59 protein-coding genes and 3 pseudogenes (1 of these 62 only partly in view) are annotated in these 56,151 nt (G+C 57.5%); 29 read left to right on the forward strand and 33 right to left on the reverse strand.

Translation table 11 applies throughout. The features are described from left to right. Positions 1-518, forward strand: a pseudogene (locus J2T09_RS23755) (hypothetical protein); the annotation flags it as partial. A gap of 199 nt (positions 519-717) precedes the next feature. Here the strand turns inward: J2T09_RS23755 and J2T09_RS23760 are convergent. Further along, positions 718-1,650 (reverse strand): alpha/beta fold hydrolase, encoded by a 933-nt coding sequence (locus J2T09_RS23760; RefSeq protein WP_306839274.1) that lies wholly within the window; start codon positions 1,648-1,650, stop codon positions 718-720. A gap of 348 nt (positions 1,651-1,998) precedes the next feature. On the opposite strand from J2T09_RS23760, the gene J2T09_RS23765 reads away from it, so the two are divergent. Then, the gene (locus J2T09_RS23765) at positions 1,999-2,634 is read left to right on the forward strand and encodes a glutathione S-transferase family protein (RefSeq protein WP_306839275.1); all 636 of its coding nucleotides are present in this window, start codon (positions 1,999-2,001) and stop codon (positions 2,632-2,634) included. 117 nt (positions 2,635-2,751) lie between these two features. Here J2T09_RS23765 and J2T09_RS23770 read toward each other — a convergent pair whose 3' ends face one another. The 3 genes from J2T09_RS23770 to J2T09_RS23780 form a co-directional block, all read right to left on the reverse strand. Continuing rightward, positions 2,752-2,907 carry a hypothetical protein gene (locus tag J2T09_RS23770; protein ID WP_306839276.1) on the reverse strand — a complete coding sequence of 52 codons (156 nt, stop codon included), beginning with the start codon at positions 2,905-2,907 and terminating at the stop codon, positions 2,752-2,754. A gap of 270 nt (positions 2,908-3,177) precedes the next feature. Beyond that, positions 3,178-3,642: an MgtC/SapB family protein gene (locus J2T09_RS23775; RefSeq protein ID WP_306839279.1), complete on the reverse strand. Its 465-nt coding sequence runs from the start codon at positions 3,640-3,642 to the stop codon at positions 3,178-3,180. A gap of 42 nt (positions 3,643-3,684) precedes the next feature. Continuing rightward, positions 3,685-5,664 (reverse strand): ABC transporter ATP-binding protein/permease, encoded by a 1,980-nt coding sequence (locus tag J2T09_RS23780; protein ID WP_373458627.1) that lies wholly within the window; start codon positions 5,662-5,664, stop codon positions 3,685-3,687. 157 nt (positions 5,665-5,821) lie between these two features. On the opposite strand from J2T09_RS23780, the gene J2T09_RS23785 reads away from it, so the two are divergent. Next, positions 5,822-6,124, forward strand: a complete 303-nt coding sequence (locus J2T09_RS23785) for a hypothetical protein (RefSeq protein WP_306839282.1) — start codon at positions 5,822-5,824, stop codon at positions 6,122-6,124. Between the two features lie 10 nt (positions 6,125-6,134). On the opposite strand, the gene J2T09_RS23790 is transcribed toward J2T09_RS23785, so the two are convergent. Then, positions 6,135-6,335: a hypothetical protein gene (locus J2T09_RS23790; RefSeq protein WP_306839284.1), complete on the reverse strand. Its 201-nt coding sequence runs from the start codon at positions 6,333-6,335 to the stop codon at positions 6,135-6,137. A gap of 90 nt (positions 6,336-6,425) precedes the next feature. On the opposite strand from J2T09_RS23790, the gene J2T09_RS23795 reads away from it, so the two are divergent. From J2T09_RS23795 to J2T09_RS23805, 3 genes are all read left to right on the forward strand, one after another. Continuing rightward, positions 6,426-7,847, forward strand: coding sequence for a dihydrolipoyl dehydrogenase (locus tag J2T09_RS23795; RefSeq protein ID WP_306839286.1), 1,422 nt, complete (start codon positions 6,426-6,428; stop codon positions 7,845-7,847). A 10-nt stretch (positions 7,848-7,857) separates the two neighbouring features. Beyond that, a complete protein-coding gene (locus tag J2T09_RS23800; RefSeq protein WP_306839288.1) occupies positions 7,858-8,100 on the forward strand; it encodes a hypothetical protein in 243 nt (80 codons plus the stop codon). A gap of 139 nt (positions 8,101-8,239) precedes the next feature. Then, positions 8,240-8,671 (forward strand): OsmC family protein, encoded by a 432-nt coding sequence (locus J2T09_RS23805; RefSeq protein ID WP_306839290.1) that lies wholly within the window; start codon positions 8,240-8,242, stop codon positions 8,669-8,671. Between the two features lie 83 nt (positions 8,672-8,754). Here the strand turns inward: J2T09_RS23805 and J2T09_RS23810 are convergent, their stop codons facing one another. From J2T09_RS23810 to J2T09_RS23820, 3 genes are all read right to left on the reverse strand, one after another. Further along, positions 8,755-9,366, reverse strand: coding sequence for a hypothetical protein (locus J2T09_RS23810; RefSeq protein ID WP_306839292.1), 612 nt, complete (start codon positions 9,364-9,366; stop codon positions 8,755-8,757). A 48-nt stretch (positions 9,367-9,414) separates the two neighbouring features. After that, on the reverse strand, positions 9,415-9,732 hold the full coding sequence (locus J2T09_RS23815; RefSeq protein ID WP_306839294.1) for a PepSY domain-containing protein: 318 nt from the start codon (positions 9,730-9,732) through the stop codon (positions 9,415-9,417). A 427-nt stretch (positions 9,733-10,159) separates the two neighbouring features. After that, entirely contained in the window at positions 10,160-10,402 is a 243-nt protein-coding gene (locus J2T09_RS23820) for a DUF2934 domain-containing protein (RefSeq protein WP_306839296.1), read from the reverse strand. Between the two features lie 266 nt (positions 10,403-10,668). Between J2T09_RS23820 and J2T09_RS23825 the strand changes: the two genes are divergently transcribed. After that, positions 10,669-11,538, forward strand: coding sequence for a TIGR02587 family membrane protein (locus J2T09_RS23825; RefSeq protein WP_306839465.1), 870 nt, complete (start codon positions 10,669-10,671; stop codon positions 11,536-11,538). 10 nt (positions 11,539-11,548) lie between these two features. Next, positions 11,549-11,959, forward strand: coding sequence for a TIGR02588 family protein (locus tag J2T09_RS23830; protein WP_306839298.1), 411 nt, complete (start codon positions 11,549-11,551; stop codon positions 11,957-11,959). A 187-nt stretch (positions 11,960-12,146) separates the two neighbouring features. On the opposite strand, the gene proP is transcribed toward J2T09_RS23830, so the two are convergent. The 3 genes from proP to J2T09_RS23845 form a co-directional block, all read right to left on the reverse strand. After that, a complete protein-coding gene (gene proP, locus J2T09_RS23835; RefSeq protein ID WP_306839300.1) occupies positions 12,147-13,667 on the reverse strand; it encodes a glycine betaine/L-proline transporter ProP in 1,521 nt (506 codons plus the stop codon). A 281-nt stretch (positions 13,668-13,948) separates the two neighbouring features. Continuing rightward, positions 13,949-14,125 carry a DUF982 domain-containing protein gene (locus J2T09_RS23840; RefSeq protein ID WP_306839302.1) on the reverse strand — a complete coding sequence of 59 codons (177 nt, stop codon included), beginning with the start codon at positions 14,123-14,125 and terminating at the stop codon, positions 13,949-13,951. Between the two features lie 95 nt (positions 14,126-14,220). Further along, positions 14,221-14,448: a hypothetical protein gene (locus J2T09_RS23845; protein WP_306839304.1), complete on the reverse strand. Its 228-nt coding sequence runs from the start codon at positions 14,446-14,448 to the stop codon at positions 14,221-14,223. A 90-nt stretch (positions 14,449-14,538) separates the two neighbouring features. Between J2T09_RS23845 and J2T09_RS23850 the strand changes: the two genes are divergently transcribed. The 3 genes from J2T09_RS23850 to ku (J2T09_RS23860) all read left to right on the forward strand — a co-directional run bounded on the left by J2T09_RS23850 (position 14,539) and on the right by ku (J2T09_RS23860) (position 16,884). Next, positions 14,539-15,066: a hypothetical protein gene (locus J2T09_RS23850; protein ID WP_306839306.1), complete on the forward strand. Its 528-nt coding sequence runs from the start codon at positions 14,539-14,541 to the stop codon at positions 15,064-15,066. A 99-nt stretch (positions 15,067-15,165) separates the two neighbouring features. Next, entirely contained in the window at positions 15,166-16,053 is an 888-nt protein-coding gene (gene ku / locus J2T09_RS23855; protein WP_306839308.1) for a non-homologous end joining protein Ku, read from the forward strand. 15 nt (positions 16,054-16,068) lie between these two features. Beyond that, positions 16,069-16,884 (forward strand): non-homologous end joining protein Ku, encoded by an 816-nt coding sequence (gene ku / locus J2T09_RS23860; protein ID WP_306839310.1) that lies wholly within the window; start codon positions 16,069-16,071, stop codon positions 16,882-16,884. A 20-nt stretch (positions 16,885-16,904) separates the two neighbouring features. Here the strand turns inward: ku (J2T09_RS23860) and ligD are convergent, their stop codons facing one another. The 3 genes from ligD to J2T09_RS23875 all read right to left on the reverse strand — a co-directional run bounded on the left by ligD (position 16,905) and on the right by J2T09_RS23875 (position 21,196). After that, positions 16,905-19,541 carry a DNA ligase D gene (ligD, locus tag J2T09_RS23865; RefSeq protein WP_306839312.1) on the reverse strand — a complete coding sequence of 879 codons (2,637 nt, stop codon included), beginning with the start codon at positions 19,539-19,541 and terminating at the stop codon, positions 16,905-16,907. A 21-nt stretch (positions 19,542-19,562) separates the two neighbouring features. Continuing rightward, positions 19,563-20,456, reverse strand: a complete 894-nt coding sequence (locus J2T09_RS23870) for an SDR family oxidoreductase (protein ID WP_306839314.1) — start codon at positions 20,454-20,456, stop codon at positions 19,563-19,565. Between the two features lie 137 nt (positions 20,457-20,593). Next, positions 20,594-21,196: a DedA family protein gene (locus tag J2T09_RS23875; protein WP_306839316.1), complete on the reverse strand. Its 603-nt coding sequence runs from the start codon at positions 21,194-21,196 to the stop codon at positions 20,594-20,596. Positions 21,197-21,360: 164 nt separating this feature from the next. On the opposite strand from J2T09_RS23875, the gene J2T09_RS23880 reads away from it, so the two are divergent. Both J2T09_RS23880 and J2T09_RS23885 read left to right on the forward strand, forming a co-directional pair. Beyond that, the gene (locus tag J2T09_RS23880) at positions 21,361-22,440 is read left to right on the forward strand and encodes a catalase family protein (protein WP_306839318.1); all 1,080 of its coding nucleotides are present in this window, start codon (positions 21,361-21,363) and stop codon (positions 22,438-22,440) included. Positions 22,441-22,476: 36 nt separating this feature from the next. Next, entirely contained in the window at positions 22,477-22,641 is a 165-nt protein-coding gene (locus tag J2T09_RS23885; RefSeq protein WP_306839320.1) for a hypothetical protein, read from the forward strand. Between the two features lie 189 nt (positions 22,642-22,830). Here the strand turns inward: J2T09_RS23885 and J2T09_RS23890 are convergent, their stop codons facing one another. Beyond that, on the reverse strand, positions 22,831-23,439 hold the full coding sequence (locus tag J2T09_RS23890) for an exopolysaccharide biosynthesis protein (protein ID WP_306839322.1): 609 nt from the start codon (positions 23,437-23,439) through the stop codon (positions 22,831-22,833). A gap of 185 nt (positions 23,440-23,624) precedes the next feature. Between J2T09_RS23890 and J2T09_RS23895 the strand changes: the two genes are divergently transcribed. Further along, a complete protein-coding gene (locus J2T09_RS23895) occupies positions 23,625-24,128 on the forward strand; it encodes a CopD family protein (protein ID WP_306839324.1) in 504 nt (167 codons plus the stop codon). Here the strand turns inward: J2T09_RS23895 and J2T09_RS23900 are convergent. Continuing rightward, a complete protein-coding gene (locus J2T09_RS23900) occupies positions 24,106-24,540 on the reverse strand; it encodes a DUF2231 domain-containing protein (protein WP_306839326.1) in 435 nt (144 codons plus the stop codon). The genes J2T09_RS23895 and J2T09_RS23900 overlap by 23 nt on opposite strands. Between J2T09_RS23900 and coxB the strand changes: the two genes are divergently transcribed. From coxB to J2T09_RS23955, 11 genes are all read left to right on the forward strand, one after another. Then, positions 24,511-25,335, forward strand: coding sequence for a cytochrome c oxidase subunit II (gene coxB, locus J2T09_RS23905; protein WP_306839328.1), 825 nt, complete (start codon positions 24,511-24,513; stop codon positions 25,333-25,335). The two genes, J2T09_RS23900 and coxB, sit on opposite strands and share 30 nt — an antisense overlap. Then, complete coding sequence (gene ctaD, locus J2T09_RS23910) at positions 25,332-27,842, forward strand: cytochrome c oxidase subunit I (protein WP_306839329.1); 2,511 nt, start codon at positions 25,332-25,334, stop codon at positions 27,840-27,842. Before coxB ends, ctaD begins: the two co-directional genes overlap by 4 nt. Continuing rightward, the gene (locus J2T09_RS23915; protein WP_306839332.1) at positions 27,839-28,186 is read left to right on the forward strand and encodes a hypothetical protein; all 348 of its coding nucleotides are present in this window, start codon (positions 27,839-27,841) and stop codon (positions 28,184-28,186) included. Before ctaD ends, J2T09_RS23915 begins: the two co-directional genes overlap by 4 nt. A gap of 173 nt (positions 28,187-28,359) precedes the next feature. Then, entirely contained in the window at positions 28,360-29,169 is an 810-nt protein-coding gene (locus J2T09_RS23920) for a formate/nitrite transporter family protein (RefSeq protein WP_306839334.1), read from the forward strand. A 61-nt stretch (positions 29,170-29,230) separates the two neighbouring features. Beyond that, positions 29,231-31,507: an FdhF/YdeP family oxidoreductase gene (locus tag J2T09_RS23925; protein ID WP_306839336.1), complete on the forward strand. Its 2,277-nt coding sequence runs from the start codon at positions 29,231-29,233 to the stop codon at positions 31,505-31,507. 475 nt (positions 31,508-31,982) lie between these two features. After that, positions 31,983-32,819 (forward strand): helix-turn-helix transcriptional regulator, encoded by an 837-nt coding sequence (locus J2T09_RS23930; protein ID WP_306839338.1) that lies wholly within the window; start codon positions 31,983-31,985, stop codon positions 32,817-32,819. Between the two features lie 102 nt (positions 32,820-32,921). Further along, the gene (locus J2T09_RS23935) at positions 32,922-35,054 is read left to right on the forward strand and encodes a TonB-dependent siderophore receptor (RefSeq protein ID WP_306839340.1); all 2,133 of its coding nucleotides are present in this window, start codon (positions 32,922-32,924) and stop codon (positions 35,052-35,054) included. A 53-nt stretch (positions 35,055-35,107) separates the two neighbouring features. Continuing rightward, positions 35,108-36,199, forward strand: coding sequence for an ABC transporter substrate-binding protein (locus J2T09_RS23940; protein ID WP_306839342.1), 1,092 nt, complete (start codon positions 35,108-35,110; stop codon positions 36,197-36,199). Further along, complete coding sequence (locus J2T09_RS23945) at positions 36,196-37,278, forward strand: FecCD family ABC transporter permease (RefSeq protein ID WP_306839344.1); 1,083 nt, start codon at positions 36,196-36,198, stop codon at positions 37,276-37,278. The genes J2T09_RS23940 and J2T09_RS23945 overlap by 4 nt, the downstream gene beginning before the upstream one ends. Beyond that, complete coding sequence (locus J2T09_RS23950) at positions 37,275-38,081, forward strand: ABC transporter ATP-binding protein (protein ID WP_306839346.1); 807 nt, start codon at positions 37,275-37,277, stop codon at positions 38,079-38,081. The genes J2T09_RS23945 and J2T09_RS23950 overlap by 4 nt, the downstream gene beginning before the upstream one ends. Next, positions 38,078-39,151 carry a siderophore-interacting protein gene (locus J2T09_RS23955; protein ID WP_306839347.1) on the forward strand — a complete coding sequence of 358 codons (1,074 nt, stop codon included), beginning with the start codon at positions 38,078-38,080 and terminating at the stop codon, positions 39,149-39,151. Before J2T09_RS23950 ends, J2T09_RS23955 begins: the two co-directional genes overlap by 4 nt. Positions 39,152-39,249: 98 nt before the next feature. Here J2T09_RS23955 and J2T09_RS23960 read toward each other — a convergent pair whose 3' ends face one another. From J2T09_RS23960 to J2T09_RS23985, 6 genes are all read right to left on the reverse strand, one after another. Continuing rightward, positions 39,250-39,732, reverse strand: coding sequence for a hypothetical protein (locus tag J2T09_RS23960; RefSeq protein ID WP_306839349.1), 483 nt, complete (start codon positions 39,730-39,732; stop codon positions 39,250-39,252). 76 nt (positions 39,733-39,808) lie between these two features. After that, positions 39,809-40,321 carry a DUF6152 family protein gene (locus J2T09_RS23965; RefSeq protein WP_306839351.1) on the reverse strand — a complete coding sequence of 171 codons (513 nt, stop codon included), beginning with the start codon at positions 40,319-40,321 and terminating at the stop codon, positions 39,809-39,811. A gap of 11 nt (positions 40,322-40,332) precedes the next feature. After that, complete coding sequence (locus J2T09_RS23970; protein WP_306839353.1) at positions 40,333-41,415, reverse strand: alpha/beta hydrolase; 1,083 nt, start codon at positions 41,413-41,415, stop codon at positions 40,333-40,335. A gap of 49 nt (positions 41,416-41,464) precedes the next feature. Next, positions 41,465-41,935: a cytochrome P460 family protein gene (locus J2T09_RS23975; protein ID WP_306839355.1), complete on the reverse strand. Its 471-nt coding sequence runs from the start codon at positions 41,933-41,935 to the stop codon at positions 41,465-41,467. Between the two features lie 64 nt (positions 41,936-41,999). Next, positions 42,000-42,461 carry a (R)-mandelonitrile lyase gene (locus tag J2T09_RS23980; protein WP_306839357.1) on the reverse strand — a complete coding sequence of 154 codons (462 nt, stop codon included), beginning with the start codon at positions 42,459-42,461 and terminating at the stop codon, positions 42,000-42,002. A 109-nt stretch (positions 42,462-42,570) separates the two neighbouring features. Then, positions 42,571-43,770 (reverse strand): arabinose transporter, encoded by a 1,200-nt coding sequence (locus tag J2T09_RS23985; protein WP_306839359.1) that lies wholly within the window; start codon positions 43,768-43,770, stop codon positions 42,571-42,573. A gap of 122 nt (positions 43,771-43,892) precedes the next feature. On the opposite strand from J2T09_RS23985, the gene J2T09_RS23990 reads away from it, so the two are divergent. Then, a complete protein-coding gene (locus J2T09_RS23990; protein WP_306839360.1) occupies positions 43,893-44,786 on the forward strand; it encodes a LysR family transcriptional regulator in 894 nt (297 codons plus the stop codon). 15 nt (positions 44,787-44,801) lie between these two features. Here J2T09_RS23990 and J2T09_RS23995 read toward each other — a convergent pair whose 3' ends face one another. Next, entirely contained in the window at positions 44,802-45,587 is a 786-nt protein-coding gene (locus J2T09_RS23995) for a carboxymuconolactone decarboxylase family protein (protein ID WP_306839363.1), read from the reverse strand. A gap of 613 nt (positions 45,588-46,200) precedes the next feature. Here J2T09_RS23995 and J2T09_RS24000 point away from each other — a divergent pair. Then, a complete protein-coding gene (locus tag J2T09_RS24000) occupies positions 46,201-47,100 on the forward strand; it encodes an Abi family protein (RefSeq protein WP_306839365.1) in 900 nt (299 codons plus the stop codon). Between the two features lie 246 nt (positions 47,101-47,346). Here the strand turns inward: J2T09_RS24000 and J2T09_RS24005 are convergent, their stop codons facing one another. The 9 genes and pseudogenes from J2T09_RS24005 to J2T09_RS24045 all read right to left on the reverse strand — a co-directional run bounded on the left by J2T09_RS24005 (position 47,347) and on the right by J2T09_RS24045 (position 53,586). Continuing rightward, complete coding sequence (locus tag J2T09_RS24005; protein WP_306839367.1) at positions 47,347-47,592, reverse strand: hypothetical protein; 246 nt, start codon at positions 47,590-47,592, stop codon at positions 47,347-47,349. A 349-nt stretch (positions 47,593-47,941) separates the two neighbouring features. Next, positions 47,942-49,459, reverse strand: a complete 1,518-nt coding sequence (locus tag J2T09_RS24010; RefSeq protein ID WP_306839369.1) for a sensor histidine kinase — start codon at positions 49,457-49,459, stop codon at positions 47,942-47,944. Between the two features lie 178 nt (positions 49,460-49,637). Further along, a pseudogene (locus J2T09_RS24015) lies at positions 49,638-50,540 on the reverse strand (PhnA-like protein). 270 nt (positions 50,541-50,810) lie between these two features. Next, on the reverse strand, positions 50,811-51,056 hold the full coding sequence (locus tag J2T09_RS24020) for a DUF6894 family protein (RefSeq protein WP_306839371.1): 246 nt from the start codon (positions 51,054-51,056) through the stop codon (positions 50,811-50,813). A gap of 75 nt (positions 51,057-51,131) precedes the next feature. Next, positions 51,132-51,542 (reverse strand): PAS domain-containing protein, encoded by a 411-nt coding sequence (locus J2T09_RS24025; RefSeq protein WP_306839373.1) that lies wholly within the window; start codon positions 51,540-51,542, stop codon positions 51,132-51,134. Between the two features lie 59 nt (positions 51,543-51,601). After that, the gene (locus J2T09_RS24030; protein WP_306839375.1) at positions 51,602-51,778 is read right to left on the reverse strand and encodes a hypothetical protein; all 177 of its coding nucleotides are present in this window, start codon (positions 51,776-51,778) and stop codon (positions 51,602-51,604) included. A 613-nt stretch (positions 51,779-52,391) separates the two neighbouring features. Continuing rightward, complete coding sequence (locus J2T09_RS24035) at positions 52,392-52,628, reverse strand: hypothetical protein (protein WP_306839377.1); 237 nt, start codon at positions 52,626-52,628, stop codon at positions 52,392-52,394. Between the two features lie 555 nt (positions 52,629-53,183). Further along, entirely contained in the window at positions 53,184-53,390 is a 207-nt protein-coding gene (locus J2T09_RS24040; protein WP_306839379.1) for a hypothetical protein, read from the reverse strand. Between the two features lie 10 nt (positions 53,391-53,400). Then, positions 53,401-53,586 (reverse strand): hypothetical protein, encoded by a 186-nt coding sequence (locus J2T09_RS24045; RefSeq protein ID WP_306839381.1) that lies wholly within the window; start codon positions 53,584-53,586, stop codon positions 53,401-53,403. A 203-nt stretch (positions 53,587-53,789) separates the two neighbouring features. Between J2T09_RS24045 and ku (J2T09_RS24050) the strand changes: the two genes are divergently transcribed. Beyond that, entirely contained in the window at positions 53,790-54,695 is a 906-nt protein-coding gene (gene ku / locus J2T09_RS24050) for a non-homologous end joining protein Ku (RefSeq protein ID WP_306839384.1), read from the forward strand. Positions 54,696-54,707: 12 nt separating this feature from the next. Beyond that, a pseudogene (locus J2T09_RS24055) lies at positions 54,708-55,061 on the forward strand (Ku protein); the annotation flags it as partial. 57 nt (positions 55,062-55,118) lie between these two features. On the opposite strand, the gene J2T09_RS24060 reads toward J2T09_RS24055, so the two are convergent. Then, on the reverse strand, positions 55,119-56,151 hold the 3' portion of the coding sequence (locus J2T09_RS24060; protein ID WP_306839386.1) for an IS3 family transposase. It continues 506 nt past the right edge of the window; 1,033 of the gene's 1,539 nt are visible here — the last part of the coding sequence; its start codon lies beyond the right edge, outside the window — the gene reads right to left on this strand; the stop codon is at positions 55,119-55,121.

Below are 56,151 nucleotides of genomic sequence, written 5' to 3' on the forward strand. Positions count from 1 at the left end.
ATCGCGACCACGGGTGGGAGGTCCTTATCCCGTCGGTCGCTTTCAAGAACTCGGGGTCATCCTTCTTCGGACAGAAACCATTTCGGCTGATCCTGTCGGACCTGCTCGATCTCTACAAATATCTCGATGCTTACATCGATCGCCATCGAGCTGTCCTGCTGGATGGTGCCAAAGATCCCGGCACCCTCTTCGTCAAAACGGTGAAAACGATCAGCATCGATGCTGCTTACAATTCGGCGACCTTCTACGAAGCCTGGCGGACCGTCATACAACGCTACGGCATCTACAATCCCTACACCGGGCGAGGTGCGATCAAGGGACTGCTGCCGCATGGTCCACACAATCTGCGCGACATTCTTGCGACGCATATCCTGAAGCAGACCGGATCCTATGAGCAGGCGAGCTACGCCATTCAGGACACACCCGATGTTGTGCAGCAGCATTACGGTCGCTTTCTGCCGCAGGACAAGGCTGCTCTCGCTGCCAAGATCCTCAATCAGGTATGGGAAGCGGCGTAACCTAGAAAGAGATGCTCGGCTTGGATGCGCAAACCTTATTGGGTCTGGGCCGAGCGTTCTTGTTTAGTTCGTTGATGGGATCAGAACCGACGACCCGTGATTACCCGTAAGTGGTGTTTTCCTCGCACTTTGACCAGGCGCGTTGGGCCGTTCTGCAGCTACCGCTGCAGCTTTGATGGCAACAAAGCGCCATTTGCGGTCATTGGGGTTCGGTTGGACGGGGTCGTCGAAACAAAAGGCGGTCTCGCTCGTGGAGGTGACGCGCGCCAATATGTGCTGCTATCTCATCAGTCAAGAAGTCCAACACGCGCGCAGGAAGCTCATGCCCTACCCCCGGCATGGAAAGCAATCGCGCGCACGGCAAAGATCGCGCCAATGCCCTTCCGTTTTCGATCGGCAGGATGGGATCGTCTTCACCGTGGATCACCAGCGTGGGCTGATCGACATTGCGATATTGCCCTGCCCAATCCTCTGTGGTTGATAGCGCGCCGTGATTGAACATGCTGGAGATGTTTTGCGCCCGGCCGAGCATTCGATCGACACCAGCCTTGGCGCGATTTTCATCAAATTCCCCGCCTGAACCAGCGCTTAACCGCTCGCTTTGCATCAAGAACTCAGTCACCGCGCGTGGATCATCCCAGTCGACGGTGGGCAGCTTGGAGAAATGATCGAGAAATTCCTGCGAGATATGCGGCAAAGGCGGACCGTCCCATCCGAGCGGCTCCGAACTGATCAACGTCACTGTCGCCACCCGCTCCGGAAGGCGAACAGCGATCATCTGAGCAATGTAACCGCCCAGCGACATGCCCACCAGATGCGCTTTCGGAAGGTCGTAGGCATCAAGGATGGCCAGCGTATCGTCCATCATATCTTCGACGGTGTACTCCGCTTGACCAAAAGGCACGGTCGAAGATTGACCTGTGTCGCGATGATCAAAGCGGATGACATAGAGGCCACGTCCCGCCAGCGCGGTAACCAATTCGTCCGGCCAACCATCCATCGATAACGTCGCGCCCATGAGCATCAGGACCGGTGCATCCGAAGACGCACCGCAGGTCCTGGTGGCAATCTTCGTATCGCCCCGTGAGATGATCTGGTCGGCGTGACCGAGGCTATAGGTGCTGACTGTCATATCGAACCTCGCGGGTTTTGCGCCTCGATAGTAACGACCAAAGTGCTAGTGTACGGTAGCCTCAGAGCTGGATGACTGTTTTGCCAACCTTGCTTGGCGCAGGCGCTCTATATTGGCTTCGCACGACGCTGCCTCGGTGTCGTTGATTTCCAAAGCCATCTGAGTCCTCGACTTCTGCCAGGGGTTCAACCTGTTCCATGTTATTTTCGTTGTTATTAATGAAGAAGATATAGGGCGAAGCTGTTCTGCGGCAACTGCATGCGCACATCCTAATGGAACATCGCAGATCATCGGACATTGGATGAGCACGCACGATTATCGAGGCATGATGCCTCGTATGGAGTTATCATGTTTATCCTGCATCATCTCAGTAACAGCCGCTCGCAGCGTGTCCTCTGGATGCTGGAGGAACTTGGATTTCCTTACGAAATCCGCTTTTACAAACGCGATCCCAAATCCATGCTCGCTCCACCAGAACTGCGCACGATCCACCCGCTTGGAAAGGCTCCAATCTTGGAGGATCAGGTTTCTGGCAAGCCTCTCATTCTCGTGGAAACCGGAGCGATTTGCGAATACCTAGTGAGCAAGGCCGATGGCCGACTCGGTCCTCCCGATCAATCGGCAGGATTGCTTCGCTATCGACAGTTTCTGCATTATGCCGAGGGTTCTGTCATGCCGATGCTGCTTGCCAAACTAGCCGTTAGCCGCGTGCCGCTACTGGGGAACAAGGGCGCCAAGCGGATCCAGCCAATGATCGATCATCACCTCGACTATATAGAACGGGAGCTCACCGATCGGGCTTGGTTTGCAGGAGACATAATCACAGCCGCCGACATCATGATGAGCTTTCCTCTTGAAGTTGCGAAAGGTCGAGCGGGGCTCGATGCATCACGACCAGCAACGATGGCTTGGCTTGATAAAATCCACTCTCGCCCAGCCTATCGACTGGCGCTGACGAAGGGCGGCGAATACGCCTACGCGTGACAGCCGATATCGTGTGGCGGAAGTTATCAGCGCGCCATCTTTGCAAATTCTTTGACCACGTCCGACGGATTCAAGCCTCTATCGAAGCGACATCGCATCAGCACCCACCGTGCAACGCTAACCTTTGGGGTTCACGACTTCAGATGCCGGCTGGTTTGCGGTCTCTCCCGGCTTCAGGACGAACACGTAAGCTCCCCCGATGATCAGACCAAGGACAAAGATCACTCCGACGAAGGTGAACATGCCGCGACGGGCCTTGCTTCCAGCACTCATAATTTTCACTTTCATAGCTTCACAGGGGTGGATCAATGATGCTGCTTCGGCCGTCGACGTGTCCGCCTCGGTCTGTCATCCACCATTGAGTGAGGTAAACGATCGTGCAGAGTGCCGCACATAAAACGATGATAGCAATCATCGCCTTAAGACCGTCGAAGCGTGTAGATTGTCGGTTTGAGGACGGCCGGTCGTTTTTCATCCCGCCATAAACACATGACCGTGGCTTCGGTTCCGACGCCTCGGCGAATTGCGCTCCATTAACCGCTGTCACTTGTCCGTGCCATCGGATTCATTTCTCTCAGATTTGAAATTGGTCATGATCCGAAGAGTTGCAAAAGTCGCAATCGAAAGCACAATCGCTGTGTCATATGCTCCAAGACCAACCGCGGTACCGATCGCGCCGGTGGCCCAGATGCTGGCTGCAGTCGCCGTCCCACGCGTGCCAAGCTTACCGACAAGTATCGCACCGCCGCCAATGAAGCCAACGCCATTGATGATGCCCTCCACGATACGTGCTGTCGCCTCCGCATTACCCGTCGTGACTGCTTCCGTCGCCTGAATGAACCCGCAGGCGGCGATCGCCACAAGAGGAAAGGTTCGCAGGCCGGCACTGCGCTCATTACGCTCGCGATCCCAGGCGATTGGAAGCGCAAGGACATAGGCGACAAGAAGTGCGACCAGATGAGGGACAATATTCAATTCGACGCCGACAGATGCTAGCCACTCACTCAACCGGCCTCTCCTTTGTGTTATGCTGTTGGCGAGCAATATGGATCACTTTTTCGGTGCCCCCATCCTCGGCCATGCCGTTCGCTTCACCACTCTTTGCAGCAATGACCGCGATTTGCCCTTAACCGGAAGAAGATCGATATCACTGACGAGCCGTGCACCGCCGTCCCGGCGTTCAAGGGTGATCTTACGGCTGTGGAAGGCTTCGAGTTCGGCACGGTGAGCGACACTCAGGATTGTTGCCATCGGAAGTTCTTCCGAGACGATCTCCATCATCCGGCCCTGGCTTTTGTCGTCGAGTGCCGCAGTTGCCTCGTCCATCACGATGATATCCGGATCGTTCAGCAGAAGGCGCGCGAAGGTCAGGCGTTGTTTCTCGCCACCCGACAACGTCTGATCCCATGGCGCCTCGTCTTCAATCTTGTCCTTCAAATGACCCAGCCCGACCTTTTCGAGCGCAGCACCGATCTCTTCAGACGTCCAGATATCTGAAGACTGGGGATAGGACACCGCGCGACGAAGCGTGCCGGTCGGAATGTAGGGCTTCTGGGGAAGCATGAACAATCGGCTCTCGGCGCGGAAATTGACGCTGCCGCTGCCCCATGGCCATAGACCGGCGATCGCTCGAACCAGCGTGCTTTTGCCGGAGCCGGATTCTCCGGCAATCAGCACACGCTCACCAGGCTCGACCTCAACCTGCGTTTCCCTGACCACGGCGGTGCCATCGCCGAGCTTGACGGAGACATCATGAAGGGACAGCATCGTGTCGCCTTCCGTATCCCCGCGGGTGATACGACCAAGCGTGTCGCTTTGCTCTGCCCGCTCCAGGCCATCGAGTGACATCATCAGAGACGCGACACGGCGCGCGCAAGCGTTCCAGTCGGCCAGTCGGGGATAGTTGTCGACCAGCCATCCGAAGGCACCTTGAACGATTGTAAAGGCGGAGGCGGCCTGCATGACCTGACCGAGCGACATGCTGCCGTCGAGAAATTTTGGCACGCAAAGCAGGACAGGCACGATGGGCGCAATAAGCAGAGAGCTGTGCGAAACGAGCGTCGTGCGCATGTACTGGTTGGCAAGCTTGCGCCACTGATGCCGCACAGCGCCGAATTTCTTGTCAAGATCGCTACGCTCTTCCTCCTCGCCGCCGAGAAGGGCAATGCTCTCGCCATTCTCGCGCACACGTGTCAGCGTATATCGAAACTCGGCCTCAAGCTGGTTTTTGACCTCGGACACCTGGACAAATTGACGTCCGATAATGGCGATCGAGGTTGAGGTGATGATCGCATAAAGGACTGCGGCAATAACGAGGAACCCGGGAATGGTGATATCGGTGTTGCCGAGCGATATCGTCAGGGCGCCACCGATCGTCCACAACACGACAATGAAGGTGGAGGCCGACAGGAACGCCGCAATAACGCCGGCCACAAAATCAACGGGGGCCTCGGTTGCAATCCTCATATCCTCCGAAAGCCGCGCCTCCGGGTTCTGGTGATCGCCGTCTATGAGGTTGAGCTGGTAATAGCGGCCATTGGCCAGCCAACGAGCGATTGTTGACTTCGTCAGCCAGGAACGCCAGCGCCTCTGGATCAGCATCCGCACATAAACCTGCGAGGTGACGATGCCAACACTGCCGATGACCAGCAGCGGGAACAGGGTGCCGAGATAATAGACCGTCGGGGCATTGCGCTGCTCAATGGCATCGAACAGGCCGCGGTTCCAGACATTGACCCCGTACTGAAAACCAACATTGATGCAGATAAGCGCCAGCAGCCCGACCGAAAACGGCCAGGCGGTTGTGTCGCCGCGCCGGCTCCAAAATCCTCGTGCGCTGATCCAGAACCTGCGCAGAAGATATTTCTTCCTCGCGTGCTCCAACTCTTCGGGAGTCATTTCGGTGTCTGTCTCAACGATGTCGGGCGGCGGCGGGTCGTAATCGCCTTGTTCCTCAACTTGACGCACCTCTTTAGGCGCATCCGGATCGGCGCAATCTTTTTGTTTCGATTTCAGCGCATCGTTCTTCATGGCGGCATCAACGAACCATGGAACCAAAGGTTTCACCGCGGACGTGTCGTCGCTGTCGTTATCTAGATGGAGTCGATGGAACCTTCAGTATGACGGCATGTTTATCGGGCTTTGAATTTCTGAAATGGCCTGCGACGTAGGAAGATGAGGAACGCCGATGGCATTGGAAGACGACTATTCACAAGGGATCGAAGCCGCGATTATTGCCACCGGGCAGATACAGACCCGAGCCAAAGCAGTCGTCATGCTTGCCGAAGATTCGCACAATGAGGTCGCGCTCGCTTTCGCACAGTCCGCGGTCGATGCCTCAGAGCTAGCGATGGAAAATTTTCAGAGCGCGATCCTATTCATTCAAGAGTCTGACAAGACTGAACATCTGTCGAAACAGGCAAGTGCCAGTTTGCAACTCAGCGAAGCTGAGCTTGTCAGGGCAGAGAACGCTTTGGGCCTGAGGGCTTAGGCGCGCACCCTCACTTATTCGGCTCGTCCCTTTCCTTCACCATTTCCGGAGGGGCAACAGGCGTTTCCAAGGCGTTTGTCGCGCCTTCGGTTTCTTCGTAAGCCGGGATGTTCTCCGGAATGTCGCTATAACCTGCGTCTGCGTGATGCTTCTCAGCAGCCTCGGCATCTGCACCATGGCCGCGCGCTTGGTCTTCATCCAACATGGTCATGTCATTTCTCGCTTTTGTTGATCTCCAAACGGAACGAAGTCGGACGCGCGACTGTTCCATCGGCTTGAATTTCACCAAGGACAAGCCAGAATGCCATCAGACCAAAACCCCAGAACCGATATCGAATGCGAAGTGGCCGTGATTGGGGCCGGCACTGCGGGGCTGGCAGCCGAACGCAGCGCCCGGCGCGCCGGCGCAAAAACGCTTCTTATTGATGAAAGGTTTGCCGGAACGACATGCGCGTCCGTCGGCTGTATGCCTTCCAAGCTTCTGATCGCGGCGGCGAAGGTTGCTCACAGCATCGCCGCCGCGCCACAGTTTGGAATATATCCGGGAAACCTGGCCATCGACGGCAAAGCGGTGATGCACCGTGTTCGAACTCTGCGTGACGAGTTCGTGGCATCCGTCCTCAAATCCATCGATGAGATACCAGACGATACAAAACTGATGGGCAAAGCTACGTTCGCCAGTGGCAGCAATTTGAGGGTTGGCGACAAGACAGTAAGAGCCAAGTCCGTCGTGATCGCCACGGGCTCAAAATCGAGCATTCCGAAAACGTTCGATCGCCTTGATAATATCCTGACGAACGAGACTATCTTCGAGCTTGAAGACCTCCCCTCCTCGCTCGCGGTCATCGGGGCCGGTCCACTCGGGCTTGAACTTGCCCAGGCATTTTCTCGACTTGGCGTCGAGGTCATGGTCTTCGATGAAGGCAAAACGGTTTCGGCTTTGAAAGACGAAGACGTGGCGGAATCCCTACATGCCCTCCTTGAGCAAGAATTTCCCATTCGTCTGAGCGTCGACATCGACGCATCGAGTTCGGACGGGGCAATCGAACTATCCTGGTCCGGTGCATCTCAGGGCAAAATGCGGTTCACGCATGTCCTCGTTGCGACTGGCCGTCCGCCGAACCTCGATGGACTTGGCCTCGACAATACAGGCATTGAGCTGGACGAGCATGGCACGCCGTTATTCGATCGTCAGACAATGCGATGCGGGAAATCCTCGATCTTTCTCGCAGGCGATTCGGACGCACAAGTCCCGATCCTGCATGAGGCTTCTGCAGAAGGCGCAATTGCAGGCAACAACGCGGCTCGCTTTCCGGAGGTTCGACCTTCGAAACGGTCGACGCCTCTGGCAATAACGTTCACGGATCCTCCGAGCGCATCTATCGGAGTTCCTGCAGATGAGGATGCAATCACTGGGGTTTCCGACTTTTCGGATCAGGGCCGCGCGAAAGTGGAAGGGCGGAATGTTGGCATGATCAGGCTTTACGCCGACAATGAGGGCCGCCTGACAGGGGCGACTTTGGCGGCTCCCGAAGGCGAGCATTTTGCGCATATGATCGCTTGGGCAATCGAAGATCGACTGACCGCAATGCAGCTTCTCGACAAGCCGTTTTACCACCCGACCTATGAGGAAGGTTTGCGTTCTGCTCTGAAGCAGATCTGCGATCAGACCCGGCTTCCATTTGGACAGGACCGTGATGCGGGTTCTGCCCCAGGCGTGTGAGGATTAACAGATGCCCGGAGTGTACAAATCCTTGTTCATCCTTGCCTTCGACCTTGATCGATCAGGGCAAGCCATCCCCGTATCCGAGCCTAAGCTTGCGCCCGACGAGACCGCAGCAATCGCTGAAGCCCGCCGTCTGGAAGGTCTCCATGCAGGGGTAGTCGTGTGGAAGCGCGAGGCGAAACCTGTCATCGGCGAAGAAGGCGAGCCCGAAATCCTGTGGCAGGCCGGAGCGCTTGGTGATTTCAACTAAGCGACGTGGCAGGGGGAACCATGAAGCTCGCGTCCCGTTCAGCCCTCGTGATCACCTTCGACACAGCGATCAGCGGTGTGGAAGGACTTGTCGGGTGTCTTTGATGGACATCCGACCTCAGCAGACAGGGAGAATTATGATGGTAATCCAGAAGAATGGCTCAGCCCACTGGGCTGGCGGCTTGAAGGACGGCAAAGGCGAAATTACCACCGAGAGTGGCGCACTGTCCGCTCATCCCTATGGCTTCAACACGCGTTTCGAGGGCGTGAAGGGAACCAACCCGGAAGAACTGATCGGTGCAGCGCATGCAGCCTGCTTCACCATGGCACTTTCGAAAATGCTGGGAGAAGCCGGACTGACCGCAACGAACCTGGATACGAAAGCAGTTGTCAGCCTCGACAAGGTCGGCGACGGTTTTGGCATTACAGCGATCGAACTCAATCTTCGTGGAACTGTGCCGGGTACGGACGAGCAGACCTTCACGAAAATCGCCAATAAGGCGAAAGAGGGATGCCCGGTTTCCAAGGCTCTTGCCGCAGTACCGATCAGCCTGAACGTCACTTTTTCATAACGCAGACTCTGTCTTGAAAATTTCAGCTACATTCAAAGAATGCCACCCTGTCACCAGGGTGGCATTCTCGCATCAACACGAAATCAGAGGCGGGCTTCCGGGCGATAACGACCGCGCTCCGCTTCGATCTGTTCAGCGGTGTAAGGATCTGCCCTTTCGTCGAAGCGCGACCATCCTCCTGCAGTGTACGCGCGGCGGCGCTCCGCAAGGTCTACAGTGCGCGGGCCGGCAAGAACGCCCTCAGCCGCGGCAACTTTGTCATTTTCGACCTTGGCTGCAACGACGGCGCCGCCACGGCGGATGCCTTCAGCATAGACGTGAGCATCTTCCTCAGAGACGCCGGACTCGATCATGGCCCCAACGAGACCACCCGCAGCACCACCCGCGACCGCGCCCGCCACTGCACCAGCCGCAGTTGCAGCAAGCCAGCCCGCAGCAACGACCGGACCGACGCCGGGGATCGCCATGATGCCAAGTCCCGTTAGCAAGCCGCCGGCACCACCGGCAACCGCCCCGAGACCCGCGCCAACGCCAGCGCCCTCGCCAGCTTTGTTACCCTGCCCTTCAAGCTCTTCCTTGCCATCCTTGTAATATAGGATGCTGATATCGTCGGACGAAACGCCGGAATCCTCCAGCGCCTTAACGGCCGTGCGTGCATCATCATAGGAGTCGTAAAGACCAGTAATCGTTTTCATGGTGATTTCCTCGCTTGCAGATTTTTCTGTCTTTATTGGGAATGACGCTTACTGCGACATCGTGATGTTGCCCTGGAAATCGAGCGCGACGTTGCCGTGCTTTCCATCCTTGGAGCCCATGCCGCGCCAGATGCCCTGATCGTCGAGCTTCAGGCCGGACACGTCGGTGTAACCCGCTTCCTCGATGCGGGACTTCGCCTGGGCTTCAGTGAAGCTGTTCTTGCCGCCGACCGGCGCGCCCGGATTCTGCTCACCGGAAGACGACACGGCTGGTGTGGTCTGCGATGTCTTCGGCGCTTCGCTCTGTGCAAAAGCGGTGGTCGCGGTAACGAGGACGGCGGCAAGGCCAAATGCAATCTTCTTCATAGTTATTCTCCTGATTCCGCATTTGATTTGAATGCGTTACAGAACATGCGACATAATGTTTTGTTCCAAGTTCGAGTCGCTTTAATGCCTCGTGGTCCTTTCAAGAAATACGATGCAACCATTCAAGGCTCGTCGCGTTCTCGCGTAAGCGTGTACTGTTCCCTAGCGCGAGGCTGAAGTGGGCAGAAAAGTGGACAAGGTCTACGAGACGCTTATTCGTGGCTTGAGCCACGGGCTTGCCAGCAACGATCTTTATGACTTCATCTCCAGTGGATGTGCGGTTTCTTCGAACAAACGAATCTGCAGGGCATCTCTCATGGCGATGTCTAATGCCCGAGTTGCGGACCGAGACGTGTTGGAGCACGTCTATTCAATTGCCGCCGATCGTCGACTGGATGCGTGAATTGAACACGGCAATTAGCGGGATCTAATCGGGCGCGACTGTTGACGGCGGCCGAACGTCCGCAGCGTTGTTATGCCCCCAATCACTGTTTGCAAACTCATCGTCCGCTTGCTGATTAACCTTCGTAACATCGTCGGTTTCCTGGGCGACGAGGTCGCCGGCCCTCTCCGCACGTTTCCAGTGATGGTCATGAGCGCCGTCCGGACGCCCCTCATCCTCCCCGATTTTATAGGCACGCTCGCGCTGTTCCTGCTCTCGATCGGTCATCGAAGGTGTCCTCCCTGTTGCGTGGGTCAAACAATCCATTGGCCCCGCAGTTCCCGAAGCACTGAAACGCGTGCGGCATTGAACCGTCGACGGGATCGGAAAAGAGTTGCTCATAAAGGGTGTGAACGCGTGGGAGTGGCGGCAGAGCGGCAGGAGAAACTCAATCAAGGTGCGCTTCGTCTTCCGAAGGTGCGGAACCTGAAACCGAACCATCCGTTTTCAGCATCGGGCAAGAAGGCAGAAGCCACGTGAGCACCTCATTGCAGATGAACGACGGCAACCGAGTATCGGACCCTCGCGCCTTCGTGACAGGGCTTGGGCGCGGGGCAGCCGGAGCCTTGCTCTTCGGTGTTCCCATGCTGATGACAATGGAATTGTGGGAGCTCGGCTTTTACATCGAGCGTTATCGACTGCTCATTCTTCTGACAGCCAACATCCCTCTTCTTGTATCCCTGGCCGATCGGGTCGGGTTCGAGCGCACCGGAACTTTGGCGGAAGCCTGCCGCGATGCAACGATCGCCTATGCGCTCGGGATCGTTATGAGTACCGCTATTCTCGTGTTGTTCGGCGATATCAAGCCTGGCATGCCGATCTCGGAAATCGTTGGAAAGGTGGCCATCCAGGCCGTGCCTGCGAGCATCGGCGCACTCCTGGGCCGTTCGCAGCTCGGCGAATCCAACGATGATCAGGATGAACACAAGGATGGGAACCGTGACGAAGAGGCTGTGACGGATCACCTGTCAACGCGCTACATCCAAGAGCTGTTCCTGATGGGCGTCGGGGCGCTTTTTCTGAACCTGAACGTCGCACCGACCGAGGAAATCATCCTTATTTCATTCAAGATGACGCCGTGGCATGCCTTGGCGACCATCCTGGTCTCCATCGCTATCATGCATGCATTTGTCTACGCTGTAGCCTTTCAAGGATCACATGAGGTTCCGGAGGGTACTCCGTGGTGGCATGCATTTTTCCGCTTCACGCTGCCGGGCTACATCGTCGCAATGGCGATCAGCCTCTATGTACTTTGGACGTTCGGCCGCCTTGATGACGTCGGCCCGACGCAAGTCCTGATGTCGGCTATCGTGCTGTCATTCCCGGGTGCGATCGGCGCCGCAGCTGCACGATTGATCTTGTAGGAGGATATCCATGACAGAGATTTCTCGTCGTCCTCATTCCGAAAAGCCAGATCCACACTGGGTCGAATGGGCGACCGGGATCGTTTCTGCCGTGCTGGTCGTGGCGATGCTTGGATGGGTGGGATACGAGGCCCTGACCGATAAGGACGGGCCACCTGAATTTCGTATCACGATTACGGGTATTGCACCGGTCTCAGGCGGTCACCGCGTCGAATTCGATATTGCCAACCGTGCCACACGAACGGCAGCGACTGTGAACGTGCGGGGAGAAATCCTGGACGGAAGCCGCACTGCGGAAGATGCCGAAGTGGTAATCGATTACGTTCCTGCGCAGTCAAAATCATCCGGGGCTTTGATATTCCGCGAGGACCCAGGACGCCATGAGATCCTTATAAGGGCAGTCGGGTATAGTGATCCCTAGCGTCTACGCAACGCATCCGCCAGCAGCCAGCAACTCTCCAAAAGAGTTCCTGCCATCATTTTTCTGACTGACCGGACCGTGAAGAACGATTGTATGTTGCTTTCTTCCGAACGATCCAAGCCGTCTGGAACGTGGAAAAGCGGCAAGAATGCCGCCTCTCTTAACTCACCCCAGCCAGACTGAAGAGCTAGGTCAGCTTTGGATGTTGTCCGACCAGCCTATCCCGCTTTTGCTGAAGCAGGTCCATCTGGTCTTGTAGCTCACCCATAGCTTCGTCGATTTTCTCGACACTTTCCTCGATGTAAAGATAGTGCTCGGCAAGGAGTGCCTTCGCCTCCTTGCGGTTGGAGGCGTTAGGCGTGTCCCCGTAAAGAGGTCGGTTTGCTGTTTCCTTGAGGAATACAGTGGTCACCAGACCGGCCGCCGCTGCGATCATCAGATAGTAGGCCGGCATGTAGATGTTACCGGTTGCCTCCACCAACCACGCGGTGATTGTCGGAGTCAGACCCGCAACGATAACCGAGATATTGAATGAGATTGCCAGCGCGCTGTAGCGGATACGCGTTGGAAACAGTGCAGGCAGTGTGGCGGCCATGATACCGACCAGGCAGTTCAGGCCGATTGCAAGGATCAGCAGTCCGAAAAAGATGCCAACGGTTTGACCGCCGGCGATCAGGTGGAAAGCCGGCCAGGACAGAAACAGTACCAACGCACTGCCGATTGCAAGAAACGGACGACGCCCGACACGGTCGCTCAGGAAACCGACCAAAGGCTGCACGAACAGCATGCCAACCATGACGGCGATGATGATGAGCGCGCCGTGATCTTCCGTATAGCCAAGCGTTTTCGAGAGATAGGTCGGCATATAGGTGAGAAGCATGTAATAGGTCACGTTGGTGACAAGAACCATACCGATGCAGATCGCCAGCGAACGAGGATGTTTGCTGAGAATTTCCGCGATCGGAACGGCTGGCCGCTCTTTCAGAGCATCCTTGTCTTCCTGCTCCGTGCGCTTCAGGCGCTCAGTGAATGCAGGTGTCTCCTCGGCAGCGTGCCGCAGGTAAAGGCCGATCAAACCAAGCGGCGCAGCCAGAAAGAACGGAACCCGCCATCCCCAGGACAGGAAGTTCGCCTCACTCATCGCCGCAGTGAGAACGACGACAAATCCGGCTCCGAGCACGAAGCCGGCGATCGATCCGAAATCCAGCCAACTCCCCAGAAACCCGCGCCGCCGATCTGGTGAATATTCGGCAACGAAGATCGCAGCACCCGTATATTCGCCGCCAACGGAAAAACCCTGGGCAAGCTTGCAGATCAGCAGCAGCACCGGAGCCCAAAGGCCGATCGTTGCATAGCCGGGAATAAGGCCAATGCAGAACGTGCTGATGGCCATGATGATGATCGTCAGCGACAGGACTTTCTGACGTCCGAACTTGTCACCCATCGCCCCGAAGAACACGCCGCCAAGTGGGCGCACGAGAAACGGCACGGAAAACGTGGCCAATGCCGCGATTGTCTGCACCGCTGGCGATGCGTCGGGAAAGAATACTTTGCCGACGGTGGCGGCGACGAAGCCGTAAACACCGAAATCGAACCATTCCATCGCGTTGCCAAGGGCTGCGGCGGTAATGGCTTTTTTCAGTTTTGAATCCTCAATGACGGTCACATCATTAAGTGTAAGTGGGTTTGTTTGGCTATCGGTATTCAACCCTGCCCCCTTGGAACATGTATCACCCGATGACTGGGCGCGCCCAATAATGCAGAGCTGTTCAAAAGGTTCCGATGTTTCAGAGGATAGGACTGTCAGTGGAGGAGGAAGACAAAATGCTGTAGAAATGACAAAATTCGGTCGCGACTATCGTCAATTACAGAAACACGAACGAACCGACGGCGATGAACATCAGCATCCAGTCCGCGAGTTCGAGTTTCACGTGTTTGGGCGTGTTATCTCCTCCCGGCTTGCCTCTTATTTGACGCTCAGCGTTGGCTCTAAAGCGCTGCCTCGAACAGTTCGCGTGCCTCGTCAGGCGATGCTCGGCCATCCAGTGCCATCTGGATGCAGTTATCTGCTACGGCGCGATGCAGGTCCGTGCGGTGTGCCCAGTTCTCGGCAATAAACTGTCTGGCTGCGAGTGGACTGAAGATCAGACGCGTTCCGGCGATCACTGGCTTGTCCAATAGAAGAATTGGCATTTTTCACTGTTCAGTTTCTAGAATTGAAGAGCGGAAACGATCCCGCCGATGAACGTCCATTCGGTTTGCTATTCTGCAGCGATGGATACGGTCGAACGCTGAGTGATCTGCATCAGGTAGGAACAGATATCTCCGCCGCAGGCAGCAACCAGTGCCGCCTGACTGTAGCCTTCCGCCTGTGCCTCGGCTCTCAAAGCGCCCGCCAGCATGCTGAACTCACTGGCGTCCTCGACAAAGCCCAACACCATCTGACGGGCCGTAAGCTTGTCGTCCAACCAGTCGTCGATCACCTTCATGCCTATCTCTCCTTCAATGCAGGCCGGTAATGCGGAAAGATCGAAAAGGTTGCCGCTGCCGCAAAACATTTCCAGAAGGAGACACAGCACATGGTATCGGCCGCGAAAACCGCCCGGAATGCGGAGACATTAGTACCAGAACAGCCAGACGTCACTGAAAGCAATCCTGCGACGATAGATCGAGCGGAACAAATGAACTGGCACCGTGTTCGCCTCGACGCAGAGTCATCTCATGGTCGTCACATGCACGGTGCAACAGACTTCATCGCTGAACTCGTCAGAGCGGCCAACCGCGTTGAACGGCTCCCGGATGCGACACGGGCATGCCTCCTCGACATATCCTACGAAACCATTCGCGATATGCGTGAAGAAATCGGTCTTCCGTCCGTTGGATACGGGCAGGACATCGCGATCGACATGATGACGATGGCAAGAGCCATACCGGTCTTTTCAGATGCGGAGGTCGCCTCGGCGTTGCTGGAGGCCGCAGCGGAAATCAGGTCATTGCATATCGCCGGCTGCGAGCAGCGCTCATCTCCGGGAATGGCGGCATTCAACAGAGGCCACGCAACGGCTTTCAAAGGGCGTGCCCATATGCCGCCTTTGCCGCCAGCTTAGATCGAAGCCTGGCAAAGCGCGCACATAACGCAAGGAAGCCGGAACGAATCCATATTTCAGTCGGTTTATCGGGACGACTGTCGTTTGGAGTAAGCCGAGATGAGTGCACCGCGTTCGAATTGGAAAGGTTATATCACCTTCGGCGAGGTCACCTGCCCCGTCGCCCTTTATACCGCCGCCTCGTCGTCGGACCGGATCAGGTTCAATATCCTCAACCGCAAGACAGGCAACCGTGTCCGCCGCGACTTCATCGACAGCGAAACGGGCGATGCCGTTGAGCACGACGATCAGGTAAAGGGATATGAGACAGGCAATGGCCGATATGTCGTCCTCGAGCCCGAAGAAATTGCCGCTGCTATCCCCGACAGTGACAAGACGCTCGCCATCGATGCATTCATTCCCTGCGACGAGATCGACGACGTCTATTTCGACAAGCCCTATTACCTCGCTCCTCAGCAATCCGGCGAAGAAGCGTTTGCGCTGCTGCGGGACGGCATGAAGGAAGCCAAGGTTGCGGCGATCGCCAGCACCGTCCTGTTTCGCCGGTTGCGCACGGTCCTGATCCGCCCGTATGGGGACGGATTGATCGGCACGACGCTGAACTATGATTACGAGGTCCGTTCCGCTGAAGAAGCGTTCGACGATATGCCCGATATCAAGATCGACAAGGAAATGCTCGATCTTGCCGCGCATATCATCGGCACGAAGAAGGGCAGCTATGACGCATCCAAATTCGATGATCGATATGAGGAGGCTCTGGCCGAACTGGTGAGAGCCAAGATCGAGGGCAAGCCCTTCAAGAAGGTAAAAGCCGTCAAGGCCTCAAAACCGAGCGATCTGCTGCAGGCATTAAAGGACAGCGCCGGTGCGTCAAAGAAATCAGCCAGCAAGCCCAAGTCCGCTAAGTCCGCCAACTCCAACAGCTCCAGCAAGAAGGCTGCCAAGCAATCCGGCAGCAGCTCGTCCTCACCTCGGAAAACCGGATAGGCGGGAGGTCATAACATGGCATTGCGCCCTTATTGGAAAGGCTATCTGAAACTCTCGCTGGTCACCTGTTCTGTGGAAATGACGCCAGCGACCTCTGACAGCGACAAGGTCAAGTTTCACACGCTCAACCGCGATACGGGAAACCGGGTGCTGAGCCAGTATGTGGATTCGGTCACGGGAAAACCTGTTCGCGACAAGGATGAGGTGAAGGGCTACCAGCGGAGCGAAGACGATTATGTCATGCTGGAGGACGAGGACCTCGAGCATGTGGCGCTGGAAAGCACCAAGACGATCGACATTTCGACTTTTGCGCCGCGCGACGAGATCGACTGGATTTGGCTCGACAAACCCTATTACCTGACCCCGAACGACAAGCTCAGCGATGAGGCCTTTGCTGTCATCCGCGCCGCGATGGAAAAGCAGAAAATGGTCGGCATTTCCCGGCTCGTGCTGGGGCGTCGCGAGCGGGCTGTGATGCTGGAGCCGCGTGGCAAAGGCATCGTTTTGTGGACCCTGCGATATGGCGACGAGGTCAGGGACCAAGCCGATTATTTCAAGGGTCTGGACAAGGAGAAGCCTGAGAAAGCGACCTTGCCGCTGATCCGTAAGCTCATCAAAAAACAGACCCGCCACTGGGACGCGAAGATGGTCTCCGACCCGGTCCAGGAAAACCTGCTGGACATCATCAAGTCGAAAAAGAAACATCGGCGGGCGCCTGCGCCCAAGAAGGCAACGCCTTCCGCGGACGACAAACCAAGCAATGTCATCAACATCATGGATGCATTGCGTAAATCGATCGCGGCCGATAACCGGCGATCAAAGAAGAAATAGCATCCGAACAGCGATGACGCTCAGGTCGCGTTGTCGAGCCGTCGGATCGCCTCGTCGAGCGGTCGCTCCGATTGGCAATAATCCTTCCAGGCATCACTCTTGCCGATCAGTCCCGGCACCGTGTGGAGCGTAAACCTGTTCGGGTCGAGATCGGCCTTCACCTGCCCCCAGGTCAAAGGCATGGACACCGTCGCTCCCGGTCGGGCTCTTGATGACAAGGGTGCCACCGCCGTGGCCATCCGGTCATTGCGCAGATAGTCGAGAAAGATGCGGCCGTTGCGCAATTTCTTCGACATTTTGGTCACGTAGAGGTCCGGTTGGTCCTCGGCCATCTGCGCGCATACACGCCGGGCAAAATCCTTGGCATCGTCCCAGCAGGGTGATTTTCCTTTTCCCACTTTGAGCGGTGTCACCACATGCAGTCCCTTTCCGCCTGTCGTCTTGCAGAAGCTGAGCAGACCGAGAGCATCCAGGCGATCCCGAAGTTCCCTTGCCGTCTCAACCACGGTCGAGAACGCCACATCCGGGCCGGGATCAAGATCGAAAACAAGTCGACCCGGAACTTCCGGCTCATTCGGCTGGCAGTTCCAGGGATGCAGCTCGAGAGCTGACACTTGCGCCAGCGCCGCCAGCCCCTCAATGCGATCGACCTGCAGGTAAGGTTTCTTGTCGCCTGTCACCTTGACCAGTTCCAGAAGGTTCGACGTTCCCTGCATGGCGCGGCGCTGGAAAAACTGCTCACCCTGAATTCCATCCGGCGCGCGGATGACGGAACAGGGGCGACCACGAACATGCTCGATCAGCCATTCACCTATGGCCTCGTAATAGCGCGCAAGATCCTGCTTGGTGACCGGATCCTGCTTGTCCGGCCAGAGCACTTTTTCGGGATGTGAGATCAGAACGCCCATCACCTCCGCCTTGCCCGAGCCGGACGGCAGTTTTGCGGAGACGGCCTTGCGTGTTGTTGGTGCCTGAGGTGTCGGTTGTGATGGTGACGCCGGCTCTTCCGTTGTCACCTCATCGGCGGGCTTATCCTCACGCAAACCCTTAAATGCCGCCTGGCGCACAAGTCCGTTTGCTCCCCATCCGGCAAACGCAATCTCGGCGACTCTTTCCGGCTTCACCCAATGGATGCCAGCTTCCTTTTTCGGAGCACCGATGCCTGTGAAGGGAGAGCGGGAGATGGATAACGGCTTTAATGTCTCCAGTAGCAGTCTGGACCGACCAGCGCCAAAACCCGTGCCGACCCTACCAAGATAGACAAAGTGCTTATCGCGATAAACACCCACCAGCAGCGACCGAAACTGGCTGCCATTGGTGGCATAGCCGCCGATCACCACTTCATGCCCTGCCCTGCACTTGGATTTCACCCAGCTATCGCTTCGTCCGGATTGGTAAGGCTCATCCAGCTTCTTCGACACGATGCCTTCCAGCGACAGTTTGCAGGCCGAGCGCAAGACAGCATCGCCACCGGTCTCAAAATGGTCGACATAACGAATACGCGGACCGATCGTGCTATCGGCCAGCAGGGTCTCAAGCCGCTTCTTGCGCTCACCCAGAGGGTTTTCGCGCATGTCTTCATCGGCATCGAACAGCAAATCAAAGCCGAAATAGACCAGATCCTTTGTATTGCCTTCGGAGAGCGCGACCTGCAAGGCCGCGAAATCGGGAGCGCCGTTTGCGTCGAGCGCGCAGATCTCGCCATCGATCACGGCATCGGGCAGTCCTGTAGCGTCCTCCGCGATCTGTCGAAAGCGATTTGTCCAGTCCAGACCTTTACGGGTTTTCAGGCTGACTTTTCCCGCCTTGATGCGCATCTGGATGCGATAACCATCGAACTTGATTTCGTGCAGCCACATGGTCCCAGGCGGTGGTCTGTCTTGCGTTTTGCAAAGCTGGGGTGCGATGAAGTCAGGCATCCTGCTCGTGGCAGAATCACGACTTTTGGACGCGCGCTTGTGACTGCTCGCCTTCCGGTTTTCGGCTGCGAGACCTTCGCTGCTGTCCCAGACGGCATCGGCGTCCATCACGGGTTCGCTCAGCATGAACGGACGGGGCTTACGCCCCTTGCCCGCCGCAATGGTCGCCATGTCCCGGCCGGAGGCAACCGAATTTTTCTCGATTGTGAGGATCGCGCCACCATCTCGATCCACGGCATGATCGTCGCGATGTTTGATCAGCAACCAGTTGGTCCGCTTGCCGCCATCGCGATCAGTCTTCATGCGTACCAGCACGAAGCTGCCGTGCAGCCGAGCACCATGAAGCACGAATTTGAGATCGCCTTTGCCAAGCGCATCTTCGGGATCAAGATCACCCTCCGGTTCCCACGTGCCGCGATCCCACAACATGACCGTGCCGCCGCCATATTCGCCTTTCGGGATCGTGCCTTCGAAATCCCCGTAATCGAGCGGATGATCCTCCACCTCCACGGCGAGGCGCTTGTCAGCCGGATCAAGCGACGGGCCACGGGTCACAGCCCAGGATTTGAAGACACCGTCCAGCTCCAGCCGCAAATCGTAATGCAGGCGCGTTGCGTCATGTTTCTGGATGACGAAGCGCAGGCGGTTCGACGGTTTTACCTCAACCAGACCACCGGGCTCGGTGGTCCGCTTGAAGTCGCGTTTCTGCTTGTAGGTTCGAAGCTTGTCACCGGCCATCGAAACGCACCCACTTCAAATTTAATCGACGCCCTTGCCGCCGGTAGCACCAAACACCTCGCCATTCAGGTAGCTGCCTTCCTGAGAAGCGAGCAGAACATAGATGGGTGCCAGTTCGACCGGCTGACCCGGCCTGCCGAAATCGCTATCCTTGCCGAAGTTTTCGACCTTCTCATCCGGCTGGCCACCGCTCGGCTGCAGCACCGTCCAGAACGGGCCAGGTGCTACGACATTGGCGCGAACGCCCTTTTCGATAAGCTGTTTCGCCAGTGCTTTGGTATAAGCAACGATGCCCGCTTTGGTCGTGGCGTAATCGAGGAGAATGGGCGATGGCTGGTATGCCTGAATGGAGGCCGTCGTGATGACGGAGGCGCCTGCCGGCAGATGCGGTACGGCAGCCTGCGCAATCCAGTGCAGGGCGTAAAGATTGGTTTTCATCGTCGCGTCGAAATCGTCCGTCGACAATTGCGAGACATCCTCGCGGTACTGCTGTCGAGCTGCATTGATGACGAGAATATCGAGCCCACCAAGTTCCTGAACGGCCTTGGACACCAACTCGCGGCACCACGCTTCCTGTTTGACATCGCCGGGCAAGGCAACGCCCTTACGGCCCTCGGCGGCGATCAGATCGATGACCTCGCGGGCATCTTTTTGCTCATCCGGCAGATAGGCGATGGAGACATCAGCACCTTCGCGCGCAAAGGCAATGGCGGCAGCACGGCCGATACCGGAATCCGCGCCCGTCACCAGTGCCTTGCGGCCGACCAGGCGACCGCTTCCCTTGTAGGACAGTTCGCCATGATCGGGTTTTGGCGACATTTTTCCGGCAATCCCGGGCATTGCCTGCGGCTGGGCATCAAATGGCGGGGATGGATATTGGGTGCGTGGATCCTGCATCTGCAAACGGTCTGTCATTAAAAAGCCTTTCCATGAAGTTCTTGCGTAACTCGTGGCATCAAGGGGAGTTCCAGCCGGATTTCCCGTGCGCAAGGCACGAATGGTTGCACGAGAGCAATGCGGATCGGCCGGATCTAGGGGACAGCGATCAGATCTCACCCACCTTCTGGTTTGTAGCTGATCACCCGGTAGACATAGATAAGTACCAACAAAATCAGCACGCCGGTTGAAACGGGATCGACGTAATCGGCGACCACGCTATAGGCTTGCCCCAACAGATAGCCTGCGACAGCAAGAGCGGAGGTCCAGATAAGTGTGCCGACAAAGGAGAGCGCCAGAAACTTCCCGATCGGCATATTTGCGACGCCGGCCGGCACGGAGATCAAAGTCCTCACAGTCGGGATCAGCCTTCCAACAAGCACAGAGACGGCACCACGCCGTTTGAACCTTTCGGCGGCAGCGTCCACGTCGGATGCTGTCATTGTGAGCCAGCGACCATGACGTGATGCGAATCTTCGCACGCCATCGTGACCAAGCCTGCGACCGAGATAATACCAGGGAAGAATGCCGAGCATCGACCCGATGCTGCCGGCCGCAATGACCACGAAAATGTTCATGTCGCCACGGGTGGCCAGATAGCCAGCAAGCGGCATGATCAGTTCAGAAGGAATGGGCGGAAAGATATTTTCCAGAAACATCGAAAGCCCGATGCCGAACGCTCCGAGCTTTTCCATCAACGTATGAACCAGATTTTCCATTCCTGACCTCGACTATTCCATGACCTTCCGCATCTTTGCGCTGCCAAACGCTTTGGACGTCAGAAAGTTACATCGACAAGAATGGCTACCGTACAGAATGGCAAGAACAGGAACGATCCTGTTGGCGTGGAGTTGGGTTAGTCCCCGCCCCTGGAGCCTCCTTCATGTCATCTGCCGCCTCCCCAATCCGCTACACGCCCGAGATCGAGACCGTCCTGCCCGATGAGAAGGAAACACAGGCAGGTCTCAACGATGCATTCGATACCATCCTGGAACGGACCGCCGAGGATTACGGTCATGCCGTGCGCTCGGTCCATGCCAAGGCCCACGGTATTTTGAAAGGCGAGATGACAGTGCATGACGGCTTAGCCCCCGAACTGGCGCAGGGCATGTTTGCCTCGCCCGGCAGACATCCGGTTTACATCAGGATTTCCACCAATGCCGGTGACATTCTCCCCGATGCAGTCTCTTTACCGCGCGGGCTGGCCTTGAAAGTTGTCGATGTTTTTGGCGATCGTCTGCCGGATGCGGAAGGCACCACGCAGGATTTCGTGATGGTCAACGGTCCGGTATTCCAGGCAAAAACCGCGTCTCAGTTCCTGAAAAACCTCAAACTGCTGGCCAAGACGACCGACCGCATGAAAGGCACGAAGGTGGTGATGTCGAGCGTGCTGCAAACGGTCAACAATGCACTCGAGAGCGTCGGGGTGGCCAGCCCGGCGGTCCAATCGCTGGGTGGCGCGCCGAATGTCGATCCCCTCGGCGAGACCTATTTCAGCGTCACGCCTTTCCGTTACGGCGACTATGTCGCAAAATTCCGGATGAAGCCCGTTTCACAGGACCTCACTGGGCGCTCGGGCAAGCTGATTGACGCCAGCGTGAGCGAGGATGCGGTCCGGGAAACAGTGCGGGCCGAGATGCTGACCACCAGAGCTGTCTGGGAATTTCAGGTCCAACTCTGTCGCGACATGGAAAAACAACCGATCGAGGACTCGACGGTTGAATGGGCGGAGGACGAGGCGCCGTTCGTCACAGTCGCAACCGTGACAGCCGAACCACAGGACAGTTGGAGTGACGAGAAGGTCCGCGCCGTCGACGACGAGATGCGCTTCAGCGTCTGGACCGGACTGGCGGCCCATCAGCCGCTCGGCAATATCAACCGCGCCCGCAGATCGGCCTATCAGCATTCCGCCGATTTCCGCCAGGCATTCAATCGCTGTCCCATGCATGAACCGCAGGACTGACATTTCGCCTGACATTTGAAAAATTGGAGAAGAGACATGGCCGATTATGTCAGCAACCCGGATGGCAAAGGTCCGGCCGGCGGCTGGGGATCGCTCAAATCGATTGCCCGCATCTATGGCGAAAGCTGGCCGACACCGGCTGTGCTCGAGACATTGGCGCGGCAAGCCGCCGAAACCGAACAAGGAAAACCAACAATCTGAGGGTGAGGAATAGATCGGCATTCCGGCGACGTGATTTTTTGGGGCGAGGCTTTGCAACAACCTTCTGCGACCTGATGCGTTGAGCTGCATAACGTCATTGCAGCGGAGCTTATATTCCGACAGAGCGCGTGCGCATATGGCCATTGGATAGGCAGCAAAAGATCCATACCAATGCTCGGGGGGCAGCAGCTAGGCAGCAAGCATAGACCACACAAGGTATCCACTGGCAGCAGCCATGACCGATGCAATAACTGCAGCAAGACCGTCGCGCATCAGCAAAGCTATTCCCACCATCATGACTGCCAGCATCGGGGCGGTGCTCGCAAAGGGTATAAACTCCAAGGGCGGAACTGAAACGCACAGCAATATGACCACAGCCGCCAGCAATTGCAGGTACGGTGGTCTTGTGGCCCAGTTCATGTGCGGTCGGAGAATTTTTTCGCAATGGCGTGAAATGGTCGACAGCTTCCCCAACCCATTCTTCAGCTTCTGTCCGTCGAGGGTTTGCCGCTCCAAGATCTGGGGGAGCCATAGATGCTTACGCCCGACCAATATCTGCACGGCGAAAAGGCTGATAATGATTGCAATGGCCGTGGGCACACCGGGAATACCGCCGATAGGACTTATTTCGATGATCGCAGGGATAATCAGGAAAGGCCCGAAACTCCGCTCTCCTATCTCCTCCCGGATTTCGTGGACACTGATCCTGTCGGAAGAGTCCGCGAGCGCGGTCAGTCGCGCGATGAGATCCGAGAAACCTTTTCCCGCGCACTTTTCTGCCAGTTTCTTCTCACCCATGCCTGTCCTTCGGACGATCTGCTCCAGGTGTGACTAACGGCGACAGCCGCACTCGGTTCCGGCGCTGAGCTGCTTCTTCCCAGACATGGCTCCAATACCGGTTCACGCATTCGTGTTCTAGACACATCCTGCCCAAGCTCCATCTACTGGAATTCTCGACTTCTCCCCACCAATACAGGCCGAGCTTGCTGATCGCGCTTTTGAAATTCGTCCATATCACCATGATCGCGATCTGGGCCGCCGGTCTGATCAGTTTGCCTGGGCTTTATGTCCAACGCGCACATGTGAAAGACAAGGACGCGCTTTATCGCCTGCAGATGATGGTGCGCTATGCCTATGTTACGATCATCTCCCCTTCCGCCTTCATCGCGGTGGCAACCGGCACAGCCCTCATTTTTGGCCAACAAACCTATGCGCCATGGTTCTCACTCAAACTGCTTTTTGTTGGCGTGCTCGTTATTCTGCACGTCCTGACTGGACTGATCATCATCAGGCTGTTCAAAGAGGGTGAGAACTATCCCGTCTGGCGCTTCGTCATGGCGACAGCGATCACCGCGATTGTAGCGGCGGTGATCGTATTCCTGGCGCTTGCCAAGCCACCTATCGACACGGAATTTGCGGGCGAACTGATGCGGCCCGGAGGGTTGCGAACCATCGTCGAGCGTCTCAGTCCTTGGCCGATACCATGAGGCCGACGCCATGATCGAAAATCAGCTTGCCGCCATGCCACCCGGCCATTCCCGTCATGATGCAGGTCAGCAAAGAGACAAGAATTCCATGTGGCAGAACATCCCCTGCCCCGGTCACCCGCAGGCCCCAGTTGAGGCCGGCAAATGCGATAAGGGTGACGGCGGCGATTGCATGCGCCCAGCTCGCCACCCGTTCGCGGATGCCGGGCACGGACAGCAACTCGATGGTACCGACAAGGCCGGCAGCCACACCAAAAAAGAAGACGCCGCCCGAACTCCATACACCGACGCGTGTCCAGAACGGATCGGCGGACCACCAGAACAGCATATCGACGGCAAGCGTCAGGAATGCGAGAGCGATGGGAAAATGCACGCTCATGGCATGAAGCGGGTGGCCGGCCACCGCGATCATGGAACTGGCATCCTTCTCCGTAACCTCTGCAATGACAGGATTGGCCGCTTCGGTTTTATCTTCCATCAGAGTTCTCCGCTTTCTGGGCAAAGTCATGGAGAGTGGAGTTGGTTCCGCAGTTTGGGAGCGATCGGCCTTGCCTCGCTTGTCAGCGGATGCAGCGGCGAGCTTTCGGCGCTTGATCCTGCCGGGCCATCTGCGGCATCCATTGCGGATCTCTGGTGGGTGATGCTGTGGGGATCATGCGCCCTGTTCGCGCTTGTCCTCGGTCTTTTTCTGGCGGCGTGGTTTGTTCCCGACTTCGGACGCCGGCTGCCGCCCGATCGATGGATCGTATGGGGTGGTCTCGCCCTTCCCTTGCCGGTTCTGATCGCACTGACCCTATACGCTTTTAACCAGGGTGAATTCCTTCTGAAGGGCGCCACCAAAGATACCGAGGACGTCCTCGAAGTCCGCGCGACCGGGCGGATGTGGGAATGGGATTTTTCCTATCCGACCCTGCCCGGCAGCGTGGCCGAACCAGGGGTCCTGCATATACCGGCCGGCAGAACGATCGAGATCGTCGCCGAAAGCGAGGACGTCATTCACAGTTTCTGGGTGCCCCGCCTCGGCGGAAAGATCGATGCTGTTCCGGGACATGCGAACCGGCTTCGCATCCGTGCCGATAAGCCCGGCCGATATGGCGGCATCTGTTCGGAATACTGCGGTACCGGGCATGCCGGTATGCGTTTCGAGGTTCGTGCTCATGATGAAGACGGTTTTGTGAGAGCGGTCTCTGCGGAGACGAGCGAATGAGCGAGAACATGACGTCAGGCCAAAATCCGATCGCATTGCATCGCGCGCTCGAACGCATATGGGGAACGAAACCCGGATGGGGCCGGCTCGCCGCCGTCAATCACAACGTCATCGGCATCCGGTTCATGCTCACCGCACTGGTATTTTTCGCGATTGGCGGCATTCTTGCCATGCTGATCCGTACGCAGCTGGCGTCAACCGAAAGCGTGTTCATGGATGCCGAGACCTATGCGCAGGTTTTCACCATGCATGGGTCCATCATGATGTTCCTGTTCGCCATACCTTTCTTCGAGGGCATGGCGATCTATCTCCTACCGAAACTGCTCGGCAACCGCGACCTCGCTTTTCCCCGTCTCGGGGCCTATGGCTACTGGTGCTATCTTTTCGGCGGGCTGATCCTGATCGGAGCGCTGATCGGCGGTGTCGCGCCCGACAGCGGCTGGTTCATGTACACGCCCCTGTCATCGTCGGTTTATGCTCCCGGCATCAACTCCGATGTCTGGCTGCTTGGGATCACTTTCGTCGAGATTTCGGCGCTTTCAGCAGCGGTCGAAATCATCGTGACGATCATGAAGATCCGAGCAGCCGGCATGTCGATCGATCGTATTCCCATTTTCGCATGGTACATGCTCGTGGTTGCGACCATGATGCTGGTCGGCTTTCCGCCCCTCATTCTCGGTTCCATCCTGCTGGAGGTCGAACGTGCATTCGACCTGCCGTTCTTCGACCCCACACGCGGGGGCGATCCGTTGCTGTGGCAACATCTCTTCTGGCTGTTTGGGCACCCGGAGGTTTACATCATTTTCCTGCCGGCGGCCGGCGCGATTTCCACCATTCTGCCTGTCCTCGCCGGCACGCCGCTTGCCGGCTACCGCATGATCGTTGCGGCTATCGTCTCCATGGCGTTTCTGTCGTTCGGATTGTGGGTGCACCACATGTACACGGTGGGCATTCCGCATGTCGCCCTTTCCTTTTTCTCGGCGGCAAGCGCTCTCGTTGCCGTGCCGACGGCGATCCAGATCTTTGCCTGGCTCGCAACGATTGCTCACGGGCGGCCGCGTTTTTCCATTCCCATGCTGCACATTTTCGGGTTCTTCTTCGTGTTCGTTATCGGAGGTCTGACGGGCGTCATGCTCGCCATGGTGCCGTTCGACTGGCAGGCCCACGACACGCATTTTGTCGTTGCTCACCTGCACTATGTCCTGGTCGGCGGCTTCGTTTTTCCCATGCTGGCAATGGCGTATTACTGGGTTCCGCACCTCAGTGGAAAGCAGCCGGTCCAACACCTTTCCCATGCAGCGTTCTGGATGGTTTTCATCGGCTTCAACGTCGCTTTCTTTTTCATGCATCTGACAGGCTTGCTCGGTATGCCGCGGCGGATATTCGAATATCCCTCTGACTTTGGTTGGGAAACCTTGAACTTCGTTTCCTCGATGGGGAGCTTTCTGATGGCGATGGGTTTCGCCCTGGTTGCCCTCGATTTCATTCTGCTGTTCAAGTTCGGTCGACCGTTCAGGCGCAACCCTTGGCACGCCGGGACGCTGGAGTGGGCCATGCCGACACCGCCGCCCTCCTACAATTTCGCATCCATCGCCCGCATCGACAGCCGTGCGGACCTCCTCGATCCCGACAAGATCGGGCCGCGCCTTGCTGCCGGCGACGGCTATCTCGGCATGCCCCGGCACGATCGGATGGAAGTGCTGGGCGTGGACCCCATAAGCGGAGAGCCGGACCAGGTCGTGGAGCTTCCGCGTCAGACCTATCTGCCGCTCTGGACTGCGCTGGCGACGGGCGTCTTCTTCCTGCTCATGCTCTTCAAGCTCTACTGGCTTATTCCCTTGGCGCTTGCCGCCGTGATCGGATGCTTCTGGCTATGGACTGTTCGTGATGGTTCTCCAATCGACCGGGATCCGGTCTCGATTGGGCACGGCCTGAAGATACCGGTGCATATCAGGGCACAGATCCCGCCATCCCATCTCGCCATGGTGTTGACGCTTGTCGCCAACGCAACGCTTTACATCTCGCTGCTTTTCGGCTGTCTTTTTCTATGGGTCTCGGCGCCCAACTGGCCCCCGCAAGACGTCTCGCTCGACATTCAGATTCTGGTCCTCGCTGCCGTTGTTTCCATCCTGGCTTGCGTCGGCAGCCGATTGGCAAGTCGCAAGACGAACATGGCTTTGGCCGGAAATGCTCTGGCATTCTGTGCGCATCTTCTGTCGGCAGCGCTGTTTCTTTGGGTTGCTCTCCTGACGTTGCCTGCGCCCTCGGGCCATGCCGCAATCGCTTCGCTGTTCGTCATTCTCATCTACGCCGCCCTACACGGCATGATCGGTGCCATCTTTGCCGCCCACGCCATATGGCGGGCGTTGCGCGGCCATGATGAAGCGGTGCGATCGCTCGATTTGAGGATCGGACGGCTTTGGCATGACTATTCGGCGGCAGCGGGCGTATGCGCAGTCGGCTTTTGCCTGAACCTGCAAAGCCTGATCGCAGGAAGCACACCATGATGCGCCGTCCTGTCCTCATCATGGTTCTGGGTTTTCTCGTCTGGAGCGGCGCCTTCCTCGGTATCTACTTCACCCAGGCGACCGCCTGTAGCCTTGCGACAGAGAACCAGTTCCTTCACCCCTCCGGATGGGCGCTCCGATCTGTTTTGATTGGGCTTTTCCTGGCGAGCGTGGTGATGGTGGTTGCCGTCTACCGGCTTCAGCGACGCTCGAGCGCTTTATCTGGTGACACCAGAACCTCCGACTTCCTGAAAGGCGTCACGACATACGTGTCGGTTGCGGCTCTCTTTTCGACCGCCTTCTGTTTCATCGGCGTCTTCTGGCTTACCTTGTGCGCGCTCTGAACCTCGACAATGCCGGTAATGCAATGTCGCGCCACATGCCGCGCGTGGTCTGTTGCCTGACGGATACTCACATAAACGTGTTCATTTTCTATTGAGCCTTCTGCCCGCCGGATCGTTGCGAACCATGTGCCTGTGAAAACACAGGGTGCAGTCGCATCGAAAAGGGAGAGCGCATGACCGGCACAGCATCGTTGCCACAACCGGATGAACTGTATGGCAATGTCTTCGATGCCTGTCAGGACAAAGCAAACCTTCCACTCTCGAAAATGGTCGTGTTGGGTACGCTCGCCGGCATCTATATCGGCCTGGGTGGACTTTTCGCAACGGTCGCTCTTGCAGGTGCCGAAGGAATTGCCTTCGGCGCGGGTCAGGTTCTAGCCGGCATGGTGTTCTCTCTCGGGCTTGCGCTTGTGCTGATTGCAGGTGCGGAACTGTTTACTGGCAATACGCTGATGTTGGGAGCGGTTGCCGCGAAGCGGATACCGCTGATGCGGGCAATCACCGCCCTTTCTGTCGTTTATGTCGCAAACTTTGCAGGGGCGATCCTGCTTGCGGGCGTTGCGGCCGTGTCCGGATTTCACGAAGCGGGTGACGGCGCCGTCGGGCGCGCGGCCATGGATCTTGCCGAGACGAAGACGGCAAAGACTTTTGCGACGACCGTCGCAAGCGGCGTTCTTGCCAATCTGCTGGTTTGCCTGGCGGTATGGCTGGCTTATGCGGCGCAGAGCGTGGCCGGCAAGATCATCGGTCTCGTCCTGCCGGTCACGGCGTTCGTGGCGGCGGGGTTGGAGCATTCGATCGCCAACATGTACCTTCTGTCCTATGCCTATCTGGCACAGGGACTGATCGACCAGGGCACCACTTTGCTGTCGCTTGGCGAAATCCTCGCCAATCTGCTGCCTGCAACAATCGGAAATATTCTAGGGGGGGCCTTTGTCGCTCTCGCTTATCACGCTGCCTACGGCAAGAGCGCCCCTGCCTGAGCCCATACGACAACGGCGCCTGCGCAGGCTGATATTGAACTCAGATAAGAGGAGAAATTTCATGGCGGATCATATCGCAAATCCGGAATCGGAAGGCCCTGCCGGTGGATGGGGTTCGCTGAAATCGATCGCGCGCATCTACGGCGATACATGGCCGACGCCTGCGACAATCGAAGCGCTGGCCCAGCAAAACAAGCCAAAAGGCTTCATGTGTGTTTCCTGCGCCTGGCCGAAACCCGTCAATTATCATCCTTTCGAATTCTGCGAGAACGGCGCAAAGGCAACGATGTGGGATCTTACCAAAGCGCGCTGTACGCCGGATTTCTGGGATGGACACACGGTGTCCGAACTGCGGGCCTGGAAAGACCACGATCTGGAAATGACCGGCCGGCTGACGCACCCGCTCTATTATGATGCGGGGACGGACCGTTATGTCGAGGTAACCTGGGAGGAGGCTTTTACCAAGATCGGAGCAACGCTGAAGCAACTGCATCCCGATTCCGCGGTCTTCTATTCCTCCGGACATGCTGGGCTGGAAGCAGCCTATCTCTACGCACTGCTCGCACGGCAATATGGGACAAACAATCTGCCGCAAAGCTCGAACATGTGTCACGAAACGACCTCCGTGGGCTTGAACAAGGTCATTGGCTCGCCGGTTGGCACGGTGGTTTGGGAGGATTTGGAGAAAGCGGACGCCTTCTTTTTCTTTGGTCAGAACCCGGGCTCCAACAGCCCGCGTTTTCTGCACCCTTTGCAGGATGCGAAGAAACGCGGCGCGAAAATCGTCACGTTCAATCCCGTGATCGAGCAGGGGCTGGTTTCGTTCGTCAACCCGCAAAACCCCTTCGACATGCTGACCGGCAACGAAACGGCGATTTCCGACCATTATTTGCAGGTCAAGGCAGGTGGCGATATCGCCGCAATTCTCGGTCTCTGCAAGACCGTGATCGAAGCGGACGACGAAGCGGTGGCGTCGGGCACAAGCCGTGTCATCGATGTCGAATTCATCGACACCCATACGACAGGCTTTTCGAGTTTCATCGATTGCGTCCGTCAAAGCACTTGGCATGATATCGAGCGTGAAAGCGGGCTAACCGAAACAGCGATCCGTGATGCGGCGGACGTCTATATTCGTGCCGAACGCGTGATCGGGGTCTACGGCATGGGCCTGACACAACATGCCCAGGGCGCGCTCAACGTCGCCATGCTGGTCAACCTCCTCCTCCTACGCGGGAATATCGGTCGTGAAGGCGCCGGCTGCTGTCCGGTGCGCGGTCATTCGAACGTTCAGGGCCAAAGGACGGTCGGCGTTGCCGAAAAGACCGAATTGATCCCGATGGAAAAACTTAAAGAACTCTTCGATTTCAATCCGCCGACAGAAGACGGCCTGACCATCGTGGATGCCGTCAAGGGAATGATCGCCGGAGACATTAAGGCGACGATCTGTCTTGGCGGAAATCTTCTGCGCGCGGTCCCTGAACAGGGCGAGATGGAAACCGGTTGGGCAAGCCAGGAACTGACTGTGATGGTCTCCACCAAACTCAACCGCAGCCATCTTTTCCCAGGCAGGCACGCCTATATCCTGCCTTGCCTGTCACGGCTCGAAATCGATGAGCAGGCAACGGGTCCGCAAGCGGTGACGACCGAGGACAGTTTCTCGCATATCTCCGGATCGCTCGGAAAACGCTCTCCGGCTTCGAAACATCTAAAGAGCGAACTGGCGATTGTTGCCGGCATTGCCAAGGCGACACTTGCTGACCAGCCAAGTCTACGCTGGGATGAATGGACGGGCGATTATGGTCTCGTCCGCGACCTGATCGAAGCGACCTATCCCGAAGATTTCAGAGACTACAATCGCCGCATGTTTGAGCCCGGCGGCTTTTATCGTGGCAACGATGCCCACGAACGGGTGTGGAACACCGATGAAGGCAAAGCAGTGTTCACGACGCCGGACCGGATGAACGCGCTGTCCTTCGAGGATGCGGAAGGACGTTTCAGGCTGGTGACGATGCGTTCCAACGACCAGTTCAACACGACGATCTACGGCTATTCAGACCGTTTCCGTGGCATTGAAGGCACCAGAGACGTGGTGCTGATGTGCGAGGCAGATATCGTAGCCGCAGGTCTCTCCGAGGGTCAAACAGTGAATCTTGTCAGCGATTTCGGTGACAACAAACGTCGTGAACTACCCGGTCTCAAAGTCGTCGCCCACAACCTGCCACGCGGGACGATCGGCGCGTATTATCCAGAAAGCAACGTACTGAACGCAATCGATCATCACGATGAGCTCTCGAAGACACCCGCTTCGAAAGCTATCCCAGTGCGCATCGAAGCCTAAGGGCTAGAACGCAGCTGAAGCGATATCGAGCTATTCTGAGCGAGCCCGCTCCGTCGTGATGGGTGTGGCTCATGGTGGTCTTAATTCGGAAGTTTTAAACGCAGTGAGGTCAATGTTTTCAATGAGCACCGAAAAGAATGTCGTTTATGGGCTGACAAAGGTCTTCGTGGCTCTTCTCATAGTCGTATTTGTGGGGGTGTGCATATACCTAATAACGTGACCTCCGTCTTGATGGGATTGGAACCACTGACCCATGAATTCGATGGGCATTGAAGACACCCTGGTGAGCGGAACGCGTGATGTCTCCAAGATGAAAGCTTCCCTCTCCTTAGATCAAGATTGTGCCCTCCATGCATGAGCAACGGGACCGGAGTTAAATATTGATTTCAATACTCATATTTTATAATGTCATGAAATGAGTATCTCGACGTCTCCTTCCCAAACGGTCACTACGCACCTTCAAGGCCATTTGCTCGTGGAGACGAGTACGAAGATTTTTTCCGAACCGCTTCACGTCTCGTCACCCATTCATGACGGGCTCCGGATCATCGTCGTCCTGCAAGGCAGGATGCAGCTCGAGGCCGGTGACGCGCCGCTTTTGGACATTCGCACCCCAACGACATTTGCCGTTCTGAGCGAAGGGGAAAACAGGCGACAGCAGGTTTTTTCGCGAGACACACCTTTCAGCGTCGTTCTCCTGCAGATCGACCGTGCGCTTATCGAGACCGAATATCAGCGCGATCCGGCATCTCTATTATGTGGCACGCAGGGTCGATCACACGGCAGCCTCGTTCTGAGATCAAGACAGGCGGACACTACTATCCGTGCTCTCGGTGCTCAGTTGCTGGGTGACAATGACCAAAAACATGGCTTCTATCGGTGTGCGAAGGCACTGGAACTCGCTTCCCTGGTCTTCGATGGCTTTTCTCCTGCGTCCGACCGGATTGCTGCGAGCCTTCTGACCCCATCGGATCAGGAGCGGGTGCGCGCCGCCCGCGACCTGCTCGTTGCACACGCCATCGATCCACCTGACCTTACGGATGTCGCGCGACAGTGCGGCATCAATCTATCCAAGCTGCACCGTGGCTTTCGCGCGATCTACGGCATGGCCCCCTATCGCTATGTTCAGGAATATCGCCTCAACCGTGCTTACAAAATGCTGGCCAGCGGACATTTCGCGGTAAGCCAGGTCGCCTCGGAGGCAGGTTATACGGCAGCGCATTTTTCCACCCTATTCCGACGCCGCTTCGGCTACGCACCGAGCACCCTCATACCCCACGCTACCTCCAGTGAGGACTGTGACCTTTCGTGACAGGATCGCAAAAGCATTTCTCAGGATCACGAAAGTGGAGCTCATTGCTCACCATTCCATGACAAAGCTAAAACGCCACCACCAAATTCGTGGGGGCTAACGATGACATTTTCTGCAAATTCCGAACGGATTAGACGCTTGGGTCTGGCATTGCTCGGCAGTTCCGCAATGCTTCCGCCGATGCTCAACCTTGCTTACGCGCAGGAAGGCGGCACCCAACTTGCACCGATCGTTGTCCAGGCAGACGGCGAGAATGCCAAGGGACCGGTTCGGGGCATCGTTGCGAAACAGAGTGCAACCGCCACCAAATCTAGCCGCGCCGTGGTGGAGACACCGCAATCGATCTCCATCGCCACAGCTGACCAGATCCGCCAGCAACAGGTCACGACGACCAGCGAGGCCATGCGTTACACGCCCTCCACAAATGCCGAGATTTTTGGTGCCGATCCGCGCGCCGACTGGATCCGCATGCGCGGTTTCATCGTTCCGGAGCTGTTGGACGGTACGCGCATGCCCCGCGCCACCTATGCCTGGCCGCGCATCGACCCCTACATGGTCGAGCGTATCGAGGCCTTGCGTGGGCCGGCTGCAGCCCTTTACGGCCAGACTCCCCCCGGCGGCCTCATCAATTTCGTCAGCAAGAAGCCGACTGACGAACCGCTGCGCGAGGTGCAGTTCACGCTCGGCGAGCCATGGCGCAAGCAGGCGGCATTTGATTTCAGCGGGCCGATCGACGACGAAGGACAGTTCCTCTATCGCCTGACCGGCATGGTGCGTGACGCGGAAACGCAGGTGGATCATGTCGACGACAACCGCATGTTCATCGCGCCATCTCTGACCTGGAAGCCGGAAGAAGGCACCGAACTGACCATTTCGGGGCATCACATCCGTGATGATGGCGGCTCGCTGCAGTTCCTGCCCGCCCCCGGCATGCTCTATCCCAGCGCCTACGGTTATTACGGCCGCGATACCTATATCGGCGAGCCGGGTTATGATGATTTCCAACGCCGCCAGTCGGCAATCGGTTATCAGTTCGCACACACATTCGATAACGGCATCACGTTCAATTCGTCAGCGCGGCTGATGGAAGTCGATTATGACCTGAACGTCGTGCGCGGCCATCCCGCAGCCGCCGCAGTTCCACCGATGGTCAATCGTCTCGCGGCCGCAATTCATGACGTCGCCCGTACTTTCACCATGGACAACAACGTTTCCGGCACTGTCGAGACAGGACCGGTAACGCATAATCTGCTCGCCGGTGTCGACCTTCTCGTCCAGAATTACGACTATCAGTTCGGTACCGGCACGGCGTCGCCGCTCAACATCTACAATCCCGTTTATGGTCAAGCGACGATCGGCACGATCACCAACACGGCGAATGCAAAGCAGAACATAAATCAGGTTGGCTTCTACCTTCAGGACGAGATGTCACTCGACAACTGGCGCCTGACGCTGACGGGCCGCTATGACGCAGCTGAAATGGATACCTACAACAGGCTGAATTCGACGCGAACCGTCAACGACGACGGCGCCTTCACCGGTCGCGCCGGCCTGCTTTACGCGTTCGACAATGGCATTGCCCCCTATGTCAGCTACGGCACCTCGTTCGAGCCGACGCAGGGCCTCAGCACCACCGGCCAGCCTTGGGACCCGAATGAAGGCAAGCAGTGGGAAGCGGGCGTAAAATACCAGCCGCTTGGGACCGACCACCTGTTCACATTGGCGGCTTTTGATCTCGAGCAGAGTAATCTCGTCGTCACCAGCGGTGGTGTTTCCCAACAGATCGGTCGCGTCGAGATGCGCGGCATCGAGGCCGAAGCGAAGATCAACATGTGGGAAGGCTGGGATGTGATCGCCTCTTATGCCTATCTGGACTCGAACGTCACGGCTACGGGCAAACGCGTCATCTACGTGCCGAACCATCAGGCCGCCCTGTGGGTGAACCATACGTTTTCCGGAAACCTCGAAGGTTTTAGCGCCGGCGCCGGCGTGCGCTATACCGGTGCGAGCTTCGGTGATACCGCCAATGCCCTCGAGGCACCGGCCTACACCCTGTTCGACGTAGCCGCACGCCTCGATCTCAGCGCCATCAACGACAGCCTGAAGGGTTCGGAAATTGCCGTCAATGTCGCCAACCTGTTCGACGAGGAGTATGTCGCGTCGTGCAACACGGTCACCCAATGCTACTGGGGAACGGGCCGCACGATCCGCGCGACGCTGACGCATCGCTGGTAAGGAAAGGTATTGGTGGCAGGGCAATGATGTTGCGAAGACGGGACATATTGGGTTTGACGGCTGGCGCAATGGCGTTGGCCGCCAGTCCGGCGCGCGCGCAAAAGGCGGCGCTCGTTTCGTCGTCCCTGCCAGACCTGCCTTCACCACCCAAGCGGATCCTGCTGGGGGACGGGCACTTGCTGCTTGCCCTTTCGCTGGTTCATGACGCGCCCGGTGATCTCGTCTGCGCCTGGCAGGGCGATCTGGTCCGTCACAGCAAGGAAATCTTTGCCACTTACCAAGCGGCCTACCCTCACCTGTCGACAGTTCCGCTCGTAGGACAGGCCAGCCCGCAGACTTTTTCAGTCGAAGCCGCTCTTTCCAGCCGCCCCGACGTTGTTCTCCTCGGCGGCTGTTATGGACCGGGACCGGAAGACGAAACCGTGGTCAAGCGGCTGGAAGCCGCCGGGATCCCGGTCCTGTTCGTCGACTTTTATGAAGACCCGATTGGCAATACTGCGCCAAGCATGCGGCTGATCGGCAAGCTGCTCGGTGGAGCGGCCGAAGAAAAGGCCGAACGTTTTGCCAGCTGGCACGAAACGTCGGTTGCGGCTATCCGCACCCGCCTCGCCGAAACAGCGCCAAATCGTCCAACCGTCATGCTGCAGGCCAATGCCGGCGCGCCCGGATGGGACTGTTGCTGGATGCCCGGCACCGGTGGCCTCGGCGCCTTCATCGAGCTTGCGGGCGGCGACAATATCGGCGCACGGCTCGGTTCCCTTCCCTGGGTGCAGGCACGGCGAGAATTTGTCCTGACAATGGACCCGCAGTTTGTTTTCGTCACCGGTGGCGGTTATCTTGCCGGTCGCGGCGGGCTTGTCATCGGTCCGGGCGTTAGCTCCGACGCGGCAACGGCCAGTCTTGAGGCGGTCGCAAGATCAGCGGACACAGCACCTTTGACGGCATTCCAGCAGCAGCGCCTCAGCGGCATCTGGCATCTGCTGCATGCCACGCCGTTCAATATCGTCGCAGCACAGGCGATTGCCCGCAGGCTTCATCCGGAACTCTTTGGCGATATGGATCCGGCGGCGACCATGGCAGGCATCAACCGCGATTTTCTGGCCGTGCCGCTCGAGGGAACCTACACCGTGGACCTTTCCGCATGACCGTCCATCAGAGCCAATCTGCGGTGATGCTTGGTGAGAATGGCGAGCGCATCATCGCGCGCCATCACCGGCTATCCATCAAGCGCGGGATCATGTTGCTCTGTCTTCTGACGGTCGCCCTGCTGTTGCTTTTCACCGACATCGTCACCGGACCATCCGGGTTGACCGCCCACGCCGTCCTTGGCGGTCTCATGGATCCCACGTCGCTCGATCGCATCGACGCTGTCATTCTCTATGACGTGCGACTGCCGGCTGCCCTGATGGCACTTTTGGTGGGAGCGGCGCTCGCGACCGCCGGGGTCGAGATGCAGACAGTGCTCGACAATCCGCTTGCCTCCCCCTTCACGCTGGGCGTCTCATCAGCCGCAGCCCTTGGTGCGGCCGTTGCCATTGTCACCGGCGCCAGCATTCCGTTTCTTGGAGCCAACTGGCTCGTGTCCGCGAACGCCTTCGTGTTTGCGATCGGCTCCGTCGCCCTGCTGCAACTGCTGACAAGTCTCAGAGGTGGCGGCAGCGAGCACCTCGTTCTGTTCGGCATCGCTTTGGTATTCTCCTTCAACGCCGCGATCTCGCTCCTGCAATTTTACGCCTCTGCCCAATCCGTGCAGCAGGTGGTCTTCTGGATGATGGGTAATCTGCAACGGGCCGACTGGACGAATGTCTCCGTCCTGGCGCTGGTTACCGTGGTCGTGTTGCCGCTGTCATGGCTGGCATCACCACAGTTGACGGCACTGCATCTCGGCGAGGAACGCGCCATGTCCTTCGGCGTCGATGTCAGGCGCCTGAGACTGTTTTCGCTGATCCGGGTCAGCCTTCTGACGGCGACGGCCGTCGCCTTCGTCGGCACGATCGGCTTCATCGGCCTCGTCGGTCCGCATATCGCCCGCATGATCATCGGCGAGGACCACCGTTTCCTCATACCCGCGAGCGCGCTCTCCGGCGGCGTCCTGCTGCTTGGCGCATCGATCGCCGCAAAGCTTCTGGTCCCGGACGCCAATCTGCCCGTCGGCATCGTTGCTGCCCTTGTCGGCGTGCCTGTCTTTGTGGCGCTGATCCTCCGGCAGGGAAGACGCCGATGACCGCGCTCTCGCTTCGGGACGTTCATGCGGGCTATGCCGGTAAACCTGTTCTGCATGGCGTCAGCCTGCCGGACGTCACTCCCGGACAAATCCTGGCGCTGACGGGCCCCAATGCCGCCGGCAAGTCCACCGTGTTGAAAGCGATAGGAGGTTTCCTTCCGGTCAGGGGCACGATCATGCTCGGACCAGACGACATAACCCGGCTCAAACCCTTCCAGCGCGCCGGCAAGATTTCCTACATGCCGCAGGCACTGCCTCGAGGCGTTGGTCTCAACGTGTTCGAGAGCGTTTTGGCGGCGCTTCGCATTGCCGGCAAGCACGGGGCGACAATCTCAGGACTATCTTTGGAACGTCAGGCGGCCGCGCTGATCGAGAATCTCGACCTTGGTGATATTGCCCTCTCGAACATCGACACCCTTTCGGGCGGCCAGAAGCAGATGGCTGCCCTGGCGCAAGCTCTTGTCGGCAATCCATCGGTGCTGCTGCTCGACGAACCGACCAGTGCGCTCGATCTGCGCCATCAGGACGAATTCATGCGCGTAATCCGCAGCGTGGCAGCATCCGGGACGATCGTCGTCGTCGTTTTGCACGAGCTTGCTCTGGCAGCGCGGATGTCCGACCGCATCGCGGTTCTTTCGAAAGGCCGTATTGTCGCCGAGGGATTGCCGGTGGAGGTTTTGAGCCGCGATATCCTGGCCGACGTCTGGGGGATCGATGCTGAAGTGACGGTCAATGCGCGGGGATCGCTGCTGATCGATGTGCTCGGTCCTTCACGGAACGTCATCAAGAAGGAAATAGAATGACTGAGGTTTCGGGGTTGCTATCGGCCACGACAAAGGTGATCTGTCCTGACGCTGTCCGCCTGGGGCGGATCATGACGGAGCATCTTGTCGAACACGGCAACGAGATAGTCCCGGTTTCCGAGACCGTATGGACGCTTTCCTCGAGCAGTGGCGATGCCCGCATCATCGCCGATGGAGGCAGCCTCCGGATTGAGACTTCCGCGCCCGACGCAGAAATGCTGCTGGAAATGAAATATCTGCTGGCCAGTCATCTGGGCGAATTCAACCACGAGAGTGGGGCGGATATTTTATGGCAGGGCGATGGCGAAGAGATAGCCTCACTTCCCAATCTCCGCAGCTTGAAGGTTCTGGGTATTCGTGACCTTTCACCGCATATCCGCAGGATCACGTTCGGGTCGTCGAAGCTGAAGCGCTTCAATACGCCGCTGGCGCTTCACGCCAAACTTCTTTTTCCGCGCGATCATGCTCCTCTCTGTCTTCCCAGTCTGACACCGATCGGAACGATCGACTGGGGATCAGATGAAGAACGCGCGATCATCCGCAAGTACACCATCCGCCGCATCGACCCGCAGTCCGGCACGCTCGATATCGATTTCGTACTCCACGACCATGGCGGCCCCGGCAGCCGCTTTGCAGCGAATGCCAAGGTCGGCGATGTGTTAGGGATGATCGGGCCCGGCGGCGGTAGTGCGAGACCTGCCGACTGGAACCTTTTTGCCGGTGACGAAACCGCCCTGCCCGCGATTGCACGCCTCATCGAGGCATTGCCGGCGGACGCGCGCGGTAAGGCCATCATTGAAGTGGCGGACGAGCGCGACGAGCAACCGATTTGCTGTAGCACTGGTATTGATATCGCATGGCTGCATCGCAGCCGCTCAGCCTCACCCAACGAACTTGCGGAGCGTGTTTCGTCCGTCCGATTGCCATCTAATGGATCCGTTTTCGCTTGGGCCGGCACTGAGTTCTCGACGTTTCGCAAGATACGTTCCGACTGGCGTTCCTTTAGACGTCTACCGAAAGAAGACCATTTGGCGGTGTCCTATTGGCGCGATGGCCACGCGCAGACCTAAGGCTGACCTGTTTGGAGGTGCGCCCGTTTATAAGACCTTGATGGGACATGAACTACTGTCCTATTAATAGCGTGCCAGCCAATTCCGCTAAGTCGTTTTCAATACGATAGAAACCGTCCCGCGAAGATAACGCCGATCCAGCAGACCATGGAGATCACCGCCGCAACTTTCGCTGCGATGGGCGCCCCAACTCTCGCGTCCCACTCGCTGACAGTTCGATAAACTCCCTTGTGGAATATCACGATGTTTATCGCAGCAACGACGATCAGTCCGAATTTCCACGGGCTCGCAGCGCTTTTCGAAACGACATAGACGATGCCCGTAAACATCGCCGCACCTGTGATGGCAACGATCGCGAATCCTATGTGGGATACAGGAAGCAGCAGCCGAGTAACGGTCGTGACCGCAACGACCTTCCTTCCCATCCCGAGGAGCCTCAGATCAACCAGAAACGCCGGGCCAACCATGATCGCTATACCGACGACGTGAAGGCTCATAAGGACTGGATAGAGGTAAGGCGTCATACGGACAAGCTGGCCGACCTGTGATTGCTCAAGCCAGCCAAACGTCGAGACAAACATCTCCGAGAAATTTTCCAAATGCATGCCCTCGAAAACTCAAGCGGCCGCCACACCTTGCGGCGCGGCGGTTGCTTTTTCAGTTTGCTGCCGGTTCTGGCCGCTGCGGGAACGAGGTGAGCTGCTGCCAGACGCCTTGGCCATTGGCGAGCCAAAACATCACGGGCCGGAGGGCCTGTTTGTCGGAGCTGCCGAGATATCCGACGACCTCAAGCTTCTCGCCGACCTCAAGGGGGCGTTCGAGGCCCCACCGGCGCATCCACTCTGGGCCGGCCAACATCAGTTCAACTTCGTCATGCCCTCCGTCATAGGGGCGAGCCGAAGCTATGGTAGCCGGGCCATCGCTGTCGTCCGCTCCTTGCGGAAGTTCACGAGAGGACCAGCCGTCCGGCAATGCCGTTCCATCGACCTTCATGTGGACTTCGCTGTGGGGATTGCCCCAATGGACTTCGGTGACGGTGCCAGCCGCATAATATGCGCGGCTCGTGTCGAACGAGTTCCAGCCGTGATGGGCTACGGCGATGGTGGCGACACTTAGCGCTGCGAGCCCGATCGCGCCGGCGATGCCGCGGCCAAATGACCTTGATCTCATGAGATGTCCCTTCACGCTGCGTCACCGAGATGCTGATTGAAGAAGGAAGTCAGCTTGGCGAACGGAATGATCTCCGTCCGGTCGTAGAGATCGATGCGGTTGGCGCCATCGATCACGACAAGTTCCTTCGGTTCCGCCGCCATTTCAAAGGCCTTGTCTGTGTAGCCGCGGGACGGTGCGATACCGCCGACCACGAACAGGATCGGCCGGGGCGCGATGGATTCGATGCCGACGAAGGGGTAGAAGTTCATGAACTTCGCATAGGTCGCCGGCGTCGTCCGACGATCGTTCGATGCGACCAGCCCACGCTCCGTGGAGTAGAAGTCCCGCGACTCAGCAGCCTCCAGAAACACGGGGTCGTTCTGGCCCGGGCCGTGGATCGGCTGGCCAGTTTCTGCCTCTTTGTAACGGTTGGCAGCAGCAATCTGCAGGTCGCTGTTTCGTGTCTCGACGGCCCGTTCGCCCTTGATGCCGGTGCGGTAGTATTCGCCCATGTCATACATCGACACGGTAGCGAGGGCCTTGATACGAGCATCGACCTTGGTTGCAGCGATGGAAAACCCGCCGCTGGCGCAAATGCCGATGACGCCGATGTTCTCCCGGGAAACGAATTCGCGGGTTCCGAGGAAGTCGACGGCTGCACTAAAGTTCTCGACATAGACGTCTGGGAGAACCGCGCCGCGCGGAGAACCGGCGCTCTCGCCCCAGTAGGACTGGTCGAAAGACAAGGTTACGAAACCTTGTTCGGCCATCTTGGTGGCATAAAGGTTTGCGGCCTGCTGGCGAACTGCTCCATAGGGATGACCGACGACCAGAGCGGGATATCTCCGGCCAGCTTCCATCTGGTTCGGACGGAATAGCGTGCCGACGACCTCCATGCCGTAGGTGTTCTTGTAGCGCACGTCTTCGGTGGTTACACGGTCGCTCTTGTAGAAGTTATCGGCGCCGCGTGACATGTCTGGTCCTGCTGCGAAAGCGGAGCCCGCGGTTCCGGCTACGGCAACTGCCGCCAGGGCTGCGCCACCTATGATAACCGTCCTGCGTTCCGGCGACACCAGATCGGGAGTATTTGGAATCTTGCCTTCGTCAGTCATTGCACGCTCCTTTTGGTGCTCGATGTTGATGTGATTGCGATCGATTTGATCAGTTGGCGCTGCGCATCCGGTCCAGCGTGAACACGAAATCCTGCCCCGCCTGGCTCTGATGACAGCTCATGCAACGCTGGCCGTCCTCGCGAATGTTCGGGGTGCGGTCCGGTGCAAACTCCCGGAATTCCCAGTCGCCTGCACGGAAGTTTTCCGGGTAGGCATCTCCCCAGCCGGCACGCTTCTCCATCACCACATAGCGGTGTAGGCCACCGCTGCGATGATCTTCCATCATGATGATTGTCCCATCGGGCAAAGGCTGCCCTGCTTTTGCTGCCGCCACAGCTTCGGGGCTGGTGAAGATCTCTTCACGAATGCCCCCACGATTAACGGTCGCATAGTGGATGCCGTTCTCGTAGCCCTCGGGGAACTGGACGCGATCATTCGCTGCCCACGCCTGCCATGCGGCGAAGCCACCTGCTATGACCGCCGCTGTCGCGATCGAAAGAGAAAATTTGGATGCGAACATGGAAATCCGTCCGTGCTGCCGGCCAGACGAATGTCCGAGCCGGCATGGTTGCTGGAGTTTGAGATCAGTCGAGGAACTGCTGGTCGGTCACCTGATCGGACCAGGCGACATTTGAGCCGCCTTCCATGTAGCTGAGGGCGATGTGGCGCATCATCGACGTGTCGGTCGCGCCATGCCAATGGCGGATGCCGGGTGCGAACCAGACGACATCGCCGGCACGAACCGTGCGCTTTTCACCACCTTCTTCCTGAACCCAGCCAGCACCGTCGGTAACGATCAGAAGCTGTCCACGAGGATGGAAGTGCCAAGCTGTCCTCGCCCCTGGGGTGAAGGTCACATGACCGGTGTTGTGACCATTGTGCTCATTTGCCGCGAACATGGGCTCGACGATAACCGTGCCGGTGAACTGGTCTGGCGATGCAAGGACGGATTTCCGCGAGCTGCCTTCGGAGATCGTGATCCCTTCGGCTGCAACTGGGCTGCCAAGTGCCGTCAGTGTGGCAGCGATCGCAAAAGTCTTCTTCATCGTGGTTCCTTTCAACATACTTGAACTGGAAAAATCATCGTGCGGGATTGGATGTAATGGGGTGTCGGGCGCTGATTAGAGCTGCTTCCGCGAATGGACTTATGAGCCATCACGATAAATTCTGAGCCGGCGGCTTCGCAGTCAGACGCACCGCGATCAGCGACGCCGCCGCGACGACGATCGAGCTGACGATGAACACCCGGCCGGTCCCTCCGCGCCCTGCGAGCATGCCGAGGGCTGGGCTGGAGAGGCCAAGCGCGAGATCCAGGAAGGCTGTATAAGTCCCCATGGCGACGCCACGAGCCTTCGCCGGCGCGCGCCGAACCGCCTCGACACCGAAGCCTGGATAAACGAGCGAATATCCGAAGCCGGTAAGAACGGTTCCGACGAGGGCAACGGCTTCGTTCGGAGCAAGCCAGATCACGGTGAGCCCGACCGCCTCGATCACGAGACAAACCAACGCCACGCGCGCACCACCCAAGGTGTCGGCGATGTGACCGAGCCAGAGGCGAGCAACGATGAAGGACACCGCGAAGGCGCTGACACCAAGCCAGATCGGTGTCCAGCCGCGTTCCGAAAACAGGAGCGATGCAAATGTCATCATCGCTCCAAAGCCCAAGCTGCTCATCGCCAGACCGATGCCCGGCAACCAGATTGCCCCGAGAACTGAACGCATCGGCGCAGCTTCTTCCACCGGCGGGAAGGTCGCTTTCTGCGGCAGGACGACGGCGAGGGTTATCAAAGGCACAATTGAGGTCGTCAGCGCGATTGCCCCGAAACCGGAGGCCTCGAACAGAGTGCCGCCCAGTGGGGCACCGACAGCGAATGCCGCATACATGGCTGTGCCAATCCAGGAGATGACCTTGCCGGTGTTCGCGGGCCCACCGAGCATCATCCCCCAGCTCACAGCGCCGGTAATGATGAAACTTTCCGCGCCTCCCAGGACAGCTCGCCCTACGAGCAGGATTGCGACCGAAAGGACTGGGCTTTCCACGAATACGAGCGATATCAGATAAAGTCCGCCGGATGCGGCGGCGCCAAGCAACCCGATGATCACGGCCAGCTTCCCGCCGCGACGGTCGGCAAAACGACCCGCCCAGACTCGTGAGACCAGCGAAGCCGCGAACTGACCGCCCGCCACAAGGCCGACCACAAATCCATCGAGACCAAGGTCGTCATGGACATGAAGCGGCAGAACGGGGAGCGCCAGCCCGATCATTAGAAACGCGATGAACACAGCCGCCATAATCGGCATGAGAGTCAGCGACAGTGATCGCCCTGAAGTTTCGGAGATGTCTTCGATTGCCATGTGCCATGGTCCTTTCGAGGCTCGTGCGCCCTCGGAAACGTGATCTGGCCCGCAATCTAGTGACTACGCATCTAGCTGATTAGCTGATAAAACGCGCAAAGACCCATGAGGAACGCTCATAATTGCTCAGAGAAAATGTCGCCGATCTTCTGTTCTTCCTCGCAGTTGCCCGTGAGAAAAGTTTCACGCGGGCCGCGGCTCAGCTTGGCGTTTCCCAGTCGGCGCTCAGCCATACCGTCAGACAGCTCGAGGAACGAATGGGCGTGCGTCTCCTGACGAGGACGACACGCAGTGTCAGCCCCACACCTGCGGGTGAGCGGTTGCTGGAAAGCCTAACGCCACGCTTCCAGGAAATCGAAGACGAGCTCGTGGCCGTGACCGAGTTGCGTGAGAAGCCGGCAGGCACGGTGCGACTGACGGCGATGGATTATGCGATCAATGATATCATCTGGCCGAAGCTGGCAAAGGTCCTTAAGGACTATCCTGACATCAACGTCGAGATCGTTACGAGCTATGGGTTCACTGACATCGTGGCGGAAAAGTTCGACGCTGGTATCCGATTGGGGGAATCGGTGTCTGTTGGCATGGTCGCCGCGCGGATCTCACCGGATATCGCTTTCGCGGTTGCGGGCGCGCCTGAGTATTTCGCTGAGCGGCCAAAGCCCTTGGTGCCGCAGGATCTGACCAGACACAAGTGCATCAACCTTCGCCTACCCAGCCATGGTGGCAATTATGTCTGGGAATTTGAAAAGAACGGCCAGGACGTACGTGTTCGCGTAGAAGGCCAGATCACCTGCACAACGGGGCCGCAGATCATGAACGTGGCCCTAGACGGGTATGGCCTCTGCCATCTGCCGGAGGGTATGCTGGAACCGGCAATCCGAGATGGCCGCCTTGTGCGCGTGCTGGAGGATTGGACACCTCCTTGGACAGGCTACCATATCTACTATCCATCCCGCCGGCAGCCATCTGCTGCCTTCGCGATCGTATTGGCTGCGCTGCGCCATCGGGAGTGACGCAGCACTAATTTATCAGCTCGGCCGCTGTTCGATCACGTCTTTCGCGATCGGAACGGCAGAGAAAACGCTCGGCCAACCGGCGTAGAACGCCAGCGTCGTCAGCATTTCCGACGCTTCCGTAGCCGTCAAACCATTGTCCATCGCCTTGTTGAGATGGAAGCCGATTTGCCCGGCCTGACCATTGGCGATCAGGGATGCCACTGTCACCAGACTGCGATCCCTCGGCGCAAGCCCCGGTCGCTGCCAGACATCCTGGAACAGCATGGTCGTGTATTCCACGACACCCTGCGACACTGGGCCGACGCTCTCCTCTACGCGCTTCGCGCGAGCATCCTCAGACGCTTGGTTCAAGGGTAGAAGCTCAGGGCTCTCCTGCGGTAACTGGTCGGCGCCAATCCCTCTCGCTGCAAAGACATCTTTCGCAACAGTTACAGCTGCCATTCCCTGAGGAAAGCCGCTGTAGAATGCCAGATGGGTGATGATTTCAGAGAGCTCCGTCGGGGTTACACCGCTATCGAGCGCCAGCTCGAAGTAGAAGGGCATCTCGACGATCTGGCCACGAGCGATAAGAGCCGCGACTGTCACGACGCTGCGATCGCGGGCGGACATTCCGGGGCGCTTCCAGACTTCACCCAGCAGGGTTTCGCGCGCGTATTTCCCGAAAGCGGGCGAGACGGCCTGGATGTCACTCATCGATATCGGCATCGAAACGGCGCTACGTTTCGTCTCTTCCGAGAATGTCGGCGCAGCGGCAGACAAGGACATGGTTAATGCGGTAGCGGCGAGTGTCTTTTTCATCGGGAGCTCCTTCAGTAAACCTATCGTCGCCCAAGGTAAGGCCCGGTGACGGTGCGATTAGGAGGGAAATCGCGAATGGACTTATGAGCGGAACTCATAAGCTTAGAAACGCAGCAGCTTGTCGTCCGACATCGCCGGAGTAAGCTCTTAAAGGGACTCGAACCGCAGACCTCGTTGATGCAGCCTCCTCTCATGGAGAACGAGTGCTTTTGAAAACAGAAACTTGCTAAGGATTGTCGTGATTGCCGGGTGCCACCTCACGCAGCTTGGTCTTGCTGATGATGATGGCCCCTGCCGGCAGACGGCTTCTCGCTCGACAACAGTTCCATCGAACAGTTAGCAGACACCTGTCGTTGGCCAGTCCCTGAGGATACGCGCGATTTCGGTCAGATCACCCCTTGCAAGAAATTTTGATTCAGCATCAATGGCATGGCCTGCAACGCACATATAGGGGTACATTTTTTACCCTTGCATTGTTGCTTTCTTAACAGGATTGCTCCATATCGTTGCTCAACAACACCCGCCACGCCTCGGACGGAACCTCGGTTCCGAAACTGCGCACCCCGGCGGGTTTTTTTGTTTTATAGCTATTCGAATCCGCTTATGAAATGGCATGAAGTTCGAAAAGCCCTCCGTCTCCATCCCCGACCAGATCGCCTTGCTGGAAGCAAGGGGAATGGCTGTACCAGATTATGCCCACGCTACCCATTGCCTCCAGCATATAAGCTATTATCGGCTACGGGCCTACTGGTTGCCATTCGAGGACGCACCACAGGCTAGTGGTACGCATGGGTTTCAAGCTGGAACCTCCTTCGACCAAGTCCTGGAGCTCTACATTTTTGATCGGCGGCTGCGCCTCCTCGTGATGGATGCGATCGAAAGGATTGAAGTATCCTTGCGAGGTAGCTGGGCACATCACCTTGCCATGAAATACGGGCCACACGGCTATCTCGATCCGGGTCTCTACCACCGGCCCGATCGATATGCCCAAGCCTTCGCCAAATTGATCGAGGATCTGGCAAGGTCGAAAGATACCTTCATACTTCACTACAGGAGCAAATACGACGATCCAGAGCACCCACCGATCTGGATGACAGCCGAAGTGATATCGTTGGGGCAACTCTCGATGTGGTATAATAATCTCAAGAACCGGCCGGATCGACAGGCGATCGCCAAGGTTTACGGGTTGGATGAATCGGTTTTGGTATCGCTCGCCCATCACCTCACATACATCCGCAACATCTGTGCCCACCACGGCCGACTTTGGAACAAGCAGGTGACGGTAAAGATGATCGTGCCGACGTCTCCTGCGAGCTTAAAGCTGGCTATGAATGGAAATACACAGGGGCGAGTCTACAATACCATTGCAGTTCTCGGCTATCTCATGGATATCGTTGCACCGGACAACCAATGGCGCGAACAGATTGCAGGACTAATGGATTCATGCCCGCTGGCAGACAAGGTCGCGATGGGCTTCCCGGCCAATTGGAAGAATCTCGCTGCTTGGAATTGAACAGCTAGGAGTGTCAGATAGCCTCCTACCATTGGCCCGATCTTGAGCGTGCTCTTGAATGGAATCTGACCATCGACCCGTGATCGTTACCGGTCATTGCGCTGAAAAACGGCGATGGCTTACGTTTCACAGCTCCTCTCGGCGACAGACGGATTGGTCGGGTACCAAAGAGCCGCCAGTGTCCTGTCATCAACACAGATGACTTGTCTGTTGTCGAATTCGGGCGCCGGAAGGGCAAGGGGCGCATCATTTGCTCCTAACGTCGCCGAAGCCTTCCATCCACGCCGCGTACTTCGCAGCATTTTCTAAGTCATCAAGGTACGGACAGCTGAAAGCATGGGCCCCGCTTAGAGCAGCATCGGCTCCTTCGCGATAGGCAGAAATGATCTTCACCTCAGAAACTGATATCTGGGGAATATCAATCGTGGCGTCTGGTCGTATTCTCGCAATATGCGCCGTCGTACCGCCGCCCATTCGCTCGCCATTTTCCATAGCTCGATGCCGTCAGTTTACTGTAACGTTCTTGAATTGGCGGGATATTAGAGCGGAGCTTCTCAAACGTCCATCTTACGAGAGTTTTGATCTGGCTTTTTTTCACGAGGCTATGATGCTTACCTGACACGCGGTCTGCTCTGGGTCGCCTCTTCGCATAAACTAACGGCTGACCCTCGGCTTGCGCACAGACTTCCGAGAGCAAGTTATGTCAGACGGGCTGATGTCTGGCACTTCGTGTTGACGGGATTCGAACCATGGACCCAGACAACGGCTTATCTAGGTTATTGGAAGTACGGTAATTAGAGCGGCATTTATTTGATAGCTTTCGTACAAGGCGTCCGCGCATTCAGGATCTCCGAGAGATTTTCCCCGCCAACCTGAAGCGAGCGCCTTCCGGTGGAAATTCTAATGTCGTGCTGCCCTGAAAATACGGACCGATCATCCGCTGTATCAGTCTCGACCCAAATCCGGTTGCAGAGGGAGTGGTGACTGCCGGGCCATCTCGCTCGGTCCAGTCGAGCCTGAAGCTGCCGTCTGGATCCACGTGCCACTTGATATCGACGCGCCCAGCGTCGCCGGACAAGGCGCCATATTTGGCCGCATTCGTTGCCAGCTCGTGCAGCGCGAGAGAAAGCCCAATTGCCTGTGGCGATTCCAGAGGATGATCAGTGCCCTCCCATGACACACGACCATTGCCGCCGTCATGCGGTGCGAGTGCCCCCGCGACGACGGACATGATGTCCGCGGCAGATCCTTGGGCGCCCGTGAGGATGTCCTGAGCCGCTGCCAATGCGCCGACGCGCTTCATGATCGCGTCGCGGCTCTCCTCAAGCGATCGCGCGCTCCTCAAGGTCTGTGCGACGATTGCCTGCACGATGGCAAGGGTGTTCTTGATGCGGTGGGCAGCTTCGGCCATGATTTGGGCCTTGCGCTCATCTTCTTCCTTTTGAGCTGTGATGTCCTTGGTGACAACACCATAGCCGATAAGGTCGCCCTCCCCGTCCCTGACCGGAAACATCGTAAAGAGCGCTGGCACTTCCTCAGCGGTCGCAAAATTGCGAAGCCTGAGCTCGCGCTCGTAGCTTTGGCCCGATTTCAGAGCCGGCTTTACCTCTTCAAGAAAAGCCTCTCTGTCAGCTTCGACGACATAATCGGTCACCACCTTCGGCGGTAAAGCATCGGCAGGAAGCCCAACGAGACCCCTCGCCGCATCGTTGAGAAAAATGACTTCGCCGCGCTCGTCCGCGATCCCGATGAAATCGGAAGCCTGTCGAACAACGCGTTCAAAATTTGCTTTTTCCTGCTCGGCCTTGCGTGCGCGGTGCAGAAGCCGGCGTTGTAACGCAATACGCTTGCGTAGTTCCAATTGCGCCATCGTTTGCCTGGCGAGGAACTTCAGCATTTTGATTTGCTGGTCGGTGAACTCCCGGACCTCGTAGTCGAGAACACAAACGGTTCCGATCGGCAGGCCTTCTGGTGTTTTCAAAAGAGCGCCGGCATAGGCCCGGATATGCGGGGCCTCTGTGACAAGCGGACTGCCATCGAAGCGCGGATCCTTAGTGGCGTCCGGAACCACCATCGTATCTTCGAGAAGAAGGGCATGCCGGCAGAACGCGGTCTCGAGCGGCGTAGATCGAACACCGAGACCCACCTCAGCCTTGAAAAACTGCCGTGTCGTGTCGACCAGATTGACCACAGCGATTGGCGCGCCGCAGATTTCCGATGCGACCCGTGCCAGATCGTCGAAATCTTCCTCGCGCGGCGTATCGAGCACATCGTACGATTGAAGCGCGGCTGACCGTTCTTCCTCATCCCAAGTGATGGCGTTTGCCATCTTGCAGGTGTCGTTTGGATCTAGCAGCATCTACCTAGCCCTTAAGTTAGCGCGTAACCTATAGTACGGGCCGCGAAAATCCAACGAAAACAGGGCGAGCACGCATTGGTGAACCAGTGCAATTCATCGGTGTCTCGAGCCCATCGGCCTTCCGTAAGAAAAGCGGGCGCATGTGCGCCCGCTCACCGGATGATCTGGTTACAGTCGTTCAACGTGTAGCATGGAGCTCATCTTCACGGGTGACGTGGGTCGTCCCAACGGCTCCGCCGATCCATGCTGCTATCGCACCGACGGCCAGCGAGATGAATGCGAAGATCGAGCCGACGGAAACTGCCGTTGCGGCAGCCTGGGCCGCCTCAGTTGCCTGCTTCTTGGCTTCCTCGACCGACTGGCGATATTGGGTTTCGTACTGCTGAACCTGCTGGCGAGCCTGATCGACCGGAATATTCTGGGCGCGGGCAAGTGCTTCTGCCGAACGATTGCGCGCCTCCTCGATCTGAGCCTGGTCGCCCGTCAGCATTGCACGGACAGATGCCACGGCGGTATCGCGAAGAGCGGCCGGATCGTTGCCGCCGCTGGCATCGCGAACGCTGCGCTCGATATCGGCTATCGGGTCAGCTGCGGTAGCAATCGCCGGAGCAGCAGTCGTCGCCGCCGTTGCCGCCGTCGAGCTGACGCTCGAGATCAGACCGCCGAGCCCGCTGAAGGTGCCGCCAACGATTGCGCCGACCGATGTTGTTAGAAGATAGAGCGTCACGAGCGTGGTCACCGCCCAGGACGCGACACCATGCAAGGAACCGGTCGAGCGGAGCGGGCGGCCGGAGAGACGACTTGCAACATAACCACCAACGAAAAAGGCGATGAGGCCCGTGACGACGAACTACACCGCCGTCGTGATCGACATGGTGCTGGCGGCGGGACTGTCGTTCGAAGCCGGGTCGATCACGGCCGCGCCCAATCCAACGCCCAGAAGCGTCAAGAGGATGTGCGTGGTCAGCGTGATGGCAACGCCCGCGAAGATCGCGCCCCACGAGACTTTGTTATAGGCGGCGTTGATGTTGGGGTCGACAGAGCGCGCATGGAGTTGCGCTACAGAGACGGGTTCGGTCATTTGGGTATCCTCGCTGGTCACGGGTCTGTGAATGCGGCGAGAACGTGATGGAGTGCTTTATGTTCCCGTTCTGTATTAGACGGAAGAGAAACGACTTGCCCAAACTCCTACTGCGGCGGGTCCGTGATGCTCGACTTGGCGTCGACATCACCTGATGGCTCGGTCATCCACCACTGTCCCATGAACACAATGCCGCAAAGCAAGGCGCAGAACGCGAGAATGACAATCATCGCTTTCCGATGGCGCCTCGGCCCGACGGTTGGAGGTGTTCTACCCATGCTCGTCGAGCTTCAAAACGGATCGCAGCGGAAGAGTGTGCACAACCGTGCCGTCGCCAGTCGTTACCTCGAACTCGTCGCCGTCAACGAGGTCTCCGACGCGAATTTTAGCCGCCAGCAGTTCTCTGGCAGCAATCTGCGCTTCTTCGAGCGCCACCTCATCGGACGGCAACTCGGAGCCTTCCGGGTCTTTTTCCAGAACCCCATTGATCCGATAGTTGAAGAAATAGCGTGGCATCGCAGCTCCTGTGATTGTGCAAGACAATTCGAGAGCACGGATTGAGTTCCGCCCGACACGCCGCCTGGATATACCTCAGGACATTCTCCCCGAGACGGCTTCGACTTCATTCACCGGAACGACAATCCCGACGTAACGTCGAGGCAGGCCATCGCGATCGCGGAAGCCACGGCCGAAGGAGGCAACTGTCACATAACGTCCGGTGGCATCGAGAACCCGGTAGGTCTCCTGCTGGTTCATATGAGCGATGATGCTGTCGCTGATCGCCTCGGCGAGTTGCGATCGGTCATCCGGATGGACGCGATCGAGATAGGTCTCAATGGGAAGCCCGCGCTCAGCCTCTCGCGGATCGATGCCAAACAGGTCTGCCAGGGCGCCATCGGCATAAAGAATGTTTTCCGGAATGTCCCAGGTGAAGAACCCAACATCTGGCGTATCGCCACCGAACAGCTGGCTTGAGAACAATCCCTCATCGACCGAACGCATAACACCTCCCAGTTCCACCCTTAAGGATGAATTGGGATGCGGTAAAATGCCGTCAATGGTCACTTCTTCAGATAAATATCTTCTAACGCTTCGAGGACAGCTCGGACATTCGCGTTCATGATTGACCCATCCGGTGCGCGCTCTTGCCCGGAAGTCGCCCGAGCGAGACGAACGTGCTTCAAATGCGCGACGAGCTTCTGAAGATCGAGATTTTTCAAAGCGATCGATTTCGGCATTGTGAACTCCGTCCCTCGTCGAGGCTTACAGTGTCGAACGTGGAATGTATATTCGATATTTGTGAAATATGCTTGTATTAGCCCCATGCGGCAAAGAGCACGGCAACGATGACGACTGCCGTGTTAATCAGGCCAATCTGAAGATATTTCGGGCTCATTGAGTATCTTCTGGTCTCGCGTCGGTTTTGCCAGCTTCAAGCCGAGCCACCTGTAGTCTAAGGGTCTTTTCCGCCCTGGCCTTACGCTCGGCGGTTATAATCTCCAATGCCGCGCGATCGGTCTCAGCCGCTTTTTCACGTCTATCTGCCGCAGCCATATTCATCCTCCTGCATTAGCAGCACGGCAATTAGATTAGCGTTATGTTTTGCCAACCCCTTGGTTCGGAAATGTCCACTTCCATACAGATAGATATGCATTAGGAAACGGTCATATTAAGGGCGAAATCCGGCAATACGGGCAGCGCATGAACGATACGTATCCGTATGTCGCAGCACTCCTCTTTCTCATGGCGCTGGCGTTTCTGGCGCTGAGATATGCGGTTCTGTTCTGAGTTCGGCTACTTTGTAAGTGGTTGATGCGCAGCTGGCGCGGCTCACCCCTTAGGCCGCGTCAGCTAAGCGTGACGACCTGCCGCGAGGCTACCGTGGACCGCGAGGGAGTAGACGGCTTCGAGCGCGACCCGATGGCACGCCGTTCCGCCTGCCATTGCGGCCAAAGAAGCACGTTTCAATCGCTTTGCTGAATACTCACGGCATCCGATCGCGACGAACTCATAAAGCTCGTGGCCGACAAGTCCTTTGGACAATCCGTCGATAAGGTGACGGTGCACGCTGTCGAGTTTCTTGCCCATGATCGCCTCCGCTTGAGCGAGTTCTATATGAACGGTCTCGAGCGGCAACAGTTGCAACCCAACCATCTACATCTAATTTGACGGTGGGCGCTGCAAGACTGGTTGGTTGGCAGCGTCGGCCAGTGCGAGCAATGTGCCAACCCTTTGAATATGACGCGGGAGAAAGGCGCCTTAGCATCCACAACGCTGCGCAGAGCCTAATCGCGCAGATCGAGTTTTGCAGCTCAACCGGACCTCTGCCTTTTCTCTTTCGAAGGACGGGAGCTTCAGGATAGCGCAGCCGTCTTCAACATCGCGGATAAGCCCCAATACGAAAAAGCCTGCCGCGGGAGGAGGTGCGGCAGGCTTTTCGAATGATGTGAACGGCGACTGGGAGGAGGATGCCGCCATTCTGTCAGGTGCCCTTGGAAGGAGGAGTAGGTCACCTGAATGACGAAGCTTCGCGGGAGGAGGTGCGTTGCTTCGTTGGAGATTAAGTACCCCACCCGGACCTGCTTCGAAAATAAGCGATGAAACAGAACAGCCATGCTCAATTCGCATATCTGGGCATGGCGGTCAGGTTGCCTCCGGCCAGTCATTCGCCGGTTCGTCAATCTCACCCGGCGCATCGGCAGGATCTGGATCTTCGCTGTACGCGCGCCGCATATCTGTCAGCTCATTCTCCACGGTAGCAATCACCTCGGGCGTTTTCGATCCGGCAGTTACGTAGTGATCGACGAGTTGTTCGAGCTTGAGACGAACGTCGCCGGCGATACTGTTCATGGTGGTGCCCTCAATGCTTGGCCGGGTGATGATCGCCCTTATCGCCCTCACCCGGTTTAGCAACCGTTTCGGCCTTCTGTCGCTTGTCGGCTGAAAGCGATCGACCGACGTCGACACTCTCCTTGAATTGGCCTTTTTCATCACGACGAACGTAGCGTTTGTCTGTCCCGGTAGCGATCAGCTCTCTCTTCGACATCTGAATTCTCCTTCGGTTGCGATAAGCGAATAATTCGCGCGCGCACGAAAACATGCATCGAATCCAGAGGCTTGATTTGAATCTCATGGTTGCGGTGGAAAATTGAATCAAGCCATTGAAAATGATTCATTTTTGGAATCGGAACTGAGTCGCGGATGACGCAGTTGAATCGCACAGGTTGCGTCCTGTGCGAGGAGTCCGAAATGGCCGGTCAGCGTGCTCAGTGGAAAGGTTTTATCAAGTTTGGCGAGGTGTCGTGTGGCGTAGCGCTTTACACCGCCGCCTCGACCTCCGAGCGGATCACCTTCAATACGATCAACACCGCGACCGGAAACCGGGTCAACCGCGTGTTTATCGACAGTGACACGGAAGAGCCGGTGCCGAAGGAAGCCCAGACCAAAGGCTTCGAGATCGAGAATGGCCAATACATCATCATCGACCCTGATGAGGTGGCCGCCACCATTCCTGAGAGCAACAAGACACTGGAGGTCGAAGCCTTCATCCCCTGCTCCGATGTCGACGATGTCTACTTCGACAAGCCATACTATCTCACTCCGGACAAGATGGGCACGGATGCATTTGCTGCGCTGAGAGACGGCATGCGCAAGTCCAAGGTCGCCGCGATCGCAAGAACCGTGCTCTTCCGGCGGATGCGCACGGTCCTTATTCGCCCGCACGGCAAAGGGCTGATCGCCACGACACTGAACTATGATTACGAGGTCCGCTCGTCGAAGAAGGCGTTTGAGGAGATGCCGAAGATCACGATCCAGGGCGAGATGCTTGATCTAGCCAAGCACATTATCGCGACGAAGAAAGGCGACTTCGATCCGGCGGCCTTTGATCACCGTTACGAAGCCGCACTCGCCGAGCTGGTGAAAGCCAAGATGGAAGGCAAGGCGTTGCCCAAACGTAAGAAGGTCGAGGTGTCCAAGCCGAACGACCTTCTGGCCGCACTGCGCGAGAGCGCCGGTCTCGGCAAATCCAAGGACGACAAACCGAAACGCACTGCAGCCAATGCCAATAAAGGTGCTGGCAGGCAGCGCGCCGCGCGCGGGGCGGCCAAGGGGTCCGCCGCTTCAAAAGCTGCCCCGCAGCGCAAGGCAGGGTGAGGAGACGAGATCATGGTACTTCGCCCCTATTGGAAAGGCTATCTCAAACTCTCTCTCGTCACCTGCCCGGTGTCGATGATGCCGGCCACGTCGGAGGCGGAAAAGGTCCGGTTTCATACGCTGAACAAAGAAACCGGCAACCGGGTCGTCTCCCAGTACATCGACTCGGTCACCGGCAAGCCAGTCAGGGACGACAAAGAGGCTAAGGGCTATGCGCGTGGCGAGAACGATTATGTCATTTTGACCGACGACGATCTTGATGCGGTGGCGCTTGATACGGTGAAGACCATCAATATCGACAAGTTCGCACCCGCCGACAGTATCGAGTGGGTCTATCTGGAAAAGCCCCACTACCTGATGCCGGATTGTTGGTTTCCGCGCAGAATTGAGCCGGTGGGGGTGCGGATAAAAAGTTGGACTGCTTTATAAGTTCAGGCCGAGGCTCTTACGATATTCGACCGGGCTGAGCGATCCCAACGATAGCTTGATACGCTTTTCGTTGTACCAGCGAATATAAGCATCGACCTCGGCGACGAACTGTTCGATTGTGATGGCCTTCCAATCTCGTGGATAGAAGAGTTCCGTTTTCAGCCGTCCGAAGAACCCTTCGCACGCGGCGTTGTCTTGTGAGCAGCCCATTCGGGACATCGAGCGAACCAATTTAGCATCGCTAATCCGTGTGAGCCAACCGGGCCAGCGATAATGGGCTCCGCGATCGGAATGGACAATTGGCCGTTCCGCAGCGTCGGTCACAGTCTCGATGGCGGCGTCCAGCATGGTATTGACCAGACCCGCATCTGGTTGCGTTCCAATCGACCAACTGATGACCATCCCGTCGAAGCAGTCGATGATAGGAGAAAGGTACACCTTCCCGGCTGGGATCTGGAACTCGGTGATGTCTGTAAGCCATTTCACGTTCGGCGCTTCTGCATGGAAGTCCCGATTGATCAGGTTTTCGGGTGCCGGACTGATTTCTCCCAGATATGATCCAAAACGCCGTCGACGCGGTCTGGCGACGACCAACTGCTCCTGCTTCATCAACCGCTGCACAACCTTTTCCGAGATTATTACGCTCTGCCTGGCCAGCGACGCCTGCAGTCTGCGATAACCATAGCAACGACGGTTTTCTTCAAAGATTTCCGCAAGGCTGTGCCGGACCGCCGCATACTTGTCTGCCAGACAAATGCGCGTGCGATGGTAAGAATAGGAGCTGCGGGCAATTCGCAGCTGGGCGAGTAGTTCAGGCAAGCGATAAGCTTCCTTAAGGGCGTCAATCAGCTGTGTCTTCTCCCGATTACTTAGGATCTGCAGATCGACGCCCAGGTCTTTTTTTATGAGTTCATTGGCCTTCTTCAGGAGATCATGCTCGAGTTGCAACTGGCGAACATCACGCTGGAGAGCTTCAAGCTGTCGCTCGAGCTCCTCACGCTCAGGCACCTTGGATTTTGCTTTGCGG

The organism is Neorhizobium huautlense (genome assembly GCF_030811685.1).
GTDB lineage: Bacteria > Pseudomonadota > Alphaproteobacteria > Rhizobiales > Rhizobiaceae > Neorhizobium > Neorhizobium huautlense_A.

Coding starts and splice junctions, on each gene's coding strand:
- J2T09_RS23760 (WP_306839274.1), bottom strand. CDS start 1,650: ATGACAGTCAGCACCTATAGCCTCGGTCACGCCGACCAGATCATCTCA.
- J2T09_RS23765 (WP_306839275.1), top strand. CDS start 1,999: ATGTTTATCCTGCATCATCTCAGTAACAGCCGCTCGCAGCGTGTCCTC.
- J2T09_RS23770 (WP_306839276.1), bottom strand. CDS start 2,907: ATGAGTGCTGGAAGCAAGGCCCGTCGCGGCATGTTCACCTTCGTCGGA.
- J2T09_RS23780 (WP_373458627.1), bottom strand. CDS start 5,664: ATGAAGAACGATGCGCTGAAATCGAAACAAAAAGATTGCGCCGATCCG.
- J2T09_RS23785 (WP_306839282.1), top strand. CDS start 5,822: ATGGCATTGGAAGACGACTATTCACAAGGGATCGAAGCCGCGATTATT.
- J2T09_RS23790 (WP_306839284.1), bottom strand. CDS start 6,335: ATGACCATGTTGGATGAAGACCAAGCGCGCGGCCATGGTGCAGATGCC.
- J2T09_RS23795 (WP_306839286.1), top strand. CDS start 6,426: ATGCCATCAGACCAAAACCCCAGAACCGATATCGAATGCGAAGTGGCC.
- J2T09_RS23800 (WP_306839288.1), top strand. CDS start 7,858: ATGCCCGGAGTGTACAAATCCTTGTTCATCCTTGCCTTCGACCTTGAT.
- J2T09_RS23805 (WP_306839290.1), top strand. CDS start 8,240: ATGGTAATCCAGAAGAATGGCTCAGCCCACTGGGCTGGCGGCTTGAAG.
- J2T09_RS23810 (WP_306839292.1), bottom strand. CDS start 9,366: ATGAAAACGATTACTGGTCTTTACGACTCCTATGATGATGCACGCACG.
- J2T09_RS23815 (WP_306839294.1), bottom strand. CDS start 9,732: ATGAAGAAGATTGCATTTGGCCTTGCCGCCGTCCTCGTTACCGCGACC.
- J2T09_RS23820 (WP_306839296.1), bottom strand. CDS start 10,402: ATGACCGATCGAGAGCAGGAACAGCGCGAGCGTGCCTATAAAATCGGG.
- J2T09_RS23825 (WP_306839465.1), top strand. CDS start 10,669: ATGAACGACGGCAACCGAGTATCGGACCCTCGCGCCTTCGTGACAGGG.
- J2T09_RS23830 (WP_306839298.1), top strand. CDS start 11,549: ATGACAGAGATTTCTCGTCGTCCTCATTCCGAAAAGCCAGATCCACAC.
- J2T09_RS23845 (WP_306839304.1), bottom strand. CDS start 14,448: ATGAAGGTGATCGACGACTGGTTGGACGACAAGCTTACGGCCCGTCAG.
- J2T09_RS23850 (WP_306839306.1), top strand. CDS start 14,539: ATGGTATCGGCCGCGAAAACCGCCCGGAATGCGGAGACATTAGTACCA.
- ku (WP_306839308.1), top strand. CDS start 15,166: ATGAGTGCACCGCGTTCGAATTGGAAAGGTTATATCACCTTCGGCGAG.
- ku (WP_306839310.1), top strand. CDS start 16,069: ATGGCATTGCGCCCTTATTGGAAAGGCTATCTGAAACTCTCGCTGGTC.
- ligD (WP_306839312.1), bottom strand. CDS start 19,541: ATGGCCGGTGACAAGCTTCGAACCTACAAGCAGAAACGCGACTTCAAG.
- J2T09_RS23870 (WP_306839314.1), bottom strand. CDS start 20,456: ATGACAGACCGTTTGCAGATGCAGGATCCACGCACCCAATATCCATCC.
- J2T09_RS23875 (WP_306839316.1), bottom strand. CDS start 21,196: ATGGAAAATCTGGTTCATACGTTGATGGAAAAGCTCGGAGCGTTCGGC.
- J2T09_RS23880 (WP_306839318.1), top strand. CDS start 21,361: ATGTCATCTGCCGCCTCCCCAATCCGCTACACGCCCGAGATCGAGACC.
- J2T09_RS23885 (WP_306839320.1), top strand. CDS start 22,477: ATGGCCGATTATGTCAGCAACCCGGATGGCAAAGGTCCGGCCGGCGGC.
- J2T09_RS23890 (WP_306839322.1), bottom strand. CDS start 23,439: ATGGGTGAGAAGAAACTGGCAGAAAAGTGCGCGGGAAAAGGTTTCTCG.
- coxB (WP_306839328.1), top strand. CDS start 24,511: ATGAAGCGGGTGGCCGGCCACCGCGATCATGGAACTGGCATCCTTCTC.
- J2T09_RS23900 (WP_306839326.1), bottom strand. CDS start 24,540: ATGATCGCGGTGGCCGGCCACCCGCTTCATGCCATGAGCGTGCATTTT.
- ctaD (WP_306839329.1), top strand. CDS start 25,332: ATGAGCGAGAACATGACGTCAGGCCAAAATCCGATCGCATTGCATCGC.
- J2T09_RS23915 (WP_306839332.1), top strand. CDS start 27,839: ATGATGCGCCGTCCTGTCCTCATCATGGTTCTGGGTTTTCTCGTCTGG.
- J2T09_RS23920 (WP_306839334.1), top strand. CDS start 28,360: ATGACCGGCACAGCATCGTTGCCACAACCGGATGAACTGTATGGCAAT.
- J2T09_RS23925 (WP_306839336.1), top strand. CDS start 29,231: ATGGCGGATCATATCGCAAATCCGGAATCGGAAGGCCCTGCCGGTGGA.
- J2T09_RS23935 (WP_306839340.1), top strand. CDS start 32,922: ATGACATTTTCTGCAAATTCCGAACGGATTAGACGCTTGGGTCTGGCA.
- J2T09_RS23945 (WP_306839344.1), top strand. CDS start 36,196: ATGACCGTCCATCAGAGCCAATCTGCGGTGATGCTTGGTGAGAATGGC.
- J2T09_RS23950 (WP_306839346.1), top strand. CDS start 37,275: ATGACCGCGCTCTCGCTTCGGGACGTTCATGCGGGCTATGCCGGTAAA.
- J2T09_RS23955 (WP_306839347.1), top strand. CDS start 38,078: ATGACTGAGGTTTCGGGGTTGCTATCGGCCACGACAAAGGTGATCTGT.
- J2T09_RS23960 (WP_306839349.1), bottom strand. CDS start 39,732: ATGTTTGTCTCGACGTTTGGCTGGCTTGAGCAATCACAGGTCGGCCAG.
- J2T09_RS23965 (WP_306839351.1), bottom strand. CDS start 40,321: ATGAGATCAAGGTCATTTGGCCGCGGCATCGCCGGCGCGATCGGGCTC.
- J2T09_RS23970 (WP_306839353.1), bottom strand. CDS start 41,415: ATGACTGACGAAGGCAAGATTCCAAATACTCCCGATCTGGTGTCGCCG.
- J2T09_RS23975 (WP_306839355.1), bottom strand. CDS start 41,935: ATGTTCGCATCCAAATTTTCTCTTTCGATCGCGACAGCGGCGGTCATA.
- J2T09_RS23980 (WP_306839357.1), bottom strand. CDS start 42,461: ATGAAGAAGACTTTTGCGATCGCTGCCACACTGACGGCACTTGGCAGC.
- J2T09_RS23985 (WP_306839359.1), bottom strand. CDS start 43,770: ATGGCAATCGAAGACATCTCCGAAACTTCAGGGCGATCACTGTCGCTG.
- J2T09_RS23995 (WP_306839363.1), bottom strand. CDS start 45,587: ATGAAAAAGACACTCGCCGCTACCGCATTAACCATGTCCTTGTCTGCC.
- J2T09_RS24000 (WP_306839365.1), top strand. CDS start 46,201: ATGAAGTTCGAAAAGCCCTCCGTCTCCATCCCCGACCAGATCGCCTTG.
- J2T09_RS24005 (WP_306839367.1), bottom strand. CDS start 47,592: ATGGAAAATGGCGAGCGAATGGGCGGCGGTACGACGGCGCATATTGCG.
- J2T09_RS24010 (WP_306839369.1), bottom strand. CDS start 49,459: ATGCTGCTAGATCCAAACGACACCTGCAAGATGGCAAACGCCATCACT.
- J2T09_RS24020 (WP_306839371.1), bottom strand. CDS start 51,056: ATGCCACGCTATTTCTTCAACTATCGGATCAATGGGGTTCTGGAAAAA.
- J2T09_RS24025 (WP_306839373.1), bottom strand. CDS start 51,542: ATGCGTTCGGTCGATGAGGGATTGTTCTCAAGCCAGCTGTTCGGTGGC.
- J2T09_RS24030 (WP_306839375.1), bottom strand. CDS start 51,778: ATGCCGAAATCGATCGCTTTGAAAAATCTCGATCTTCAGAAGCTCGTC.
- J2T09_RS24035 (WP_306839377.1), bottom strand. CDS start 52,628: ATGGGCAAGAAACTCGACAGCGTGCACCGTCACCTTATCGACGGATTG.
- J2T09_RS24040 (WP_306839379.1), bottom strand. CDS start 53,390: ATGAACAGTATCGCCGGCGACGTTCGTCTCAAGCTCGAACAACTCGTC.
- J2T09_RS24045 (WP_306839381.1), bottom strand. CDS start 53,586: ATGTCGAAGAGAGAGCTGATCGCTACCGGGACAGACAAACGCTACGTT.
- ku (WP_306839384.1), top strand. CDS start 53,790: ATGGCCGGTCAGCGTGCTCAGTGGAAAGGTTTTATCAAGTTTGGCGAG.